Origin of the sequence: Psychroserpens sp. S379A, from assembly GCF_049800755.1 — a bacterium.
Lineage (GTDB): Bacteria > Bacteroidota > Bacteroidia > Flavobacteriales > Flavobacteriaceae > Psychroserpens.
Window position 1 is genome coordinate 120,343 of sequence record NZ_JBNAFQ010000005.1, and the last position, 57,671, is coordinate 178,013.

Consider the following 57,671-nt stretch of genomic DNA (forward strand, 5'->3'; position numbering starts at 1 on the left):
GAAGATATGTCGAAAAATGCAATTCATATTTTAAGTGATGAAACACGTCTGACTGAGTTTAAAAACAATGCTAAAAAGGAGTCTTATAAGTTTGATATTCATGCTATTGTTCCTCAGTATGAAAGCATTTATCAAGACACATTGCGCAAATGTTTGGTGTTATAAGAGATTAAAAGCAACTAAATTCTAGTATCGATAAAATTAGCACTACCTTTGCTTTCAATAAAAATGACACTAATAATTAGAAGGTCATTTACCAATTAATTTATATGTCATTTCAATCTTTAGGCTTGTCTGATGCCTTGTTAAAAGCGATTAGCAAAAAAGGATACGAAACTCCTAGTCCAATTCAACAAAAAGCAATTCCTCCAGTATTAGAAGGACGAGATGTTTTAGCTTCTGCGCAAACAGGTACAGGAAAAACAGCAGGCTTTACATTGCCTTTATTACACTTGTTGTCTGAAAATCAAAGTCCTAAATTCAGAGTTATTCGTGCTTTAATACTAACACCAACACGCGAACTTGCAGCTCAAGTTCACGAAAGTGTAAAAGATTATAGTAAGTTTTTAGATGTAAAAAGTACGGTTATTTTTGGAGGTGTTAACCAAAATCCGCAAGTCAATAGATTGCGTCAAGGTGTTGATGTTTTAATTGCCACTCCAGGACGATTATTAGATTTGCAGAATCAAAAATTGTTATCCTTAAAACATGTTGAAGTATTTGTGCTCGATGAAGCCGATCGTATGCTAGACATGGGATTTTTAAGAGATATTGAACGTGTTATGAAATTAATTCCAGCAAAGCGTCAAAATTTGATGTTTTCGGCTACGTTTTCAAAAGACATTAGAAAGTTAGCAAATGGTATTTTAAACAATCCAGTTCAAGTTGAAGCAACACCAGAAAACTCCACAGTTGATGCAATTTCTCAAAAGGTGTATCGTGTAGCAAAAAACAAAAAGACAGGTTTAATTATTAAGTTAATTTCTGAAGGTCATTGGGAACAAGTACTTGTATTTACTAGAACAAAACATGGAGCGAATAAACTTACTAAAAAAATGATTTCTGCAGGCATAAGTGCAGCAGCCATTCATGGTAATAAAAGTCAAGGCGCAAGAACTAAAGCATTAGCTGGCTTTAAAAACGGAAGCATTCGTGTATTGGTAGCAACAGATATTGCAGCAAGAGGTTTAGATATTCCGTTATTACCTCATGTTGTTAATTTTGAGTTGCCTAATATTTCTGAAGATTACGTTCATAGAATTGGAAGAACTGGTAGAGCAGGAGCCAATGGTCAAGCTGTATCTTTGGTGAGTGCAGATGAAACCTCTTATTTAAAAAATATTGAAAAATTAATTGGTTTAAATATTGAAGTTGAAATAGTTGAAGGGTTTGAACCAGATCCTAATGCTTCAACCGAGCCAATTAAACCTGGTCAGAATAGACAACGACGTCATTCTAAAAAAACGAATTCATCTGGAAGACGTAAAAATAATAAGAACAAGAGAAATTACTCTAAACAACGAAACGATAAAAGACATTAGATGACTTCAAGTTTAAAACAAAAAATAGTAACTGTTTGCAATCAAAAAATTGCTCAAAAAGGAGAAAATGTAGGTGTTTCATTTTATGCCTTTTTTAAAAATAAAAATGACAATCCTGAATTGCTAATGGAAGCTGCGACGTGGTGGATTAAAACTCACGAGTTAGATCATTTTGAGAAAGCTGTAAAAATAAAGCAACTTGTAGAACAGTTATAATGAAAACGCAGCCAAACAATCCTTTACATGGCATTAAACTTGAGCAAATTGTAACAGAATTGCAAGCGCATTATGGATGGGAATATTTGGGCTATCAGATTAATATTCGTTGTTTTACTCATGATCCATCAATAAAATCAAGTTTAAAATTTTTACGTCGAACACCTTGGGCTAGAACTAAGGTTGAAGATTTATATTTGAATTATTTGAAGAATAATACAGATTTATAACCCTTGTTCTGCAATAAATTTAGCCACATTTTTTCCTTTTTTTCGATCTAAATAGCGTCTTAAAACACCACCTTTTACATTATTCACATCAAATTCAACAATAAAAGCGTGTTCATCAATATCGGCTACAATACGATACATTTTTTTTATGTCAATACGATTGATTATAGTGTGAATAATGTCAAAATTTTGCTTTTCACCTGTGCTTCCAAAACCTTTTTTACCTTGGTATAAAGTCATTCCTGCACCAAGTTCTTTAATGATAGCAGTTTCTATTTTTGCAAATTCTTTAGAGACAATTGTTATACCAATGAAGTCTTCAAACCCTTCAATAATCAAGTCGGTTACTTTTGCAGTAACGATATAAGTTAAAATAGAATACATAGCGACTTCAACAGAGATAATGAATGCCGTAATAGAGAATAGAATAATATTGAAAATAAGAATTACTTTGCCAATGCTAATTCCAAATCTATCATTAATAAATACACCTAAAATTTCTGAGCCATCTAATACAGAACCATTTCTAATGGCAATTCCAATCCCAGAACCTAGAAATAAACCACCAAAAATTGAGATGAGAAACTTGTCGTTTGTAATGGTTTCAAAATTTTCAAAATGAATAAATAATGCTAGACCTAAGATGCTAATAATAGATTTAATAACGATACGTTTTGAAACGGTATAGTATCCTAGAATTAAAAACGGAATACTAAAAACGATGAGCAAATATGATAAATTAATATCTACTTGTGTTTTAATTAAAAGTGCTACACCTGTAACACCTCCATCTAAAAAACCGTTTGGTAATAAAAAAGCTTTAAGTCCGATACTTGCTAAAATGATTCCTAAAAATATTTGAAAATATTCTGAGATTGATTTGTATATTTTGGAACGTTTTGAAAGCATAGGCTTTAGTTTTTATTTCAATACATGAATTAACTATTTAATTGTCTTAAGCCTTCATAAATTACAACACTTACTGCATTAGCTAAATTAAGGCTTCTTATATGTTCACTGTATAATGGTATTTTATATAACTGATTTATATAGGTTTCAATCATGGGTTTTGGTAAGCCAACAGATTCCTTTCCGAAGATAAGAAACAAATCATCTTTAAATGAAATTTCCCAGTGTGATTTTTGTCCGTGACTAGAAAAGAATACAAATTCTTTGTCATGATGTATTTTAAAAAAGTCTTCAATAGAATCGTAAATAGTAACATCTAAATGTTGCCAATAATCTAATCCTGCACGTTTGAGTCTACTATCAGAAAGTTCAAAACCAAAGGGTTTTACCAAATGAAGTTTTGATCCTGAAGCCAAAGCTAAACGACCAATATTACCAGTGTTGTTGGGAATTTCTGGTTCAAATAAAACGATATTAAGCGGCATTTTTTGTAGTGAGTTTTAGTATGATAATTCTAATAAGTAATACCCAAGGAAAACCATGAAGTAAAACATCAAACCAATCTTGAAGTTGCATACCAATAGCTCCACCAGCAATCCATTTAATTTTTCCTAAAAGATGAGGCTCTGGAAAAAAAGGAGCTAAACCAAGTGTTAAGCAGAGTATGATAATTACTCTAAAATCATTTAGAAGTTTCATTTATTCAAAATTCTATTCACAAAGCTATCAATTTTATTTATTCCAAAATCATTCAAATGTTTAATAAAAGCACTTCCAATAATGGCTCCTTTTGCGTATTGAGTTGCTTGAGTAAATGTGTCGTGATTTGAAATTCCGAAACCAATGATTTGCGGATTTTTTAGTTGCATCTCTGAAATGCGTTTGAAGTAATCTATTTGTTCATTTCCAAATCCAGAACTGCTTCCTGTTACACTTGCCGAGCTTACCATATAAATAAATCCGTTGGAGATAGAATCGATAAAATTGATACGCTTATTTGAGGTTTGAGGAGTGATTAAAAACACATTTATTAAACCGTGTTTTTCAAATATAGCTTTGTATTGTGTGTTATAAACATCAACTGGTAAATCAGGAATTATGAGTCCGTCAATACCAATGTCTTGACACTTTTTGCAAAACGCTTCAACACCATATTGTAAAATTGGGTTAAAATAACCCATGATAATTAAAGGAATAGAAACTGTTTTACGAATGTCTTTTAGTTGTTGAAAGAGCAGCTCAGTTGTCATTCCGTTTTTAAGAGCTTGAGTGGAACTTTGTTGAATGGTTGGTCCATCAGCTAAAGGATCACTAAAAGGTAATCCGATTTCTATCATATCGACACCATTGTTTTCAAGATCATGAATGATAGAAACGGTATCATTGATATTTGGATAACCTGCTGAAAAGTATATTGATAGTAGTTTTTTGTCTTCTTTAAGCTTTTGGTGTATTCTGTTCATTGTTTCAGGTTCTTATGAGTTGCACTTTGCATTAAGGATTGAAAGGTTTGTTTGAGCTCATCTTTGATAGCGAGCCTTGAAAGCCTGACCCTTGTGGTAATGCCATAATTTTATAATTTAAAATAGTCAATATAATTTTGTAAATCTTTATCGCCTCGACCAGAAAGATTAATGACTACAACATCATTTTCTTTAAATGTTTTTTTACCAAATATGGCTAATGCATGTGAGCTTTCGATAGCAGGAATAATGCCTTCTAACTGACTAAGTTCTAAGCCAGCTGTCATGGCTTCATCATCTGTTACAGATAAGAATTCTGCTCTACCAGATTTGTACAAATGCGCATGCATTGGTCCAACTCCTGGATAATCTAAACCTGCAGAGATAGAGTAAGGCTCAGTAATTTGTCCGTCGTTAGTTTGCATTAATAGGGTTTTACTACCATGAATAATGCCTTCTCGTCCTAAGATAGAAGTTGCAGCACTTTTACCAGAATGAATGCCTTTTCCAGCAGCTTCAACAGCAATGAGTTTTACAGATGTATCTTCTAAATAATGATAAAAAGCTCCAGCAGCATTGCTTCCTCCACCAACACAAGCGATGATATAATCTGGTTTGTTCGTGCCTTCTTTTTCTTTAAGTTGCCATTTGATTTCTTCAGAAATAATTGCTTGAAAACGCGCTACCATATCTGGATAAGGATGTGGTCCGACGACACTACCAATAATGTAATGTGTGTCTATTGGGTTGTTAATCCAATCGCGAATGGCTTCGTTGGTGGCATCTTTTAGTGTTCGACTTCCTGATAAAGCAGGACGAACTTTGGCACCTAACATTTTCATTCGAGCTACATTAGGTGCTTGACGAGCAATATCAATTTCTCCCATATATACAATGCATTGTATGCCCATTAAGGCACAAACAGTTGCTGTAGCAACACCATGTTGACCAGCTCCTGTTTCGGCAATAATTCTGGTTTTTCCTAAGCGTTTAGCCATGAGAATTTGACCAATGGTATTATTAATTTTATGAGCTCCAGTATGATTTAGATCTTCCCGTTTTAAGTAAATTTTAGTGTTGTATTTTTCTGAAAGACGTTTAGCAAAGTAGAGTGGTGAAGGACGACCAACATAATCTTTTAAGAGTTGATCGAACTCTTGTTTAAATGAAGGTTCGGCTAAAACTTTCAAATAGTTTTGTCGTAATTCTTCTACATTAGGATAGAGCATTTCTGGAATGTAAGCACCTCCAAATTCGCCATAATAGCCTTTGTTGTTAATGTTATACATCATAGTTATTGTTTGCTATAAGTTGATCTTTAAATGCTTTTAATTTTTCTGTATTTTTTAAGCCTAAGTTAGTTTCGAATTTGCTGTTTAAATCTAGAGCGTGACAAAACATGGCTTCTGGTCGTTTTAGAAATGATTGTAAACTATCCATTTCATTAAGTCCAATGCCTCCACTTAAAAAGAATGGTTTTATTGAGGAATATTTTTTTAGGATGCTCCAATCAAACGCATAACCATTTCCGCCAGGTTGTTTCCCTTTTGTGTCAAATAAATAGTAATCACAAACGTTTTCGTAAGGTTCTACAGTGTTAAAGTTAAAAGTGTCTTTAACAGAAAAAACTTTTATTACTATACAATTTAAAGCTTTTAGTTGTTGGCATAGCTCTGGTGATTCGTTACCATGTAGTTGTACGCCTTGTAGGTTGTGTTTTTGAACAATACCTTTTATGTAATCTAAAGTTGAATCGACAAACACACCAATCTTTTTTATGTTATTTGGTAATTCAGGAATAGTACTATTAAAATAACGTGGAGAATTTTTATAGAAAACGAAACCCATGAAGTCAGGATTCAGTTTAGCAACATTTAATATGTTGTCTTTGTATTTCATTCCGCAAACCTTTAGTTTCATAAGTTTAAGTCTTTAATAAATTGTGCAGCACTTAATCCAGCATTATCAGTTTTCATAAAGTTTTCACCAATTAAAAAGCCTTTATAACCATATGGTTGAAGGGTTTTAATAGCTTCAATTGAGCTGATTCCACTTTCAGAAACTTTTACAAAATCAGTAGGAATAAAATCACTTAGTTGTTTACTAATTTCTAAACTAACCTCAAATGTTTTAAGGTTTCTATTATTTACACCTATCATGTCAATGCTTGGCATGATAGACTTATGAAGTTCCTCTTCATTATGAACTTCAAGTAGTACATCTAATTGTAATTGTTTTGCCAGTTTAGAAAAAGTAGTGATCTCTTCTCGTGACAGAATAGCTGCAATTAATAATATAACATCTGCACCATGGGCTTTAGCTTCAATAATTTGATATTCGTCTATAATAAACTCTTTTCTTAATAAAGGTAAGTTACAGCTAGAACGAGCAGTTAGTAAATCGTCAAGACTTCCTCCAAAATATTTACTGTCAGTTAGAACAGACATGCCAGAAGCACCAGATTTTTCATAGCCTTTAGCAACATCAAACACATTTAAGTTATTGTTAATGACTTGTTTTGAAGGTGAACGACGTTTGTGTTCTGCTATAATTCCTGTATTGCTATTTCGTAATGCATTGGATAAGGAAACAGTGTTGCGTTTAAACAAAACAGACTGTTCTAATTGTTGAATAGGAATGAGTTGTTTTCGAAGATTGACTTCGATGCGTTTGTCGTTTGTGATGTTATCTAATATGTTCATGTTATAATGTTGTCATTGTGAAACTATTAATAACAGTCGAAACAATCTTTGTTTGAGATTCTCACGTCGTTTTGATTTAAAATTCAAAACTCCTCAGAATGACATTTATTTGCTTGATTCAATTAATTTGTTCAAACATTTTTTTGCTTTTCCTGATTGTAAACTCTCTTTAGCCAATTCAAAACCATCTTGATGTGATATCTGGTTTGCTGTTGCTATTGCTAAACCAGCATTAGCATATACCACATTGTTTTGAGCTTCAGTTCCTTTTCCGTTTATAATAGTTTTAAAAATAGTTGCTGCACCTTTTACTGATTTGCCTCCAAATATGGAATGAGCTTCAATTTGATTGACACCTAAATCAGTTGGAGCTAAGACTGTTTCAGTATTGTTAGAAATGATTTTTGTTTTTCCAGTTAAAGAAATTTCATCATAGCCATCAAGCGCATGAATGATACTGTAATTTTTATCGGTGTTTTGGTATAAATAGCTGTAAATACGTTGTAATTCTAAATTGAAAACACCAACTATTTGGTTTTTAGGAAACGACGGATTTACCATTGGACCAAGTATATTAAAAAAGGTTTTTACACCCAATTCTCTTCTAATTGGTGCTACATTTTTCATAGCAGGATGAAATAGAGGAGCATGCATCACACAAATGCCAGCTTTATCAATGCAGTGCTTTAATGTATCTACGTTATTTGTGAATTTAATTCCTAAAGCTTCCATGACGTTTGAAGATCCTGAAGAAGATGATACGCCATAATTACCATGCTTTGCTACTTTAACTCCAGCTCCAGCAGTAACAAATGAGGACAAAGTAGAAATATTAAAGGTGTTTTTTCCGTCACCACCAGTTCCGCATAAATCAATTGTATTAAAGTTGGATAAGTCTACTGGAATACACAATTCTAACAAAGCATCACGAAATCCTTTTAATTCTTCTAAAGTAATACTACGCATCATGTAAATGGTAAGAAATGATGCAATCTGACTTTTATTGTATTTACCATCTGAAATATCTACTAAAACACGTTTGGCTTCTTCACTTGAGATGCTTTCATGATTGATTAATCTGTTTAATACTTGTTTCATATTCATTTCCCGTGAAAGTGGGAATCTTATTAATTATATTTTTCTTTATTCTATTCATTTTGCCTTGATGCAAAACGAATCAAAAAATCAAGTCCAAGCCAAGGGGGTTTTCAGTTTACAAAACTGAAAACCGATTTAAAAACTCCGCGTCGAACTGCATTATCCTGTTCTCGGAGCTTTTCTTCATCTATTCTTCGCCTTGGCGTTCAATTCTGCGAATTGATTTGGGACATGAGCTTTTACTGATTTTCGTTTTTAAACTCATTTTTATACATTTTTGCTAACAGCTAACTATTAATCCAGTTTTCTAAAATTTGTTTTCCGTTTGGAGTTAGTACAGATTCAGGATGATATTGAACTCCTCGAACATCATAAACTTTATGTCTTAACGACATTATTTGTCCGTTGCCATCAAAAGAAGTAGCTTCTAAGCTTTCGGGTAAATTGTTGTTTACAACCCAAGAGTGGTAGCGACCTACTTCAATAGTTTTATTTATATTTTTAAATAATAGTTCGTCGTCAACGATGATATTTACTTGAGTAGCTATACCATGATAAACTTCATCTAGATTGATTAAGGTGCCACCAAAAACTTCTCCAATAGCTTGTTGTCCAAGGCAAACACCTAATATGCTTTTTGTTGGTGCATAGGTCTTGATGATCTCTTTGAGCAATCCAGCTTCATCAGGAATACCAGGACCTGGAGATAGTACTATTTTTTTATAAGCGTCTACTTCTTTAAGACTAAGTTTGTCATTTCGTTTTACGGTTACTTCACAGTTTAGGTCTTCTAAATAATGCACTAAATTGTATGTAAAACTATCGTAGTTATCTATTACTAATACTTTCATATTTCTTCTGCCATTTTAATAGCTGTTGTTAATGCGCCAAGTTTATTATATACTTCTTGTAACTCATGATTTGGATTTGATTTTGAAACTAATCCAGCTCCTGCTTGCCAATGTAATTTGTGGTTTTGACTAAGAAAAGTCCTTATCATAATGGCATGATTATAATTACCATTAAAATCCATAAACCCAATGGCACCACCATAAAAAGCGCGACTAGTTTTTTCGTATTGTTCAATAAGCTGCATCGCTCTGTGTTTAGGAGCACCACTTAAAGTTCCAGCAGGAAATGTGTCTGCTACGACTTGCATGGTTGATGTTTTGTCGTGAATTTTTCCAGTAACTTTACTTACCAAATGAATGACATGAGAAAAGTACTGCGCTTCTTTATAAGTTTCTACTTTTACTTGACTTCCGTGTCTACTAAGGTCATTTCTGGCTAAATCAACCAGCATCACATGTTCGGCATTTTCTTTATCGTCTTCAGCTAGTTTTTTTGCTAGTTTTTGATCTTCTTCATCATTACCAGTTCGTTTAAATGTTCCTGCAATAGGATGGATTTCGGCTTGCGAGTTATTAACGACCAATTGCGCTTCAGGCGAACTTCCAAAGATTTTAAAATTACCATAATCAAAGTAGAATAGGTAAGGCGAAGGGTTGATACTTCGTAAAGCGCGATACACATTAAATTCGTCGCCTTTGAAGGCTTGAGAGAATTTTTTAGATAATACTAGTTGAAATACATCGCCTCGAGCGCAGTGCTTCTTGGCTAAATCAACATGAGATTTGTAGTCTTCATCAGTTAGGTTAGAGCTAATCTCTGAATCTGTTCTGAAATTATAAGAAGCAAAGTTTTTTGAGTTGATGAGTTGTAAAATTTCATCAATATTATTTTCGGTTTCAAAACAATGAGCAAAAATATAAGCTTCGTTTTTAAAGTGATTTATGGCAATTATGTTTTGATATACAGCATAAAAAATATCTGGAATTTCTATAGAGTCTGGTTTTTTTATTAACTCAATATCTTCAAAGTATTTTACAGCATCATAAGCTGTGTAACCAAAAATGCCATTATTTATGAACTTGAAATCTTTATCAGAATTAACTTTAAAGCGTTTGGTAAACTTGTGAATTTCTTCAGTAACAGACACTTTTTTGGTGTAGTTTTTTTTGAAGCTTCCGTCTGGGTAATGTTGCTCAATAGTATTTTTGTCAACCTTAATTGATGCTATCGGATTAAAACATACATACGAAAAACTATTATCGTTGGCATGATAATCACTACTTTCTAACAAGATACTATTTGGGAATTTATCTCGAATTTTTAAGTAAATACTTACTGGAGTAATGGTATCTGCCAGAATTTTTTTGTAATGTGTATATAAACTAAATGTTTTCATTGATTTGCTTAAAATTAAAAAAGGCTTGTCGTGAATGACAAGCCTTTTTTTGATATTCTTATTTAAATATACGATAGTGCTACTTCACGAAGTTTGAGTTTCGAGAGTCCACCACCAAGTATGATTTAAAATTGTTTTCATGTTTGAAATAAAGTTCAAATATAGAAATGAATTATTATAATTCAAATTTATTCAATTAAAATAAAAAAGATTCCCAAATTAATGGGAATCTCAATCTCTAAATGTGCTATTAATCAACCTTTAATTTAAAACTTTAAAGTTACATTTAGATCAAAATCGTCATAAATTGCTTTGTCTTTTAAATCATCAAAGAAGCTAGAAGAACCGTATTTAATATCATATTTAGTTCTGTCAACTTTAAAACTTGCTGTTGCAGTATTGTCTTTAACCATCATTTGAAATGTAGCAGGTTTAGTAATGCCTTTAATGGTTAGGTCTCCAAAAACTCTATATTTCCCATTTTCACCTGTAACATTATTAATTATATAAGTAGCTTTTTTGTGTTTGCTAACACCAAAAAAATCACCAGATTTTAAGTGTCCTTCTAATTTTTCTTTTCCATTACCAGCTTTTAAATCTGTTACATTAATAGAGGTCATGTCTATGGTAAAACTTCCGCCAGATAGGTTGTTGCCATTAAATATTAAAGTGCCTTCAGATAAATTAATAGTGCCTTCATGAGAGCCAGTTACCTTATGGCCTTTCCAAGTAATCGTGCTTTCTTTTACGTTAACTTTTTTTTCGGATACAGTTGTGAAAGAAGCAATAGTTATTGCTAAAATCATGATAAGTCCTGTTTTTAAGATGTTGTTTTTCATTGTTTGTTTTGTTTGAGTTTTAATAGTAGTGTGTTTAATTGTTCTAATTCTATTTTTGATAGGTTTGAAGTTATATCTTGTTCAGTTTGATCAACTATACCATCTAATTGTTTTAAAATGTTTAAACCATTAGATGTGATATAAATTTCTATTTTACGTCTGTTTTCTTTGCATTGATTTCGTTTTACATACCTTTTCAAAATTAATTTATCTACAAGGCGTGTTGTATTGCTCATTTTATTAACCATACGTTCTTGCACATCTTGAAGATTAATAGGTGCTCCTTTTTGACCTCTTAAAATACGTAATACATTAAATTGCTCTAAAGAAAGATCATGTGGTTTTAAAACCTCTAGCAAATCTTTTTTTATCCATGTGCTAGACAAGATAATGTTGATTACTGTTTGTTTCTGTAAAGGTAATTGCACTTTTGTTTGTAAACGTGTACTTAATTCTTGCATATACAATTATTGTATATACAAATGTATGACAATTATTGAGTCGTTTGTCTAATTTTATGTTAAAATTTTAAAAGGCAAAAAAAGGATTAATAACTTTAGGTCATGAAGTACACATGTATCGTTGTTTTATTGCTACTGATAGGTTGTAAGAATACATCAGATCAAGAGCAAATAACTAAGCTAAGTGAAACTACAAATACTGAAGTTTCGTTAGAGGTTTATGATTTTGAAGGATTACAGAAGTTTTTAACAACTACAGACGATAAAACCTATGTTGTGAATTTTTGGGCAACTTGGTGTGCACCTTGTGTTAAGGAATTACCTTATTTTGAAAAGTTAAACAAAGACTATTCAGATGATGTTGAAGTGATTTTAGTAAGTTTAGATTTTCCGAATAAGTATGAAACTAAGCTTAAACCATATATAAAGAAAAATAATTTGCAGTCAAAAGTTGTGGCTTTAAATGATGTAGATTCAAATACCTGGATTCCGAAAGTAGACAAAAGTTGGACAGGTGCAATTCCTGCTACTGTAATTTTTAATAAAAATAAACGTATATTTTACGAGAAGTCATTTAATTTTGACGAATTAGAAACCGAAGTCAAACAATTCCTTAAATAACAATACTTATGAAACACACATTTAAAACATTTTTTGCACTTTTAACCTTAGTAATTCTTTCTTCTTTTAGTTATTTAGGAGAAGGTCATGGATATCATATTGGAGATATAGCTACAGACTTTAGCCTTGAAAATATTGATGGGAAGATGGTATCTTTATCAGATTATGATTCTGCTAAAGGGTTTATTGTCGTATTTACATGTAATACTTGTCCTTATGCTGTAGCGTATGAAGATCGTGTAGAAGCGCTAAATAAAAAATATGCAAAACAAGGTTATCCTGTTATTGCTATTATGCCTAATAATACAAAGGTTAAACCAGGAGATAAGATGGAAGCTATGCAAGCTCGTGCTAAAGCCAAAGGATTTACATTTCCGTATTTAATGGACGAAGGTCAGAAAATCTACCCACAGTATGGAGCAACCAAGACACCTCATGTTTATATTTTAGAGAAAACAAAAAAGGGCAATGTTGTTAAATATATAGGAGCTATTGATGATAACTATCAAGATGCTAAAGCTGTAAATAAAAAATATGTTGAAGATGCAGTAGATGCTTTGCTGTCTGGTAAAGAAATTGAAGAAAAACAAACCAGAGCAATAGGTTGCTCAATTAAGGTTTAGTTACAAATATTCATTGAGCATTATGATTGAATCGTCAATTCGAGTGAATTTTACGATTGAAAATGAGTGAAATTTGTATCGAAAATATGAATTTAAACTAAAAACTAGTTCTGGATACAATTTTTCGTAACTCAAAATCACTCGAACAGACGTTTTAGCGAATTTGAATTTATAATGAACCAATAGGTTAAAACATAAAATTTTAACAACCCGAAGTGTAACGCTTCGGGTTTTTTTGCGTCTTTTTCGTAAAGATATGTTAAATTAGCATGATTTTTGATACGTATTATTTTATAAATTTTTTATGGCAGATTTAACACAACACGAATGGATGTCAGAATTAGCAGCAGACAATAATGCTGTCGTTTTAGACGTTAGAACACCTGAAGAGGTTGCTGAAGGTATTATTCCTAATGCAAAACACATTGATATTTTTAAAGGTCAAGGATTTATTGATGAGATCGAAACATTAGATAAATCTAAAACCTATTTTGTGTATTGCAAAGCTGGTGGACGAAGCGGACAAGCTTGTGCTGTGATGAATCAACTCGGATTTAAAAAAACACACAACCTATTAGGAGGCTTCAGCCAATGGCAAGGCGAAGTGTCCTCTTTATAAATCAATCAAAAATGAAAAAAATCACTATCGTTTTAAGTCTTCTTTTCGCATTGTCACTTACCAACTGCGAAAATGATGCACAATCGGAAATTAAAGTCATTTCACCTGAAGAAATGCAAACCCTTTTAGAACTAGATGACGTTCAAGTTGTAGATGTTAGAACACCTGAAGAATATAAAGATGGTTTTATTCACAACTCTCAAAATATCGATTTTAACTCACCTACCTTTGAGGATGATATCACAAAATTAGATAAAACAAAACCTGTTATTTTATATTGTAAATCTGGTGGTCGAAGCGCAAAGTGTTCTAAAAAACTGAAAGAAGCTGGATTTGTGAAAATTTACGATTTAAATGGAGGCATAACCCAATGGAAATTTAAAGGACTAGAACTTCAAACTTTTGATTAAAGTAAGATTTGTACCTATTTAAAAAGCCGAACATATTGTTCGGCTTTTTTTGTTTAAGACTGATATTTGTTAATCAACACTTAATACACACCAATTATCTCTTAGTTTTTTTTAAATTAGCTCCTTTCAATACCTAATTACGACTAATGAAAAACTTAATAATTGCACTTTGTAGCTTTTTAGCAATTTCTATTACTGCTAATGCGCAAGTTTTTGAACCAGTAAAGTGGACAACCTCAGTCGAAAAAATTTCAGATACAGAATACGATTTAATTTCTAATGCTACTATTGATAATGGTTGGCATTTGTATGCTCAAAACGTACCTGAAGATGGTCCTATTCCTACAACGTTTAATTATACTGAATCTTCAGATTTTGAAATTATAGGAAAAACTCAAGAGGACGAAGGTCATACTGTAGATGATCCAATCTTTGAAATGAAAATCAAGTTTTTTGAGAACAAAGCAGAATTTAGACAGCGTATAAAAGTGCTTAATCAGGAATTGTCTTTGGTTGAAGGCGAAGTGGAATTTATGGTTTGTGATGATGAAAAGTGCTTGCCTCCAAATTATATTGCTCTTAAATTTAATTTAACTGAAGCTAAAAAAATAGATGTAACTGAAACCGAATCAAATGTGTTTCAGGCTGATACGTCAAATGATGCATCGCAAATATTAGAACCTGTAAAATGGGAAGCTGCAGTTGAAAAGGTGTCAGATAACGAATTTGTTTTAGTGTCTAAAGCAGCTATCGATAAAGGTTGGAAGTTGTATTCGCAAAAAGTACCAGAAGATGGACCAATTCCTACAGAGTTTTTATACGATTTGCCTGAAGGAGTTGAACTGATTGGAAAAACTTCAGAAGAAGAAGGAAAAGAAATACAAGACAAAGTCTTCAATATGAAGATAAAGTTCTTCAAAAATAAAGCTGAATTCAGACAACACATAAAAATATCTAATAGTGCAATTACATCTGTTAAAGGTGAAGTTGGTTTTATGGCTTGTGACGATGAGAAATGTTTAACACCAAGTTATGTCGATTTAAATTTTGATTTAACTAATGCAACGCAAGCAAAAGCAGTTTCGGTTACTGAAGATTCTGAAGGTGAATCCACACGTGGTTTATGGTCTATTTTCTTTGTAGCGTTTTTATCTGGATTTGTAGCCTTGCTAACACCTTGTGTGTTTCCTATGATTCCAATGACTGTAAGCTTTTTTATTAAACAAAGTCAATCTAAGGCAAAAGGAATTCGTAATGCGATCATTTATGGTTTATCAATCATCATTATTTATGTATTATTAGGAACTATAATTACAGCTATTTTTGGAGCAGATGCTTTAAACGCTTTAGCAACAAATGTTTGGTTTAACTTGATTTTCTTTTTGTTATTGGTTGTATTTGCAATTTCATTCTTAGGAGCTTTCGAGATTGTATTACCTAATTCTTGGGCTAATAAAGCAGACAGACAAGCAGATCGTGGTGGATTAGTTGGAATTTTCTTTATGGCTTTAGCTTTAGCTATTGTGTCATTTTCTTGTACTGGACCAATTGTAGGCACAATTTTAGTTGAAGCAGCTTCAAAAGGAGGTGTTGCTCCAGTTATTGGAATGCTAGGATTTTCTTCTGCTATTGCTTTACCATTTGCCCTATTTGCAGCCTTTCCTGGTTGGTTAAATTCTTTGCCTAAATCTGGAGGATGGCTCAACACAGTAAAAGTCGTTCTCGGATTTTTAGAATTGGCACTGGCATTTAAATTTTTATCGCAAGCCGATTTGGTATTACAATTACACTTCTTAGAACGTGAAGTATTTATTGCTATTTGGATTGCCATTTTTGGAGCTTTAGCTTTGTATCTCTTCGGAAAAATACAATTGCCACATGATTCGCCTTTAAGTCATATTTCTGTTGGACGATTATTATTAGGCTTATTGACCTTATCGTTTACAGTTTATATGATTCCTGGACTTTGGGGAGCACCTCTTAATCTTATTAGTGCATTTCCACCACCAATGGATTACAGTGAATCACCTTATGGTGTTGGAAACTCTAAAGGTGGAGGAGGAATGAGTTCGGCAGATCATTCCGACTTACCAGATGGTGGACACCTGTTGGCACCTCACGATATATTAGCATTTAATGATTACGATAAAGGTTTGGCTTATGCTAAGGAAGTTGGAAAGCCAGTGATGATTGATTTTACAGGTTGGGCTTGCGTAAATTGTAGAAAGATGGAACAAAATGTTTGGGTAAAAGACAAGGTTTTGAATACACTTAAAAACGATATTGTTCTTATTTCTCTTTATGTTGATGATAAGCGTAAACTGTCTGAAGATGAAGTCAGTGATTCTAAATTGAAACCAGGAAAGAAATTACGATATATTGGTCAAAAATGGAGCGAATTGCAAACCATTAAATACAAAACCAATACACAACCGTTTTACGTGCTTATGGATCATAATGAAGAAAATTTAATCCAACCTGTAGGTTATACACCAGATGTTGATGAGTATTACAGTTGGCTAAAAGAAGGTATCGGAAATTTTCAAGAATAGTAGAAGATAAAAGATTTAAGCAGAAAACATCGAATAAGGTTTTTCGTACGTATATAAACCATATCTAATGTTTAAATATGCGTATCAAATTCAAAACATCTTGGTTTAAATGGATTCTTAAAGCCAGTCTAACGGGTTTTCTTTTAATTTTTGGATTTTGGTGTTCAGTATATTTCGGACTTTGGGGAAAACTACCTTCAAAAGAAGATATTTCTAATATCAAACAAGCTGAAGCTAGTGTACTATTAGATACTAATCAAGAACTTTTAGGAAAGTACTTCATTTTTGATCGACAAATAGTCGAATACGAAGCACTTCCAAAGCATTTAGTCAACGCCTTAGTTGCAACTGAAGATGCAAGGTTTTATGAGCATAATGGTGTTGATTATACCAGCTTGTTTCGTGTGTTTTTTAAATCCATTTTACTTCAAGATAATTCTTCAGGAGGCGGAAGTACATTAAGCCAGCAATTAGCCAAAAACATTTATGGAAGAGATAATCATGGATGGTTTAGCATGCCAGTTAATAAGCTAAAAGAAATGATTGTTGCTAAACGGCTTGAAGCGATGTACTCTAAACAAGATATCATTGCCTTGTATTTAAATACAGTGCCTTTTAGTGAAAATGTCTTCGGAATTGAAAGTGCTTCACAACGATTTTTTAACACTTCAGTTAAAGCTCTCAATCTGTCACAATCTGCAACATTAATTGGAACACTTAAAGCACCACACAGTTACAATCCGAGATTATTTCCAGAGCGTAGCCAGTTAAGACGTGATGTGGTACTTCAACAAATGGAAAAATACAACTACATCACTAATGCTGTAAGAATAGAAATAAGTGACGAGCCTTTAGTTGTAGACTATATAAGATTCAATCATTCAAAAGGCTCAGCAGCTTATTTTAGAGAAAAAATAAGGCAAGATGTAAAAGTGCTTTTAGATAGTTTATCAAAAGCTAATAACGAAACTTATAATTTGTATAAAGACGGATTGAAAATTCATACAACGCTCGATGCAGATATGCAACGTTATGCAGAACATGCCATGCAAAAGCATATGAAAGCATTGCAACATCAATTTGAAAAATCGTACGGCAAACAAGCACCTTGGTTGTCTAATACAACATTAATTGATAAAAAAATTAAAGCTTTACCAATTTATAAACGCTTAAAGAAACAGAAATTAAGTGATGACGCTATATTAGATTCCTTGAATGTTAAGACCAAGATGAGTTTATTTTCATGGAAAGAAGACCAAGTGATTGAAGCTTCAATCGTAGATAGTTTAAAGCACATGATGAAATTTCTAAATTCAGGTTTTGTAGCAGTAAACCCTAAAAATGGAGCTGTAAAAGCTTATGTTGGAGGTATCAATTACGAATGGTTTAAATACGATCATGTTTCAGATGCTAAACGACAAGTCGGTTCTACATTCAAACCGATAGTATATACTACTGCTTTAGAAAATGGAATGGATGCTTGTACCTACTATCCTATAAAAGAAATTACTTATACCAACCAAAAAGATTGGACTCCTACTAATAGTGGAAAAAAAGAAGTTGATAGACATCTTAATTATTCATTTGAAAAAGCCTTAAGCGAATCTGTAAATACCATAGCTGTAAAAGTCCTCGAAGATGTCGGAATTGACGCTGTAATTGAACAAGCTGAACGTATGGGAATACAATCCGATTTACCAAAAGTACCTTCGTTAGCTTTAGGAACTGCAGAATTATCGATGTTAGAATTAATTGAAGCCTATACACCTTTTGTTAATGAAGGTCATGTGTCAAAGCCATTTTATATTACTAAAATTGAAGATAAATCTGGTAACATCATTTACGAAAAATCGAGCCGTTATATTGGTACTGAAGCGTTTTCAGAAGCCACTAGGCAAACCATGATTGAAATGATGAAATCTACCATTAACACAGGAACAGCAAGACGTATAAGAAATACTTATGGTTTGCAAAATGATTTGGCAGGAAAAACTGGGACGACGCAAAACAATAAAGATGGTTGGTTTGTGGGCTTAAGTCCAAATTTAGTGATGTTATCTTGGGTTGGAAATGATGACCATCGCATCGGATTTAGTAATACATCTATTGGTCAAGGTGCAAATTCGGCATTGCCAATTGTTGCTTTGTTCTTGAAACAATTGAATACAAATTCAAAATATAATGCAATTACTAAGGCTACATTTGAAACACCTTCAGAAACTATAATCGCATCGCTTGATTGCGAGCCAGAAAAACGTGACGGATTTTTAAAACGTCTATTCACCAAAGACAAAAAAGAACGCAAGTTTGATACAGATTCAAAAGAGAAGGAGAAAAAAGGATTTTTTTCATTCTTAAAGAAAAAGAAGGATAAGGAGTAAAAACGATAATAAGTTTAAAAAGTATTTAAACTGTTAATTATTATCGTCTTCTTCCTGAATAGGTCATAGCTTCACCTTTACCAAATCCATAACTTATTCCAAAAGTAATAAAGCGTCCACGTTGTCTAAAGTTATAGGTTTCAAAAGTGGGTTGATTTACATAGTTTTCTTGTATTCGAGAAGCAAACACATCTCTAACTCCAAGATTAGCAACAATTTTTCCTTTGAATATCTTTTTTCGTAGCCCTAAATCTAAAAAGGCATAACCACTTTGTTCTCCTTGAACTGTTTTAAAACCTGAGCGATAGTTTCCAGTCATTTCTAAATCGATATCTGCTGGCAATCCTATTTTTGAGCCTAATCGAGTTGACCATTGATTTCCTGTGAAATCAAAAACCTGATCTTCAAAAGTCCCTTTTCTATCAAAATAATTGAAATTGAAATCGCCTGTTAGTGTCAACCATTTTGAAGGACTATATTTTCCATTGGTTTCAAAACCAATTGTAGCATTTGTACCAATATTTCTTGGTGTAGACAACGTGACATTATCTTGAAAAGTAGACACACGTTCAACAACATCTGTTGTATATCTATGATAAATACTTGAGCTCAATGACGCTTTTCCAATTTTGTAAATACTGGTCAGTTCATAAGAGTGCGTAAATTCAGGCTGTAAATCTGGATTTCCGGTATTGATATTAAAATTATTTCTGATATTAAAAAACGGATTTAAATCCCATAATCGAGGTCTTAAAATACGTTTAGAATAACCAGCTTGTAGCGAAAAGTTGTCTCCAATTTTATAGGAAGAGTGAAACGTAGGAAATAGATTAGTAAAGTTTTTTGAACTAGATTCATTGGTGTTGGTTAACAATGTGCTAAGGTCTGTGTTTTCAATTCGTAAACCTGCTTTTATTCCCCAAGTATCATTTTCATAAGCACCTGTTGCATATATGCCTAATACGTTTTGATTCCATTCAAAATTGTTGGTGAGGTTTTCGTTAGTGACATAGTTGTTACCAACCAAATCCTGAACTTCAAAATCGTTTCCAACATCATTAATAACATATTGAAAACCAGTTTCTAAAGTATAATTTTCATTTAAAGGGTTAACATAATCTGCTTTAAAGGTATAATCTGATTGTTGAAACTCGGTAGCAGTTCGTTGATTACTATTAACATTGTCACCTTCTAATGTGGTATCTGAAAATTCGGAAGATTGATCTTTTCCAAAAAAACGTCCTAAAGCACTAAGTTGAAAAGTGTGATCTTCATTATTTTGAAATGTTTTTTTCCAGTTAAATTCGTATTGCCATTTCGGATTGGTAGCTTCGGTAGTTTCATTTCTTACCCAACGAGAGATTAAATTATTTCCATCAAAATGATTAAAATTGGTTTCTGAAGGTTGATCTTCTATTTCATAAGCAAAGTTTCCAGAAAGGGTAAATACATTATATTTGTTTAAATGGTAATCTGTACCTAGTGTAATATTGAAGAAAGTTTCATTTCTAAATTCCTCTCCGTTACTGTAAACAGTTTCATTGTTTACAAGATTACGGTTTGTAGCTTCAGTATCTCTTGGTAATGATCGATAGCCAACACCAAACTGTGTAAACAAATTGAATTTTTCAGTTCTACGATTTAAGCTACCACCAATACTGTGGTTGTCTGGTATTCCAGTATTAGCAGAAATAGAACCATTCCATCCCTTTTTGTCTTCTTTCTTTAGAATAATATTTAAAATACCAGAAGTTCCAGAAGCTTCATATTTAGCTGAAGGATTAGTGATTACTTCAACGCTTTCAATCATATCAGCTGTAATGGTTCCAAGAGCATTGCTTGATTGGTCTGCCAATACTGAAGGTTTGCCATTAATTAATATTTGCACACCACCACTTCCACGTAAAGTAACTTCACCTTCAATATTTACGTTTACCGAAGGAACATTGTTTAAAACTTCAAGTGCACTAACACCAGTACTGCTAATGTCTTTTCCGACATTGAAAACACGTTTATCAAGTTTAAAAACAGTTTTAGATACTTCTCCAGTAACAATAACTTCATCTAGAGCTTGACTATCTGAAGCGAGTTGAATAGTACCTAAGTCAATAACTCCATTTGTAATTGTAAATGTTGTAATCGTTTTTGTTTTGTAGCCCATAAAACTAATTTCGAAGTAAACGTTAGTGTTAGTTATAGGGATATTAAATTTACCAAGATCATCAGTTGTACTACCCGAAATAATAACCTTAGTTTCTGAATTGTAAATTGCAACAGTTGCATATGGAACAGGTTGCTTAGTGTCTTCTTCAATCAAAGATCCAATGACCTTGACGCTTTGCTCTTGAGCAAAAGTTAAATGACTTAAGAAGATGATAAAAAAAGTATTAAAAATAAGCTTATAATATAATGTCATGGTACAGAATTTAATAGTTAACCTTTCTTTTTAGAAGTGCATCTATTGAATATTTTCCTGGACCTGTTATAAGTATTGAAAGAAATCCAATTCCATATAGTAATGCTTTTTCCATACCACTAAATCCATCTAAAAGGTGAACTGAAAATGCAGCGACCAACATTGTAATAATTAAAGGGATAACAGATAAACGTGTGAGTAATCCTATGGTTAATAGTAAAGCACAAATGACTTCTGCAAAAACTGTCATTGCCAATGAAGGAATGACACCTATCCCAAAGGGATCAGCAAATTTAATGTCATTGCTTTCAAAAAGCATAGTCCACTTGCCTATGCCGTGTCCAAAAAGCATCGCTAAACCTAGAAACATTCTTAATAGTAAAATGCCTATATCTTTAAAGGCGATAGACTTATCAGGAGTAAGAGTTTTCATATGTTTTAAAAGCTTTAATCAATAGTTTTCAATCGATGTTACAAAGAAATTAAGAAGTATTCAGTCCTAAAAACTTAATACTGTAAACGACACGATCTTACCTATAAAACGAAATTTGATGTTTGTGATGCTGTTATTGTAGTTTGTAGTGCTAATGATTATGATTGGAGAATAAAATACGTATTTAAATACTTAAATAAGTATTTTTATAAAATGAATCTAAAGATGGTATTGTCAAATTTTAAAGCGAAGGAACTGTTTTTTCAATTAGTTCTGCATGTAGTTGTCTTTATCTTTTTTGCTTTTGACAGACGTTTACCAGGTATTGAACCTCACCAATTTTTTTTCTTCTTAAACTATGCTATAGCAGGCTTTGTAATGAATTATATATTGCTGCCAAGTTATCTTTATAAAAGTAATTATTGGTCATTTTTAATTTATACTTTAGTAGTTATTGCTCTAGTAATTTTTGTTGAAGAAGCCATATTAGAGCAACTTTTTTATCCAGATACTCGTGGTAGAAAATTTTTGGGTGTATTCTATAATCTTTTGAGTACGATGCCAACATTAACTATTTTAGTCGGTTTTAAATTTGCTTGGGATGCCTTGAATAAGCAGCGTGAAGTTATGGAATTGAGAAACTCTGTAAAAGAAAGTGAATTGCAATTTTTGAAATCGCAAATAAATCCTCATTTTTTGTTTAATAATATGAATAATTTGTATTCGTATGCCTTAGAAAAATCACCAAAAACTCCAAAACTCATTTTAGAGCTGTCTTCCGTATTGCGTTATATGCTATATGAATGTAAAGCGCAATTTGTACCACTTCAAAAGGAAATAGAACATCTTAACAATTATATTAATCTTAGTAAACTGCAAATTGAAGGTCGTGGACAAGTAAATGTCAACATGGCTAATATGTCCTCACAATATCAAATAGCTCCATTAATACTATCCGTTTTTATTGAAAATGCTTTTAAGCATAGTGCTTCAAGTCAGTCTGAAAACATTTTGATTGATATAACGGTAACTTTAGATGACAATGGTAAGTTAAGTTTTTTATGCGAAAACACCTTTTTAAAACAAAGCAACACAGATAGTCTTGATCAAGGTATAGGCTTAGAAAATGTAAAGAAGCGATTGAATTTAATTTATCCTGATTCACACGAACTGGATATTCGTATAGATAAAGGTTTGTACTTCGTTAAGTTGATGATAAATTTAACTCATAGCGTATAATTATGAAATGTATTATTATAGAAGATCAGTTACCAGCACAACGTATTCTTAAAAAATATATTGAAGATATTGGTTCGCTTGAATTGATTGCTACCTATACCAATGCTATGGAAGCTATTCAGATTTTGAATTCTGAGACCATAGATTTAATGTTTTTAGATATACATCTTCCTAAGATATCAGGTTTGGAGTTTTTAAAAACACTATCCAATCCTCCACAGGTTATATTAACAACTGCCTTTCAAGAATATGCATTAGAAAGCTATGAATTTAATGTGATAGATTATCTGTTAAAACCTTTTTCATTCCAACGTTTTGTTAAAGCCATTTCAAAGGTTCGTATTCAAACTGAAAATACTCTGACACAAATAAAAGGCCAAGATGCAATTAAGCGTATGGATGAAATTTATGTAAAAAGTGGTCATGATCATATTCGAATTAGTATTGATGATATTTATTATATAATGGCAGATTCAGACTATACAGAACTTCATTTAGCAGAAAAAAAGCACTTGTCATCTCAATCCTTACGTTACTGGGAGTTACAATTAAGGGAAAGCAAGTTTATTCGAATTCACAAATCATATATTGTGAATACTTCTAAAATCATTAAGGTTTCTGGTAATCAAGTGTTTATTGAAAGTGAAAAAGTAGTGCCAATAGGCCGAGCCTATAAATCTGATTTTACAGAACGTTTTATTCTGTAATTTATAAAACAAACCTCAACTAATTTATTTACAATTAGTTGAGGTTTGTTTTTGTGGAGTCGGAGAGAATCGAACTCTCGTCCAAACAAGCTATTAAAGAGCTTTCTACACGTTTAGTCGTTTGTTAGATTTTCGATTACAAGCTGGCAAAAGACAGCCTACTTACAACTTAGCTTCTTAATCTCGAAAAGGCATCAAAGCACTACCTAATCTAAGTTAATATTTACGATGCCTCTAGTAAGAACGCCATTAACCAAGGCTTTCTGGAGACATAAAGCTTGCTCACCTAGTGAGCCGAGGCTTAATCTTACTATAATTCAGATTATGCAGCTAAAGCGTAGTTATTCTCGCCGTTTAAAAGTTTGACCTAGCCTTTAACGTGTATCAATGTCATTACACGACGTGCTTACCGTTTAATGAGTCTCGCTGTCAAAACCAGTCGACCCCTTTCAGTAATTTTTATTTTGGCGTTCCCTTTCGGGTCAGGCTCTCACTACTCGCTCTCTGTGAGGAGCTCAAACAATCAGCTTGCGCTAAACGCAGCTGAAGCGTTCCATCCTTAACGCAGCATGCAAAGTTATCAAAAAGTTTGTATAACCCTACTTTTACACCTATTTTAGTGCAAATTTTATACCAATTCAGAAAACAGTCAACTCTGTCAGTTTTCTATTCAATTTATAAACGATTAAATGAAATTCGGAATCATCAAAGAACGCAAAAACCCACCAGACAGACGTGTGGTGTTTTCACCAGAAAAATTGGCTCAAGCCAAAGTACAATTTCCTCAAGCAGAATTTATAGTTGAGTCTTCAAATATTAGAGTCTTTCCAGATGAGGCTTATCGTGCTAAGGGTTTTGAAATAACTAACGATATTTCTGATTGCGATGTATTACTTGGTGTAAAAGAAGTGCCCTTAGAAGCTTTAATTCCGAATAAAAAATACTTCTATTTTTCACATACCATTAAAAAGCAACCATACAATCGTAAATTGCTTAAAGCTATGCTAGAAAAAAATATTGAAATGTACGATCACGAAACCATTGTTAAGAAAAGCGGATCAAGACTTATAGGTTTTGGACGCTATGCAGGTTTGGTTGGTGCTTATAACGGATTTCGTGCATTGGGTTTACGTGATAACTTATTTAATCTACCAAAAGTAGAACATTTGGCAGATCTCGATGAGGTCAAAGCCGAGTTAGATAAAATTACCATTCCTAATATAAAGATTGCGTTATCTGGAACAGGAAAAGTTGCCATGGGAGCAAAAGAAATCTTAGATCACCTAAAAATTAAAGAAGTTAGTGATGCATTGTATTTAACCTCTCAATTCACTGAGCCAGTTTATTGTATGATAGATGTGATGGAATACAATAAACGCATCGATGGAAAAGTTGGAGATAAACGAGAATTCTATAAAGATCCAACCGGATATGAAAGTAACTTTATGGCTTATGCTAAAGAGACCGATTTTTTTATTGCTGGTCATTTTTATGGTGATGGTGCACCATTTTTATTTACAAGAGAAGATGCAAAACGCCCTGATTTTAGAATCAATTTGGTAGCTGATGTGTCTTGTGATATTGATGGTCCAGTAGCAAGCACAATTCGTCCATCTACTATTGCAGATCCTTTTTATGGTTATGACCCTCATACTGAAACCGAAGTGGCCTTTGATGCCGATGAAGCCATTACTGTAATGGCTGTCGATAATTTACCTTGTGAGTTACCAAAGGATGCAAGTGAAGGTTTTGGTGAGATGTTTTTAGAACATGTTATTCCTGCCTTTTTTAATGGTGACGAACGTGGTATTTTAAAACGCGCTAAAATGACTACTGCTGAAGGAAAACTTACAGAGCGTTTTAATTATTTGCAAGAGTTTGTCGATGGACGAGAATAAAATAAAAACAGCTTTGGTTACTGGAGCTGCATCTGGATTAGGATTTGAGCTGGCATCTTTGTTAGCAAAGGATGCTTATCAACTTATTTTAATTGATATAGATTCTGAAAAGCTTAAACAAGCTAAAGAATCAATATTGAGCACATACCAAACCAAGATTAGTTTAATGGTAAAAGATTTATGTTCAGTAAATATTGCTCAAGAAATTTATAACGAAATAGAAGGTGTTAAAATAGATGTCGTTATAAATAATGCAGGTTTCGGGTTGTTTGGGACATTTTATAATACAGATTGGGAACGCGAATCTAATATGTTGCATTTACATATTTTAACAACAACACATCTGCTAAAGTTAATTTTGCCAGATATGGTAAAACGTGGTTCTGGTAAAATCTTAAATGTATCATCTTTAGCTGCTTTTCAACCTGGACCGTTAATGGCATTATATTATGCTTCTAAGGCCTATCTGTTATCATTTTCTCAAGCCATTTCAAATGAGTTAAAAGGTACAGGTGTAACAGTTACAGTCTTGTGTCCTGGTCCAACAAAAACATCATTTCAAGGTGTGGTTTCTCAAGGATGTAGTGATAATAAAATCACATTTAATATGGCATGTCCTAAAGCAGTTGCAGCTTATGGTTATAAAACAATGCACAATGGTAGAGTTGTTGCAATTCCAGGAATGCTTAATAAATTTCTATCCATCTTACCACGAATGTTAACTAGAAATAGAGCTACAAAAATTGTAAGACATATTCAAGATAAAAACAGACAAACCTAATCGGTTTATAGATGATTTTTGCTTATATGAACAATAAGCATTTTAGTTCGCTGAATTAATTTTTCATACTTTTAACACGCAACTTTTTTAATAGGAGTACATCTATTATTTGTAATCATCAATATAAACCTATGAAACTATTTAGAAATCTATTCGTTTTTGCATGTGTATTAATTGTATCGTCTTGTGAAGATGATAATTGGAATACAGATAATCCAACAACTGAAGAAGAACAAGTCTCAAATTTTTCAGAGAATTTTGGAAGCTCAATTAATGCTCGCTTTATGGGTAAAGTTATTAATGAGGAAAATAATCCTATTTCAGACGCCATAATTTCTATAGGAAATACGATGACCACTACAGATTCAAATGGTGTATTTTCAATTCTTGATGCTTCAGTTTTTGAAAAATTTGCTTACATCACAGCAAAAAAGGAAGGTTATATTAATGGTTCTAGAGCTTTAGTTCCTTCAGATGGAATCAATCAAGTCACCATTATGCTTCTAAATTTAGATACAACAGCTACCATAAATTCAGGAGAAATAAGTACTGTAGATTTACAAAATGGGACTCAAGTTACCTTTGATGGAAATTTTGTTAATGCTGAAGGCGAGAGTTATTCTGGAGCTGTCAATGTAACACTTAAACACTTGAATCCTGATAGCAATACGATGGAATTACAAATGCCAGGAATGCTATTTGCTGAAAACGCTAATGGAAGTCCAAGAGTTTTAGAAACTTATGGAATGATAGCTGTAGAACTACGCAGCACTTCTGGAGAAGAATTAAACTTAGCTGAAGGAAGCACAGCAGAAATTTCAGCTCCTGTTCCTCAAAATGTAACGAATACACCACCAACTATTCCGCTTTGGTCATTTGATGAAGAAAATGGTTATTGGAAAGAAGAAGGCTCTGCTACACTTCAAGGAGGAAATTATGTTGGAAACGTATCTCATTTTAGTTTTTGGAATTGGGATTTTCAGTATCCAGCAGTGACACTTTGTATTACACTTACTGATGTAAACGGAAACCCTTTACCTTATACAGCTTTAGACTTGTATTCTCCAGCATTGGCGTCAACTGGATCTTATGGATATACAAATGCGAATGGAGAAGAATGTGGTCTTGTTCCAGCCAATGATGAAATGACTTTGGTTGTTCCTTCATTTGGATGTGTTGCTAATGAGTTTACTACTACAATTGGACCTTTCTCTTCAGATCAAAACATAACTATACAAGTTTCAGATGCAGATGCACTGCTGACAAATTTTATTGGAGTATTTAATGATTGTTCTGGTAATCCTATTACAGAGGGTTACATGCAATTATTTTACAACGATTCAACACAAACTATACCTATTGATAATGGAATATTAGATCTTGCAATTGATTATTGTAGTGATAATACAGCGTATTCTGCTTTGGTAGTCGATTTGTTAGGCAATCAAACAACTGATGTTGTGACAGGAAACTTTACTGAACCAACAACCGATTTAGGTTCGCAAATGTCTTGTGTTGATTTAACAGATTCTGATGATGACGGTGTTTTTGATATTGATGAAGATGTTAATGGAGATACTGATTTAGATAATGATGATACTGATGGTGATGGAATTCCAAATTACTTAGATGAAGACGATGATGGTGATGGTGTGAATACTATTGATGAAGATCGTGATAATGATGGAAATCCATCAAATGATGATAGTGATGGAGATGACATACCAGACTATTTAGATAATGTTGATGTTGAAATTTATGGAGCTGAAGTAGCAGGAGAAGGTTGTGCTCCAAATTTAATATTTGATTTTGATGCTGTGATTTTACAGTCGTATTCAGGTTTAATAAATAATACCTATTCATTTTATTTATCTGAAGCTGACGCTTTAGCAGATGTAAATCCGTTACCAAACCCATTCATTGATGATGGAACTACAAGTATGCTTTTTGTGAGAGCTACGAATACAATAACAAATCAATTTGCTGTTGAAGTTGTGTATGTGTATGAAGATTACTTAGACTCTGATCAAGATGGTTTATCCGATTGTGAAGAATTAACAGGAGTAAATAGTTCTAACCCAAATTTTGAATGCAATCCAAATGGCAATATTACAGACCCAAATGATCCAGATAGCGATGATGATGGCTTTGACGATTGTACTGAAGCTCAAGCAGGCACAGATCCTAATGATCCTGCTAGTTTTCCTGACATACCAATGTTTAATTGTTGTAATAATGATTCATTAAGTGATTTGGATGTAGATACTATAATGAATTCGAATTTAGATGTTAATTTCCCTGATTTAATTACACCAAATGGTGATGGCTATAATGATCTCTTTAACATATTTAATATTGAGCTTTATCCTAGTAATATGCTTCGAATTTATAATGACCAAGATGAACTTGTATTTTTAAGAGAAAATTATGATAATGAGCCTCTCAACGCTTTTGATGGTGACACAAATACTGGTATTGAAATATTTGACGGAACACTAAGATATGAATTGATATTTTCTGATGAAGATGGACAAGAAAATATTAGAAATGGTTTTGTGTGTGTGGTTACTCAAGTTTATTCTGGCACGAATTTTTTAGAAAGCAATTGTAATACAGGTTTCGATCCTATAATTGTTGATTAAATAATATTTAATAGTTTAAAAAAAGGAAAGCATATTGCTTTCCTTTTTTGTTTTAAACTCAATTAAAAAATGCACTTTTAAGCTTCGCATGGTGTTATTCTTAATTCGATTGCTATTAAAATTTAAAAATTAACATTCCGTTGTGGTTATTAACAAGTATGATATTTGTCATATTTTGAATTGAGCAGACGTTTAATTTTGTAAGGATTCATTTTAATTCTTCAAAAATTTAATTCGATATGACTACTTCTACATTGAACAGAAAAACATACACCTACGACGATGTTTTTAAACATTCATTACTCTATTTTAATAATGACGAACTTGCTGCTACCACGTGGATTAACAAGTACTGTTTAAAAGATAAGCAAGGAAATTTCTTAGAAAAAACGCCAGATGAGATGCATTTACGTATGGCGAAAGAGTTTGCTAGAATTGAAGAAAGATATACATATAACGAAACTTCACTAGATAATTTATCTACTTACGGAAAAAGCCGAAAACAGTTAGACAAAACTAAAATATATCAATTATTTAAAGATTTTAAGTACGTTATTCCACAAGGAAGTGTAATGTTTGGTTTGGGCAACGATCAAGTCATTGCTTCATTGTCAAATTGCATAGTGGTGCCTTCAGTTTTAGATTCTTATGGAGGAGTGTGTTATACCGACGAACAATTAGCACAATTATTTAAAAGGCGTTGTGGAGTTGGTGTCGATTTGTCAGAATTAAGACCAAAAGATGCACAAGTGTCTAATGCAGCTGGTTCAACTACTGGAGCAGTGTCGTTTATGAATCGTTTTTCAAACACTACAAGAGAAGTAGCTCAAAACGGAAGACGTGGTGCTCTAATGCTCACTATGGATGTAAAACATCCAGATATTGAAGATTTTATAACGGTAAAACAAGATTTAACAAAAATTACTGGTGCAAATATTTCTATTCGTTTATCAGATGAATTTATGCAAGCCGTTGTTAATGATGCAAAATTTACGTTGCAATGGCCAATTGAAAGTAAAACACCAAAATATACTAAGGAAATTAATGCTAAGGATTTGTGGCAAAAAATTATTACTTGCGCACATAATACTGCAGAACCAGGTTTGATTTTTTGGGATAGACAGCATTATTACTCTACATCTTCGGTATATCCAGAGTTTAAAAACAGTTCTACTAATCCATGTTCTGAAATCGCGATGCAAGGTGGAGACAGTTGCCGATTGATTGCAGTTAATTTATTCAGTTTTGTTGAAGCTCCTTTTACTAAAAAGGCAAAATTTAATCTAAAGAAATTTTACGAGGTGGTTTATGAATCACAACGTCTTATGGACGATTTGGTAGATTTAGAATTAGAAGCTGTTGAACGTATTTTAGATAAAATAAACTCAGATCCAGAACCTGATACAATTAAACGAACAGAAAAAGAAACTTGGGAATTATTAAAAGAGACTGGTAGAAAAGGGAGACGAACAGGTCTTGGATTTACGGCTTTAGCTGATGCAATGGCAGCTTTAGGAATCAAGTTTGATACTGATGAAGCTTTAACTGTGGTAAATGATATTATGAAAACAAAAATGACTGCCGAATTTGATAGTAGTATTGATATGGCAATTACTAGAGGTCAGTTTGAAGTATTTAATCGAAACATTGAAGATACCTCAGAATTTGTTCAAATGATGGCAGAAGAATTTCCTGAGCTTTATGAAAAAATGATGGAGTTTGGTCGTCGTAATATTTCCATAAGTACTGTTGCTCCAACAGGTTCTTTGAGCATGTTGGCACAAGTGTCTTCTGGTATAGAACCAGTTTTTTTATTGTCATACATAAGACGAAGAAAAGTGAATACCAATGATGAAAATTCAAAAGTAGATTTTGTTGATGATTTAGGAGATGCCTTTGAAGAGTTTACTGTATATCATAAAAAATATGAAGTATGGATGAACACAACTGGTAAAACTGACGTGTCTGAAAGTCCTTATGCAGGAGCTACTGCTCCAGAAATCGATTGGAAAAAACGTGTTGAAATGCAAGCCTTGGTACAAAAATATACAACACATTCAATCAGTTCAACCATTAACTTAGCGTCTGATGTTACTGTAGATTTAGTAGGAGATATTTATATTGATTCTTGGCAAAAGGGATTAAAAGGAATTACGGTTTATAGAGATGGATCTCGAAGTGGAATTTTAGTGTCTACAGATGATAAACCTGAAGAAAAAAGCGGAAATATAACCGAAACCTTAATAGCTAAACGTCCTGATGTAGTAGAAGCAGAAATTGTACGTTTTCATAATGAATCTGAAAAATGGTTAGCTGTAATTGGTTTGGTTGACGGTCGACCTTATGAAATTTTCACAGGTAAAATGAAAGACGCTTTTAACTTGCCACAATGGGTAGACAAAGGTTGGGTTATTAAAAATAGAAATGAAGATAATACATCGCGATATGACTTTCAGTATATTGATAGTGAAGGCTATAAGGTAACTATTGAAGGGTTGTCGCGTTCATTTGATAAAGAATTTTGGAATTATGCCAAACTTATCTCTGGAGTATTACGTCATGGCATGCCAATTCCTTATGTGGTAGATTTAATTCAGAATTTAAATTTATATGACGATCATATTAATACTTGGAAAAATGGAGTCGCTCGAGCTTTAAAGCGTTTTGTGCCAGAAGGTACAGAAGCTGTAGATAAAAAATGTCCAAATTGTAATGATCCTGAAGGTTTAATTTTTGAAGAGGGTTGCTTAAAATGTAAAAGTTGCGGACATTCTAAATGTGGCTGATTTTAAAAACGAATATTTTTTATAAACTAAGAATTCTAATATGTTAACTTTGGATTTAAAAAATAGATGTTATTTTGAATCCAGCTGAAGCCTATATTTTAAAACAACAAGAACCGTTTAAGTCAATATTTTTGCATTTGCAAATCTTAATTGAGCACACTTTTTCTGAAGCCGAATTAAAATATAAGTGGCGAATTCCGTGTTATTATGTGAGTTCACGACCATTATGTTATTTAAATCAGAGTAAAGATTATGTAGATGTTGGTTTTTGGCATTCTGCTCATTTAACTAAGTATACAGAACACATGGTGTCTGAAAACAGAAAGGTGGTAAAATCTATGAGATACAAATCCTTAGAAGATATTAATGACGAATTACTCATTCTCATTCTAAAAGAAGTTGAGAAGCATAAAAACAAATCATTTTTAAAGTGAGTTTATAAATCTTTATAAACGATATAATTTTCGAAAACTAATCCTTTTAATGATTTTTTCTGCTTCTTTTCCACTTCATAAAAATGGGAATCAAAAAACGGAAGCGCAGTAATACTTACATCAGATTTAATAGTATCAAAGCCATTCATACTCACACGAGATTCTATAATTCTAAGTAGTTTTGAAGCTATTGTTTGACGTTGAAAGTCTTTATGAACAAATAAACCATCTAGGTAATTGCCATTTTTTAAATAGGAAAAACCAACAATTTGATGATTCAACTCAGCTACTAAAAAATAGAATTTGTTGATTCTTTCAGTCCATTTTTTTAGATTGTCTGCACCAGAAGACCATACTTCAATTTGTTGCTCTGAATAGTGTTGTGAGTTAACAGTTCTAATTGTGTCTCTAAAAATAGCCGTTATTTCAGGTAAATCGTCTAGAGTTGCTTCTCTAAAATCTAAATCTTCAAGCATCATTATAAGCTATTAATTGTTTTTCTTATCGCAACCAAATTACTCAGAAGACCTTCTAAATTATCTAAATGAAGCATATTTGCACCATCGCTTTTGGCATTTGCAGGATCAAAATGAGTTTCAATGAATAAGCCATCTACATGATTAACAACACCAGCTCTAGCAATGGTTTCAATCATATCTGGTCGTCCACCAGTTACACCAATGCTTTGGTTAGGTTGTTGTAAGGAATGCGTTACATCTAAAACGGTTGGTGCATATTCGCGCATGGTTGGAATACCTCTAAAATCGACAATCATATCTTGGTAGCCAAACATCGTGCCTCGATCTGTAATCCACGCTTTGTCATTTCCCGAATCTTTCACTTTTTGAACGGCATGTTTCATGGCTTCAGGACTCATAAATTGTCCTTTCTTCAAATTAACGACTTTACCAGTTTTTGCAGCAGCTACAACTAAATCGGTTTGTCGCACTAAAAACGCTGGAATTTGTAACACATCAACATATTCAGCAGCCAATGCAGCATCACCTACCTCATGAATATCAGTAACCGTTGGAACATCAAAGGTTTCAGAAACTTTTTTAAGGATTTTCAAGGCTTTCTCATCACCAATGCCTGTAAAGCTATCAATACGACTGCGATTGGCTTTTTTAAAACTTCCTTTAAATACGTAAGGAATACTAAGATTATCAGTAATGCCTACTACTTTTTCGGCAATACGTAATGCCATGTCTTCACTTTCAATAGCGCAAGGACCACAAAGTAAAAAGAAGTTATTGGAGTTGGTGTGTTTTAATTTCGGAACGTCTTGAAGAGTCATTGAATATAAGTTTCAAATTAAAGCGCAAAGTTACGAAAATATAACGCTTCAATAGCCGAATTATATTCTGAAATATTTCAAATACAATTTAGAATGCACGTTTCATACTATTGCGAATCATCCACAAAGCCATAACAAAATTTGCAACTACAAATGTTCCTCCGTAAATAATAAATTGTTTAAAGCTGGAAGATAAACTTACGATGTTAAACAAATCTGATAAGTACACTAAAATGAGGTATGAAGAAAAGCAAACAAATGTAATTCCTAGAGAGAAATTTAATTCTTTACTAGGTTTTATAAGTTGCCACACAAAAGGAATTCCAAATAAGAGGATTGGGTAAGCTGTTACTCCAGAATTTCTATTAACACTTGTAAACCAATATACAATTACTGCAATAAAGTACAAGTAAGGGATAAACTTAGAATATTTATTAATCCATTTCATCTGCTAAAGGGTTTTTATTATCAGATGTAAATTGCCTATAAAAATGGCTGGTTGAAGTGGCTATTTACTATTAATCAATTATACAACGTAAGTTACGAACAGAAATTATATGTTGAGAACATTATAACATTTAATTAACTAATTTATAGAGTTTAAACTTTTTGGGACGAATGCATTTTTAACGAGGAATTTAACGTACCTTTGCACGCTTAAAATAAGGCATCATTATGGCTAATATCAAAAACATTGCAATTATTGCGCACGTCGATCATGGTAAAACAACTTTGGTTGATAAGATCATGTACCATTGTCAGTTATTCCGTGAAAACGAAAACACAGGAGATTTAATTCTTGACAATAATGATTTAGAACGTGAAAGAGGAATTACTATTACTTCAAAAAATGTATCAGTAATTTATAAAGACACAAAAATTAATATCATTGACACACCTGGTCACGCCGATTTTGGTGGAGAAGTAGAACGTGTGTTAAATATGGCTGATGGTGTTTTGCTATTGGTTGATGCTTTTGAAGGTCCAATGCCACAAACACGTTTTGTATTACAAAAGGCTATCGATTTAGGATTAAAACCTTGTGTGGTTATTAATAAAGTTGATAAAGAAAATTGCACACCTGATGAAGTTCATGAAAAGGTGTTTGATTTAATGTTTGAATTAGGTGCAGAGGAATGGCAATTAGATTTTCCAACGGTTTATGGTTCGGCTAAAAATAATTGGATGAGTGACGATTGGCAAAATGAAACTGAAAACATTGAGCCACTTTTAGATATGGTCATTGATCATATTCCTGAACCTAAAATTGAAGAAGGTTCAACGCAAATGTTAATTACCTCTTTAGATTTTTCATCGTTTACAGGACGAATCGCTATAGGACGATTAACTCGTGGTGAATTAAAATCAGGACAGCAAGTATCTTTAGTAAAACGCGATGGTAGTATTGTTAAATCTAGAATTAAAGAATTACATGTTTTTGAAGGTTTAGGACGTAAAAAAGTAGATGAGGTTCTAGCTGGAGATATTTGTGCATTAGTTGGCTTAGAAGGTTTTGAAATTGGTGATACTGTAGCCGATTTTGAAAACCCTGAAGGTTTAAAAACGATAGCTATTGATGAACCAACGATGAGTATGTTGTTTACGATTAATGATTCACCTTTCTTTGGAAAAGATGGAAAATACGTTACATCTCGTCATATCAAAGAACGTTTAACTAAAGAATTAGAAAAGAATTTAGCACTTCGTGTTGAAGAAACCGATAGTGCAGATAAATTTATGGTGTTTGGTCGTGGTGTATTACATTTATCGGTTTTAATTGAAACCATGCGTCGTGAAGGTTACGAATTGCAAATTGGTCAGCCACAAGTAATCATTAAAGAAATTGATGGTGTAAAATGCGAACCTGTTGAAGAAATGACCATCGATTTACCAGAAGAAGTATCTGGAAAAGCCATAGAAATGGTAACGATGCGAAAAGGCGAAATGCTAAGTATGGAAGCTAAAGGTGAGCGTATGGTTTGCGAATTTGTTGTACCATCACGTGGAATCATCGGATTACGTAACCAATTATTAACAGCTACAGCAGGTGAAGCGATTATGGCTCACAGATTTAAAGAATACCAGCCTTTAAAAGGAGGAATTCCTGAGCGTCAAAACGGATCTTTAGTCTCTATGGAGAATGGTCAAGCCATTCCGTATTCTATTGATAAATTACAAGAACGAGGTAAATTCTTTATCGATCCAGGAGAAGATATTTATGAAGGTCAAGTGATTGGTGAAAATTCTCGTGGTGATGATATGACAGTTAACGTGACTAAAACCAAAAAGTTAAGTAATGTACGTAGTTCTGGAGCAGATGATAAAGCTAAGATTGTTCCTGCTATTAAATTTTCATTAGAAGAAGCCTTAGAGTACATTCAAAAGGATGAATATGTTGAGGTAACTCCTAATCATTTAAGATTACGTAAAATATTCTTGAAAGAAGTTGAGCGTAAGCGTAATAAAAGTATTTAATTACACAATTAGTAATTAATTAAAGAGGAACTTAATTTTTAAGTTCCTCTTTTTGTTTAAAACATTTATTTGTTCATTACAAAAGTGTTAATTTTCGTGACCTAATGTAGATTAAATTTTATGGAAGTCTTAAAACTATCTATTGTAATACCAGCTTACAATGAATCTGAAACAATTCACTTGATTTTGGATAAGATTAAAAAAGTTGAGCTCATTGATGGCATGATTAAAGAAATCATTGTTGTAAATGATTTTAGTAGTGATGATACAAAAGAACATATACTGTCTTATATTAAAACAAATCCTGAGTTAGATATACGATATTATGAGCATGAGAAGAATAAAGGAAAAGGAGCTGCAATACATACAGGTATTTCTAAGGCTTGTGGAGATTATTTAATTATACAGGATGCGGATTTAGAGTATGATCCAGAAGAATACAATAGACTTTTAAAACCAATGAATGATGGTTTTGCAGATGTGGTGTATGGCTCTCGATTTATGGGAAGTCAACCACATAGAGTACTCTTTTTTTGGCACACCATAGGGAACAAATTTCTAACATTTCTTTCAAACATGTTGTCAAATTTAAATCTTACAGACATGGAAACATGTTATAAATTGTTTAAGACGAATATAATTAAAGATATTAAATTGAAAGAAAAGAGGTTTGGGTTTGAACCTGAAGTGACAATGAAAATATCAAAAATCCCGAAAATTCGAATTTATGAAGTTGGAGTTTCATATTATGGACGAACCTATGAAGATGGAAAAAAGATAGGATGGCGAGATGGATTTAGAGCCATTTATTGCATTATAAAATATAGTATCACTAATTAATAAAACAAAGTAATTAATTTCTTCACGAGTTAGTTTTTTCTCATTTTAATCTCTTGCATTAATAGTTTTGTCAAAATTATAAAGCATAAGAAAATCATAGCATAATTATAAAATAAAAGTCTTGGTATTGAATAGGTAAACAAAGCACTTAACATCGCGTTTAGTATAGATAGACTAGAGAAAATAAATAGTAATGCATCCCATTTGTTGTAAGAGGACATTAGTTTAAATAAACTGAAAAGAAGGGAAAAAGCAATACTTATAAAAATAAACCAATGATGAAATCCGTGTAAAATATTTGCAAAATAAAGCTGAATCCATTTTTTGAAATTTTGTTTGATTAATATAAAGGTTAAGTTTTTACACGTTTGATCTATTTCATAAAATGATTTTGCAGAGGCAAAATTATCATCTTCATAAATTGGTAGATGTTTTTGTAAATAATATTCAGTACCAGATTCATGTATTGTTAAATTGCAAATTGCAACTAAACTTTTCTGAAAATGCTCATATTGTTCTCTATAATTTTTAGCTTTATTTTGAGATAATAATAGTTTTTGTCGAGTAAGAGAATGGTAACAAGATTCAAAAATTACTCTATCATCTTTATTTGTAATTAATTTGATATCATCACTATTAGAGACATAAAATGCAGATGTAGACATATTTACAAATCCAAAAGGCGTAGTCATAAAAATGCCATCTTTTAGTTTGTGATAACTTAAGTCTCCTAAGACTGCAACAATTGGAATTAAAACTAAAACTGATAAATGTATTAAAACCGATTTTTTAAAAACCTGTGTTCTGTTTTGAAGTAAATATACAAACGCAAAAATTAAAGATGTAAAAAGAAACTGACCTCTAGTGAAAACTAAAGCTAAAAACACAATAAAAATGTACTTTAATACCTTTGAATTATGATTGAAAATGAATTCTAAATTTAAAGCTACAAAGAGTAAATATAAAGGATAACTTAAACCTTCTGGACAAATGTTATTAGCGACATAAAGCGGACTGAAAAAAGGAAAAAGTAAAATGCCCAATAATAATATCTTTAATGCAATGTTTAAATGGAGAAGTATTGACACTTTCTTTAAGAAAAAATTCACAGCAAAAAGACCAAAAATAGATTGAAAAAAAATAACAGCTATGTCAAAAGCATCTCCAAAAACAAAAAGAAAGGTTTTAGAAAAAATAACATAACCTAAGTGTCTATATGGTAATGCTAATAGATATCCACTAGTATCAGGAGAGTATATTGCTTTTTGAAATATTGTAAAAAAGAAAACAATACTATAGGTTACTAATAATAGATACTTTTCTTTAAATATTTGTCTTGGTTTCAAAAGCTTATTTTTAATAAATCAAATATAAATAATTGAATCTAAAACAGGTTTTAACACTTAAATTATTGTACTTTGTATTTAATTAAAGTGACTATAAAAGAAAAATTTATTCAGTGCGTATTTTTTCAATACAACCATATCAATTAGAACAAAAACATCAATGGAATGAATTTGTAGCAGTTTCTAAAAATGCTACATTTTTATTTCAAAGAGATTTTATGGACTACCATCAAGATCGTTTTGAAGATTATTCGTTAATGATTTATAAGAATAATAGCCTTGTTGCATTACTGCCAGCAAATCGAAAAGACAATCAGGTATACTCTCATCAAGGACTAAGTTATGGTGGCTTGTTGTTAAAAAAGGACTCTAAATTTGTTGATGTGTTAGAAGCATTTAAAACTGTTTTAAAGTTTTTAGATGACAATGATATTGATGGTTTAAATTTGAAATTACTGCCTAAAATTTATCATAAATTTCCAAGTGATGAAATAGAATATTTAATGTTTAAAACGGAAGCTAAAATTGTAAGACGAGATACCTCTTCGGTAATAGATAAGCATCATCCATTAAAAATGACTTCTTCTAATAGAAAACGTAATTTAAAAAAGGCAAAGTTAAATAACATCAAAGTAGAAGAGGTTGATGGGTTTGATACATTTTTTAACCATATTCTCATTCCTAACTTACAAGAACAGCATGAAGCAATGCCTACGCATTCAGTTGAAGAAATAAGTAAATTGAAGACGAAGTTTCCAAATCATATCAGACAATTTAATGCTTCTTTTAAAGGCGAAATTATTGCAGGTGTGACCATTTTTGAAACCGAATATGTTGCTCATGCACAATACATTTCTACCATTGCTTCAAAAAAAGAATTGGCAGGTTTAGATGCTATTTTTAATGAATTGATAACTATAGTTTTTAAAAACAAACGCTATTTTAGTTTTGGTATTTCTAACGAAAATAACGGACAACATATTAATCAAGGCTTACTAAAATGGAAAGAAAGTTTTGGAGCAAGAACAATAATTCATGACTTTTACAACGTTAATACAAAAAATTATAACCTTTTGAATGATGTATTCGTATGATTCCGTTTTTAGATTTACATAAAATCAATGCAAGATTTGAAACCGAATTTTCATCTAAATTTAAATCGTTTTTAGATTCTGGGCATTACATTCTTGGCAACGAAGTCAAATCATTTGAAACTAATTTTTCAAACTATTGTGGAACTAAATATTGTGTTGGAGTAGCTAATGGTTTAGATGCATTGACACTAATTTTTAAGGGTTATATAGAACTTGGTAAATTACAGCCTAACGATGAAATTATTGTGCCTGCTAATACTTACATTGCAAGTATATTGGCTGTTATAAATGCTGGCTTACAACCTGTGTTTGTTGAGCCAGATGAAACGACGTTTAATATTTCTCCTTCAGAAATTAAAAAGCATATCACTTCTAAAGTAAAAGGAATTTTAGCAGTTCATTTGTATGGTCAGTTAGCAGATATGGAAGCTATCAATTCAATTTCAAAAGCACATGATCTTTTAGTGATTGAAGATGCTGCTCAAGCACATGGAGCCGTGTTAACTTCTGATAGTTCGACAGCATTCAGCACCAATGAAAAAAAAGCAGGAAACCTTTCTCATGCTGCTGGATTTAGCTTTTATCCTTCTAAGAATTTAGGCGCTTTAGGAGATGCTGGAGCTGTAACTACAAATGATGCAGAATTGGCTGATACAATTAGATTATTACGAAATTATGGGAGCTCAAAAAAGTATGTTAATACGACTTTAGGAGTTAACAGTCGTTTAGACGAATTACAAGCTTCATTTTTAAATCTAAAGCTCACTTATCTTGATAAGGACAATAATAGAAGACGAGAAATCGCTAAGTTATATGCTGAAGGCATTCAGAATGAAAACATTCAGCTTCCAGAATGTAACAATGCTGAAGCTCATGTATTTCATGCTTTTGTGGTAAGAGTTACTGATAGAGAGAAATTCAAATCATATTTAGATAGTAAAGGTATAGGTTCTTTAATTCATTATCCTATTCCGCCACATCAACAAAAAGCGCTGATGTCTTTTAAAAGCTTATATTTGCCTGTAACAGAATCTATTCATAATACTGTGGTAAGTATTCCAATGAGTCCAGTGATGACTAATGAAGAGGTTCAAACTGTTATTAATGTCCTAAATCATTACTAATTGAAAAAACTCATCAAGTACATTAATACCAATGTGCTGTTTAAAGTAGCGCATCTTAATTCGGCTACAATAGCAACCAAAATAATTGCTGGAATTTTAACGTCTAAGGCAATAGCTGTTTTTATTGGAGTAGAAGGTATGGCACTTATTGGAAATCTTCGAAATTTTATAAGTGGTGTGCAATCTTTTGCGATACTTGGATTTTATAATGGTTTTGTAAAAACAGTAGCTAAGTATAAAGACGATACTCTAGAATTGTGTAAAACCATTTCTACAACATATTATTTAGGTTTCTTTTCCACTATTTTAATGTCGTTTTTGTGTTATTACAATGCGGAATTTATAAATGATATTCTCTTTTCAGCAAATTACAACTATGCTTATGTGATTCAAATTTTAGCATTAGCATTGCCATTTTATGCTTTGAACATGTTTTGTTTTGGGATTATGAACGGTTTTTCAAATTTTAAAATGCTGTTGATTATCAATATTATTGGTCAGATTCTCGGACTTGCAGTGACCTTGTATCTTATTTATATTGATCACATTGATGGTGCTTTAGTGGCAGCAGTAATAGCACCTTCTCTTATATTTTTAATCACCTTGGTTGGTATTATTAATCGAAGAAGTTTAATGGCTCAAATCAAAATATCACATGTAAGTATGGATGTGTTAAAACGATTTGCTCCTTATGCTGTAATGGCAATGGTGACTTCAATTGCGTTACCTTTTGCTTCTATATTGATTCGTAATTTTATCATAGAAGAGCTTGGAATAAAACAAGCAGGATATTGGGAGGCGATGAATCGAATTTCAGATTATTACCTCATGTTTGTCATGTCAATTATGACATTATATATCATTCCTAGATTTAGTGAAATTGATAGTAAAAAAGAGTTTAGAAAAGAGGTTTTTGGCTTTTATAAATCGGTTATGCCAATATTTGGTTTAGGATTATTGGTTATTTATTTTTTGCGTCCATTTATAGTTAGCTTGGTCTTCTCTCAAGATTTTCAGCCAGTTGAACATTTGTTTTTATGGCAACTATTAGGCGATTTTGTAAAAGTGTTATCTATTGTAATCGCATACCAATTTTTAGCAAAAAAGATGTTTGCTCAATTTATAGTGATAGAAATTTTCTTAGTTATAATGTTGTATCTAACGAGTGTCTATTTAATAGAGCTCTATGGCATTGAAGGTGCTGTTATGGGACATTTTTTTAGTTATGCTATGTATTTTCTAGTTGTGTTGTTGGTTTTTAGCAATTCGCTTTTTGGAGTGATAGTTGAAGAATGAATTAAATGATAGTTTGTAAACTAATAGTATATTTATGAGCGTTAATAACCTAATAACCTAATAACCTAATAACCTAATAACCTAATATAACGTGATCGACCTTAAAGGGTTTATTAAAAAGAATCTGTTGTTAAAAATGACATCTTTAAATGCTGTTGTCATTTTTATTAGGTTAGTGGTATCACTGTTTATTCAACGTTTATTAGCAACAAACCTTGGAGAAGCAGGTATTGCAAAAATTGGTCAGATTAGAAATTTGTTACAAATTGTAACTAGTACATCTTCCCTTGGGACATTTAATGGTATTGTAAAATATGTAGCAGAATTTGAAAATGAGCAAAAGAAGCTTTCAAATCTATTTTCAACTGCTTTTATATTTGGTTTTTTAGGCGCTTTAGTTACTGGTTTAATTATTTTTTTTAATGCCGAATTTATCTCGCTTAAATTGTTTAAAGCCAATGTTTATGCAGGCATAATTAAGTGTTTGGCATTTATACTCCCAGTAATAAGTATTAATAGAATATTGTATGGTATAATAAACGGACAATCTGATTATAAATCGTATGCAAAAATTGAACTTAGTGGTTATTTGCTAGCCACAGTTTCTTTATTAATATTCTTATACTACTATAGTCTTAAAGGAGTTTTGTTTTCAATTATTATTTCGCCTTTAATAAGTTTTGCAGTTATTCTATACATTGCTTATAAAAAAATTAAAATATACCTTAAACTTAACGAATTAAGTTTAAACTTTTCATTTGCAAAACCACTTTTGGCTTTTGTTTTAATGTCTTTTGTGTCTTCTGTATTGATTAACTATATCGAAATTGATATAAGGACCACTATAGCTAATAGAATTAATATTAAAGAGGCAGGTTATTGGACGGCTATTAATTTTATATCTAGAAATTATATGGTGTTTTCAGCTAGTTTATTTACACTTTATGTGATTCCTAAATTTGCTAAAATTAATACAGGGCGTGAATTTAAGAATGAGGTAATATATATATATAAAACCATCTTGCCACTATTTGGTGTTGGGATGATTTTAGTCTATATGTTTAGAAATTTAATTATTAGTATAGTTTATCCAAATTTTGAAGGTATTGAGCCTTTATTTAAATGGCAATTATTAGGAGATTTTGTAAGATTAGCAACCTTAGTTTTATCTTATCAATTTCATGCTAAAAGAATGGTTTGGAGTTTTGTTATTACTGAGTTTGTCTCTTTAGGTTTGTTTTATTTCTTATCAAAACATTATGTAGACTTGTATGGAGCCGAAGGTGTTGTTATTGCACACTTTTATAGGTATATTTTATATTTTCTTGTGGTTGTATTTGCGGTTTGGTACTATTTTAAAAGTAAATCAAACGACATTAATGAGTAGTAGAATTCCAAATGTCAAGATACTTTTTTGAACTTGTGATGTAATGATGCTCTCTTTCAATAAACCTTCTAGCATTTTGCGAAATTTCAATAATTTTATGAGGATTGAGAATTAACCATTCTATTTTTTCTGCTATTTTTTCTGCATCTGGCAAGGCATTAATAGCCACAGTGTCTTCTTCTAGATTATAATAATCTAACCATTCTTGTTCAGCTCCAGTAAAAACAACCTTTCCTTTTGCCATAGCTTCAAGAGCATTATAACCTTGATCATAAGCATATACTTGATCTAATAAAATATGACACTCATTATAGCGTTTAATATAATCTTTATACGGAATACTGTATGTTGTAATAATTTCTACTTTATTAGGATGTTTTTTTGAGATTATTTCTAAAGCAGTTTTAAAATGAATGTTGCCTTTTTGAGTAGATGAGGCGATATTTACGCCATGAAAAATCTTAATTGTATCAATTTTTTTTATAGGTTCAAAAGTGATTTTATCAATATTGATTGGGTTTGGAATTAACCCTAGATAATTACTTTTTCCTTGGTAAGGAATATGATAATCTATATCTGTAGCAATGACACCTATAGTATTGTTTTTTATAAATTTATAAAGATTATAATATGGCTTTGAAGTATATTTTAACGAAAAATGATATTTCTTTTTTAATTTAGAATTCTCTAAATATGGAGTTAGTATCGAATACTTTAATTTGTTTTTTAGGGCATAAGAAATACTCACATAATCCTGACCAGAGCATAACAAAAAAATATTTTTATTTTGTTTAAATAGAGTTTTAAGTAATTTTTGTTGAAAAGTAGGTTTAATGCATAATGCGTCTTCATTTATTAATTGCACGATGTCAAAATCAGTTAACCTAGGTAAGGCTTTTTTAAATTTATAGATGGTTTCATAATCAGCTAAATCAATTTTTAACAACCTAAAGAAAATTTTTCTTAATATAGAAGGAATATATTTTTTTGAAAACGAATTGTCAATATTGATGTCAATAGGATAATTTTTAAAAGTATCTCCATTACCTACTAAAACAACATCGTGACCTAACTCTATTAAACCTTCTTTTAAAGAATTATGAAGCCTACTATATTCGCCTACTAATAAAATCTTCATTTATATTATATACATTTGTTCCAAAGATAGAGATATTGACTTTACAACACAATCCATATACTGCTTTAGAAGTTTTGATAGCTACACAAAACAGGACATCACTTGATTTTTTATCAAAAATGTTTCCTAATAATGATTTTAAAGCGTTTAAAGTATTAATTGTGAATCAAACAACTTTAGATAAGAAATTAATTTCTGATGATGAAAATATAAGAGTGATTAATTCTAGTGAAAAAGGTTTGTCTAAAAGTAGAAACCTAGCCTTGCAAAATGCTTCTTGCGAGATAGTACTTATTTCTGATGATGATGTTATTTATGAGCAAGACTTTTATAAAGTAGTTCTTAGTGCTTTTAATAATTTACCTAAAGCAGATCTTATTACATTTAAGGCTAAAAATTTTGATGGTAAAGCTTATAGAAAATATGCCAATACGAATTATCAATATAATTTAAAAACAATTAAAGGTGTTATTTCATGGGAAATAGCACTTAATGTTGCAAACATAGAAAAATTACAAATTTCTTTTGATGAACGATTTGGCTTAGGGAGTCAATTTACAACAGCTGAAGAGTATATTTTAGCTAGAGAGATCGTACAGAAAGGATCAGAGAGCTATTTTTGTAATCAATTTGTTGTGTCGCATCCAGAAGAGAATTCTGGAATGGATTTAGGGAGTGATCGTATCATTTATGCTCGCTCAGCTTTGAATTACAAATTGCACAATTTTTTAGCGTATTTTTGGCTGTTAAAGTTTGTACTCTTTTTAGTGCGCCATAAATTTATAATTCATTCTAAGGTTTTTAGAAAACTTAAAGTTGGATTAAAAGGAATTAACGATTATAAAAACTTGAAATAATGACAATTAAAGAAATACAAATTGTTGAATTAATTAAGATCGAATTAAAAGAGTTTTACGTTGAGAATATTTCTTAAATGTACGTGTGAATCATTAAATGAGAAGATAAAATGAATACATTAAATGATGTAGTTATAATTGAAATTCCTAATGTTCATGAAGAAAGGGGTAAGTTGTCAGTTATTGAAAAAGACATCTTTCCATTTGAAATGAAGCGTGTGTATTATTTGTATGATGTGCCAAGTGATGCTTATCGTGGTGGACATGCACATAAAAAACAACACTCTTTGGTTTTAGCTTTAAGTGGTAGTTTTAATGTTATAGTTGATGATGGAAATTCTCGCAAACGAATTATGCTTAATAAACCTCACATTGGACTTTATATTCCTACAGGTATTTGGCGTGAAATTGAAAATTTTTCGTCTGGATCTGTATGTTTGGTTCTTGCTTCAACGGAGTACGAAGAAGAAGAATATATTCGAGATTATAATGAGTTTAAGTTATCTAAAACTACTTAGTTGAATGCCTCGCTTTTTCAAGAATTGTTTTAGTTTAAAAAATAGTTTTAAAAGACATGTAGGTAAAGCTAATAAAAAGCGCTGCTTTTTATTCAATGATTTGCTGTCTAATTTATCAGTATATAAATCGGCTTTTTCAGAATTACCAGTGAGTTTATATTGAATTGCAATAGCAAATCTATTTAAATCAAGATATTGTTTTAAAGAAGAATTAGTTTCGGCTTGAGCATTATAATTGTCTAGATTAATAAATTGCCTAATGTTTGTGTTGGAGTTACTTATTCTGTTATCAGAATGTAATTGATGTATTGCTGAAATTTTATTACTAAAAGCTACAGGATATTGTAATGCAATACGAATCCAAAGATCTGTATCTTCACCAGCACCTAAAGTAATTTTAGTATCAAAAGTGCCAATTTTTTTTAAAACAGATTTTGGAACCATTGTAGCCGAAGTCCATGCAATACTATTAATTAAACTCGATTCAAAGTAATCATCTACAATACCTTTCCAAAGCAAATCACTAGGAATGTTTTTGAATTTTGAACGAATAATAATATTTCCATCTTGTTTATTATAAGCCTTACAATACAAACCACAATTAGGAAACTCTTCATACAACTCTTTTAAGTCTTGTAAGTGATGCTCTAACCAAAGGTCATCTGCATCTAAAAACACAATTAAATCTGAGTTAGCCTTAGAAATCCCATAATTTCGAGCATGTGATACGCCTTGGTTTTTTATGCTAAATAGTTGTAATCGCTCATCATTAATAGATTGAATCACCTCTAAACTCTTATCGGTTGACCCATCATTAACAACAATCACTTCAAAATCTGTAAAACTTTGAGCCCAAACACTATCAAGTGTGTCTTTAATGTGCTTTTCCTTATTGTAAAGCGGAATGATTATGGATAAGTATGGTTTTATCATTTTGATTTATCAGAACAAATGTAACAGAAATTTAATCTAATCTGAACTTATATATATTGATGTCTAATTAAATTAACAATTTAATATAGAATATTTACGCCTTGTTAGTAAATAATTTACTATATTTATAGTCCTAATACAAATTCCCTTTCAGAAATAATTTTGTTGACACAAAAGAGGCATACTTGAATAAAGTATGCACTAGAATTTATTGCTTTTTTTAGTTTGAATTATTAACAATTAAATCTTTATATTATGAAAAAATTATTTATTTTAAGTTTGTTGGTCATAGTTTTTACAGCTAATTCACAAAACACTTCACCTTTTCCTGCAACTGGTAACGTAGGTATTGGGACGACGACACCATCAGAAGAATTGGAAGTTGTAGGAACTATTAAAGCAGATAAAGTAATTATTAATAATACTGTTTCAAACGGATCAACATTTATTGATTATGTTGATAGAAATTTCAAATGTAAAGTTATTGGTTTAGGTACTGAAGCAGCAAATAATAGTCATCTATTAAATTTATATGATTTTCCGCAATCTAACTTGAACCCTAATTCTAGAGTTCTAATAGGCGTAAATGATCGAGCAAATTATACTAGATGGAGGTTCTTTGCCGATACGGGAAGTTCTAGTACTTTATTCTATTATGATAAAAATCAAAGCTCTTTTTTTGAATTACATGAAGATGGTAATGATAATGTGTATATGTCACTTTCAAAGGAAAATAGCTATGTGACAATTGGTACTGATTCTTATAATGATAATGGAGATTTATACAAGCTATCTATAAATGGCAAAATGAGAGCACATGCTGTAAAAGTATATACGGACTGGGCAGATTTTGTGTTTGACGATAATTACATCTTACCAACTTTGCAAGATGTTGAAAATTATATTAAAGAACATGGTCATTTAAAAGACATACCAAGCGCTGAAGAAGTTGAAGCTAATGGGATAGAGTTGGGTGAAATGAATAAATTGTTGCTTCAAAAAATAGAAGAATTAACACTTTACACCATAGAGCTGAAAAAGGAAGTAGATGAATTGAAAACTAAAATGGATTAGTTATGAAAATAATTTATATACTTATATGTTTTCTTACATACAACTTTATCTTAGCACAAGAAAACCCGATGTTTTTTGTTGAGATTCCTAATTCTAGTTACATACTTAATGTAACACATAATAGCAATGAAAAAAGAATTGCGTATTCAAACACAGGAAACACGTCATTGGATATATTAGTTAATACTTATAAAATATATAATGTACAACATGAATTTAAAAATTCGAACAAAAGTTCTTTACAAAATATATATTTAGTTGAATGTGATGATATTGAACTTATGCACGATCTTTTAAATCAATTCTCAACATATTATCCAAGAGTTGAAGATGCAGACAGGGAATTGCTTTATGAACCAAATGATTATGGAACAAACGGAGGTTATACAGTTGCCGATCAAGTAGAGCTCGATTTTATTCGTGCTCCAGAAGCATGGGATATAACTAAAGGTAGTAGTGATATTAAAATAGGTATTGCTGATACACAATTTATGGTTGATCATGATGATTTAAAATCTACTTTAGCTGTGGTTGTAAACAATAATAATAATCCTAATGGGTACGATCATGGATCAGCTGTTTCATCAATAGCCGCAGGTGATACTAATAATGGTAAAGGGATTTCTGCGATTGGTTTTGATTCATATATATATGCAGCAAATGGTTTTTCTAATGTAGTAGACGATTTGTCTTTGTTTCCTGAAGTTAAAGTAATTAATGCTAGTTTTGGTTCTCGTAGTAGCCATCCTCCAACTATAACACCAGATGTTTATGATGAAATTATTAATTTAAGAAGGGTTGTTGTCGTTGCAGCTGCTGGTAATGGAGCTCCTAACTCAAGTAACCCTAGTTCTACAGATTACTATACACCAGCTTCTTATAAAGATGTAATTTCCGTTACAAGTATTGGTCATGAAGACAATACATGGAGTTATGGCACAACAGGTCCAGCATGGCAATCTTTTTATAACAGTCATAACCTTTTGCGAGATGGAGTATCTAGACCACATCAGTATAATGATTCTGTTGACATAGCAGCTCCAGGATATTATGTTTCTCTTGCGGTTAGAATTGGAACCAATGTGACTAATGGGTATATGCGATCACAAGGAACTTCCTTTGCCTCTCCAATTGTGGCTGGAACAGTAGCATTAATGTTTGATGTTAATTATTGTATAGATCCAAAAGAAGTTGAGACTATTTTAAAACTCACTGCTGTAAAAATAGATCATTTGCCTCAAAATTTGCCATATTATGGTAAGCTAGGAGCAGGCAAATTGGATGCTTATGAAGCAGTTAAAATGGCTAAAGACATGTATGATTCTTTTGGTACTGTTGAGGTTAAAGACCGTATTTTATATAGGCCATGGTTTTATAAATTAGTCACTGCTCCTTATGAAATTAAAATGACCAATAATGATGTGACTGGAGGTTCAAAATTAAAATTTAGGGCACGTAATAATATTGAAATTTTAAGTGGAGATTATTATCCTCAATCTGGAGGTTATATAGATTTACAAATAGATAATACAATAGCAGCAGATTGCCCACCTCCTCCAACAACAACTTTAAGAAAGTCAAACTCAAATGAGGATATAAAAAATATTAAATTAAGTAAATATAAAATTGTACCTACGGTTGTAGATAGAGAAATAAAAATCTTAAGTGAGGATAACTCATTAGATAATATTTCAGCAATTAAAGTGTATAATTTTTATGGTGTTGAAGTTATTGCTAAGGAGTACTTAAAAGAAGTGCCTTTATTAGATTTAAATATTTTGAATGAAGGTATTTATATTGTAAAACTTTATAATTTAAAAGGAGAGAATATACACACTCAAAAAATAGTTAAGAAGTAATATTAGTTATTTAAAATAGGTAATCTCAAAATTTGAGATTGCCTATTTTTTTAACTCAAATCTAAATGGCATATATAACAAATTCGATACAACTGAAGCATTGTCATTGAAGGATTGCTACCTGTTAAATGCTGTTCAAACTTAGCTTTAAAAACCTTGTGTATACAAGAAAACACAAAACGTAATTTAAATCGTTTTAATTGTATATACAATTTGAGTAAATCATTTTGATGACTTTTTATTTTATCTAAGTTATAGAGTTTAAGTAAAGTTTCAGCGGCTTTTTCTTTTTTTCTTAAATAGGTTTTACTGGTTTCAATGCCTAAATGATACACTTCATTGTTAATATGAAAAACTTTAATTTTTTTCATTTTTAGTATGGCAGCAAAAAAATTATCAAAGCCATAACCTTTTTGTGCTATTTGAGAATTAATATCAAGAAACACCAATTTTTTAATCATAAAGTTTGCCGAAATAATCACTTTGTAAGGCTTTGCGTTTCGCTCTTGAGCACTAAGCTGTTCATGAGTTGATCCATATTTCCATCGTAACATGTATTCTGGTTCAGGTTGTTTTTTGTAGTAAGCAAAACCACCATAAATGGCTTCATGTTCGTGATTAATATATTTTAAATAATTGTTTATAAATTGTTCAGTTTTAGGAATTACATCAGCATCTAAAAACAAAAGCCATTCGTAATTAGCTTTTTCAGCCAAATATTGTCTTGCACTAGTTCGACCGAGATTTTTATTGCTTATAAGGTATTTAGTGAAATCTAAATTAGAGAGTTTTTCATTTTCAAGAACAATATCAGAAGTAGAGGCATCATCCAAACACATAATTTCAAAAGGCACATTACATAGTTGCAATTGCGTGTGAATATGTGTTACTAAGTTAACAACATTGTAATTATAAACTGGAATCAATACAGAGATCATGACTGCTAAAATAAGAATTAAAAGCGTTACATTGCAGTACTTAAAAAGACTAATATGGATAGTTCTAAATCTAAAGATATTTCAGAACTTATTTTCAACAGGATAAAAGAAAAACAAGTAGAACTGAAAGCTTCTTATGAAGCCTCAAAACAGCAAATTGGCTTTTTTTATATTGATGATTTACTGCCTGAAGATTTAGCTAAACAGTGCTTCGATGTGTTTCCGAAGCCTTCCGAAATGCGATGTTTAAAAAGTATTCGTGAATACAAGTACGTGTCTGCTCAAATGAACAAACACGACACCTTGTTAGAAGAGGTGCTGTATGCCTTTCAAGATTCAAAGATTGTAAACCTTATTGGTGAAATTTGCAATATCAATTCGTTGTATGCTGACGAGTCTTTATATGCTGGTGGTTTGTCACAAATGGCAAAGGATAATTTTTTAAATCCGCATTTAGATAACTCACATGATGCTGAACGTGAGCGTTGGCGAGTTTTAAATCTATTATATTATGTAACACCAGATTGGACAACTGAAAATGGAGGTCATCTTGAACTTTGGCCTAATGGTCCTAAAAAAGAACCTATGGTTATTGAAAGTAAGTTTAACAGATTGGCAGTTATGGCAACTCATGATACATCTTGGCATTCTGTAAATCAAGTTTTAGTCGATAAAAGTCGATGCTGTATTTCAAACTACTATTTTAGTGATGAGCCTTTAAAAGTAACCGATAAGTTTCATGTCACTAAATTTAGAGGTCGTCCTGAAGATACATTTACTAATCTTGTTTTAGATTTAGATGCCAGCCTTAGAATGTTAGTTAGAAAGGTCTTTAAAAAAGGAATTCGTAAAAATCCACATGTTTATAAAAAGGAAGATTAATCAAATTGCTTTTTATTGCCTTCAAATTTTAAATACGGATTGTCTAGTACATACGCATTGCGATCTCTTTTTAAATCTGATCTGTAAGGATGATCTAAAACATGAAAATAATACAGTTGTTTTACCCAATTAGCGTTTTTAAAAACACGTTGATTTTCAAAAAATCTGTGATAGCTTAATTGTCTTAGTGGTTGTTCGTTATTAAGTTCTTCTACAGCTAGCAATTCTCCACATTTTTTATTGTGATGAGGCATAAAAATATCGTCAAGATAGACATAGGTTAATGGTAAGAAATATGTGGCTTTTGCTTTAAACAATTCTAATACGTCTTTTGTAGAACTGTAATAATCAACATCTATTGTAACAAACCCAATAGGAGCTTCTTCAGAAATACTAGCAATAAAACTAGATATTTTTTCTTTTATTGGTCCGTAAATAATGGTTGCCTTGTCTTTAATTTTTTCCTCAAGTAACGCTTTGTTCATTGGGAAATCACCACTATTATAATACTCTGGATGATCTCTATAATCTATAGGTTCTGGCATGCCTTCTCCAGTATCAAAACCATAAATATTAACTTTTATACCAGTTGCTTTTGTTACTTTTTTAGCAATCTCAATCAAATTCATTAAACCTGCACCATTGGCTACACCAAACTCAATAACAGTTATTGTTTTAAATCCTTTTTCTTTAGCTTGATCTGCAGCATGTAATAAACCAAAAGCATGTTGTGGTCTAATGACTAAGTCGTAAGCTACTTTTTTTCTAAACGAACCAAAAACTAAAACAAAAAGCGCAATAATATTGAGGTGTAAAGGCTCAGTAAGCCGTTGCTTAAAAATTTTATTCCAACTATTCTTTTGGGATAATCGTTTTAATATAAAACCCATAGATTTTATTAAGTTTATTCAAAACTAAAACAATAATTTAGATTATATATTAATCGCTATAATTTATTGTTGCTTTATATTTGGTATGAGTTTTGTCAATTTAAGACCATGAAACACATTTTAGCAATTATTTTTAGTATAGGTTTTAGTACAATGATTTGTGCGCAACAGGAATTTCATGTGTTCCCAAAATCGCATAATGAAACACCAGGAAGGGAAGACGGAACAGGTACTTTAGATAATCCTTGGGATTTACAAACCGCATTAAATCAAAAGCCTGATGTTGTAAATGGAGGTGATGTTATTTGGTTGCATAAAGGTGTGTATAATGGGAGATATATAAGTAAAATTAAAAGCCTAGAACCTGATACTTATATCACAGTTTCGGCATACAATAATGAACGAGTAATTATCAATGGAAATGTAGAATCTTCAAAAGAAGCTGTACTTGAAGTAAGAGGAAAGCAAGTGATTTTTAAAAATTTTGAAATTACTTGGCTAGGAGAGTTTTCAAGAGATCAAAAGGATTCTGACTTCAAATCAACAACGGGTTTGAGGCATCTTGCTGGAGAAAATTGCAGGTTTTATAGTCTTAAAATTTATAATGTTCCTGGCTTAGGTATGGGCTCGTGGAAACATGGAGCGGCAACCATTATTCAAGATTGTATGATTTATAATAATGGTTTTATGTCTAAAGTTGGAAAAGGTGGAGGAGAAGGCATCTATGTTCAGAATAAAAGTGATGAAGTAAGGCTTATAAAAAACAATATCATTTTTAATAATTATTATAAAGGTATTGAAGTGTGGTCTGCTGGAAAAAATGCAAAATATCAATATGTAAAGAATATAACATTAGACCATAATATCATCTTCAATAGTGGCTCGCCTTCAGGTGTTCATAGAGATAATGTTATTGTTGCTTCTGATGATAGAAATGGAATTAATATTGCTGAAAATATTTCGGTACTTAATAATGTTTTCTATCACAATACAAAAAGCGAAAAAGGAGTGTTGCTAGGTAATGCACCTTCATTGTCATTAGGGTTTAATCATACAGCTCCTATTGAAAATGTTGTAGTAGACAATAATATTATTGTTGGAGGTTATAATGCTTTAAGGCTCTTATTGGCAAAATCACTACGTTTTACTAACAACACTATTTACACAGGAAATGTTCAGATTGGTCCTCGTATTTTAGATTTTTATCAGCATTGGGATTTTAATTATAATACCATTTATTGTAGACGCAGTACACCTTATCGAATCACAAGAACTGCTGATCATTCTTTAAACACTTGGAGACGCGATTTTCAACTGGATATTGAAAGTAAAGTGATTCCGATTACTAAATTTAAACTCGATAGTGTTCTGCATATATCTAATCATAGTCAGCATAAAAATAAATATACTGTTGCCTTATTTGATAAAAAAGGAAATGATGTTGTAGTAGATTTTTCTGAATATAATGTAAAACCAAGGATTAAGTTTAAAATATATGATGTTGAAAATCCTAATGTTGTTGCAAAATCTGGACAAGTGCCACAAGATTTTAAAATTACATTTCCAATGCAATTAACTGCGTTTGAAAAACCACTTCATAATATGAAGGCTAAAAAAACAGTATCTGATTTTGGTGTTTTTATTATAGAATTTGACGAGGAAGTTTTAAATCAAACTCCTAAAGAAAAAGATAATTTCTTGATCCGCTTTTTCAAGTGGTTAGGATTTTAGTTTTTTGAGGCAATCAAGATGGTTTCAGGAGACTTAAATCCATGATATGCATCTTTTTCTGAAGTATTGTAGGATGCAATTTCAACTTTAAATCCAGCAATTTCTAGACGTTCTTTTAGTCCTAAAACCGAATACACTCGCACATGATCATTTTGACCAAAATGTTTTTCGCGTTCTATAGGTGAAGTAATACTAAAATCCTCGTAAATGTCTCCATCTTTAAATGGTGTTTGTATAATAGCTTTACCTTTTGGTTTTAAAACTCTAAATAATTCTGAAATAGCAGCTTTATCATTAATAATATGTTCAAGAATATGATAGCAGATAATGGTGTCGAATGTTTCATTTTCTTCATTAATTTGAGTGATATCAAATTTGTAATCTGCTAAGAATTCATTTTCAAAGTCAGAGCTGAAGTAATTAATATTGTTTAGTTTCTTAAGTTTTCTAAATATGCTTCTCGAAGGAGAAAAGTGTAGTATGTTACCTTTAATACTGTTTCTTGAGTTTAATATAGACCAAAGTCTTCGTGTTCTAGATAAACTCCCACAGAAAGGACATAACAAATCGTTATTGCTTTTGTGAATAAAAGACTTTAAATGCTTTTCGCAAACATTACATTGCTGTGTGTTTCCAGAATAGAAAATACCGTAGAAGTATCTAAAAAACAGTTCGTTTTTAAATAAAAAAGATTTAGGTAGTAAGCGTTTTATGTTTTTTTTGAGAAAATTATACACGTTTCTGTACCACTTCAAACACCTTGTTTTCATCGCACTTTAACGTCTTACTTGGGTATTTTAAAAGTAAAGCGTAATCATGTGTAGCCATTAAAATGGTGTTTCCATTTTTATTGATGTCTCTTAAGACTTCCATTACTTCAATACTGGTTTGTGGATCAAGATTCCCTGTAGGCTCATCGGCTAAGATAAGTTCTGGTTCATTTAACAACGCTCTCGCTATAGCAATACGTTGTTGTTCTCCTCCAGATAATTCATGCGGAAATTTAAATCCTTTAGTTTTCATGGCAACTTTATCAAGAACAGTTTCAATGCGTTCGGCAATTTTAGTTTTGTCTTTCCAGCCTGTAGCTTTTAGTACAAATTCTAAGTTGCTATTAATAGTTCTGTCTGGTAATAATTTAAAGTCTTGAAACACAATGCCTAATTTTCGTCTTAAAAAAGGGATGTCTTTCTCTTTCATAGTTCTTAAGTCATAATTTACAATTTGACCTTCTCCTTCAGTTAATTGCAAATCGCCATAAAGTGTTTTCATAAAACTACTTTTACCACTTCCTGTTTTTCCAATGAGGTAAACAAAATCACCTTTGTTCATTTCTATATTAACATCAGATAATACCATATTATCACCTTGATAAATAGATGCGTTTTTAAGTTGTAAAACAGTTTCAGACATAATGAAGTTTAAAAAGAGATATTCTAAAATGTAAATGTATTATAAAAATAAATCAATTTCATAAAAATGATTATTTAAAATACGTTAAGACGTATGACTAGTAATTTAAGATGTAACATAATCATATCGTTGGAGTCTTTTTTAATAAGTCTGTGTATAATTATAGCACGATTATTGCGTTATAGATTGCAGATAATTTATTTTTGTCATCAATTAAAATCGAACCTAATGACTTTCAGAAAACTAAGTGTCTTACTTACTTTTTTGTGGTGTAGTTTATATCTGCAAGCACAACAATCGGCTACTTATACAAGTGATTTAGTAGACTATCAAAAGGCATTAACCTTATACAATAATCAACAATATCAAGCAGCTCAGTCGCTGTTTGAAACCTTAAAGGAAATAGTAGATGACGATACCATAGAGTCAGATTGTGCGTATTATATTGCCAATTGTGCAGTACGTTTAAATCAGAAAAATGCCGATGATTTAATTCAAGATTTTGTAGATGATTATCCTACAAGTACAAAACGTAATACAGCGTTTTTAGATGTTGCTGATTATTATTTTACCAATGGGAAATATGCATATGCCAGAAAATGGTACGACAAGGTTGATGAAGATAGTCTAGCACGTTCAGATCGTGAGAAATTCAATTTTAATTATGGCTATAGTTTGTATGCTACTGAAAGTGAAACAGAGGCAAACAAATATCTTAATAGAGTAGTTGATTCTAAAGAATATGGCTCGCAAGCTAAGTATTATATTGGTTTTATGGCTTACGAAGGAGACGATTATGATACGGCTAATGAGTATTTTGATCAAGTAAGTGATAAAGAAAAATACAAAGAGAAACTATCTTACTATCAAGCGGATTTGAATTTTAAACTTGGCAAATTCGAAAAAGCTATTGAGTTGGCAAAAGAGCAGGTTGACAACAGTAGTCCGCAAGAAAAATCACAATTGTCAAAAATTATTGGAGAAAGTCATTTTAACTTAGAACAATATGCCGAAGCGATTCCGTATTTAAAAGCTTACAAAGGCACTCGTGGACGATGGAATAATACAGATTATTACCAATTAGGATATGCCTACTACAAGCAAAATGATTTTGAAAATGCCATTTCCGAATTCAATAAAATTATTGATGGCAATAATGCAGTGGCTCAAAACGCCTATTATCATTTAGGTGAAAGTTATATCAATCTCAATAAAAAACAGGAAGCCTTAAATGCCTTTAGAAATGCATCGCAAATGGATTTTGATGTACAGATTCAGGAAGATGCTTGGTTGAATTACGCAAAGATTAGTTACGATATTGGAAATCCGTATCAATCGGTTCCACAAGTATTGACAACCTATTTAGATGCCTATCCTGATACGAATTATAAGGAAGAAATTGAAACCTTATTGATAGATTCCTACATCACATCAAAAAACTACAAAGAAGCGATTAAACTACTAAATAACAAAAAGAGTTTTGAACATCGTTTGGCGTATCAAAAAGTTGCTTTTTATAGAGGAGTTGAAGTTTATAATGAAGGCGATTATCAAGAAGCTAAAACCCTTTTTGACGCATCAATCAAGGAAGCTAAAGCTCCAGTTTTTACTGCTAGAGCAACATTTTGGAAAGCCGAAACCGATTATAGTTTAAGCAATTTTGACGATGCATTAATTGGGTTTAAACAATTTAAACAGCAAGATAAAGCTTCAGAAGTTGAAGAAATTAATAACATAGATTATAATTTAGCCTATACCTATTTCAAACTTAAAAACTATAATCAGGCTACAGCAAGTTTTCAATCATTTATAAATCATCATAAAGACGATCAGTTACGATTAAACGATTCTTACCTAAGATTAGGTGATGGTCATTTTGTGGCTTCAAATTATAATGAAGCAATTACTGCCTACGAGCAGGCCATTCAAATCAACGAAATAGAATCTGATTATGCATCGTTTCAGAAATCTATAAGTTATGGCTATACCAATCAAGCTTCAAAAAAAATAGAAGGTTTAGAGGCTTTTATAACAGCGTTTCCAAAATCTGCTTTACGTGATGATGCCATGTACGAACTGGCAAATTCGTATGTAAAATCTAATAACAAGAGTGAAGCTCTGGCAATGTATGATCGATTAAATACAGAGTATAGTAATAGTGTTTTTGTGTCTAAAAGCTTATTGCGACAAGGCTTACTCTATTATAACGACAATGATAATGATCTTGCTTTAACAAAGCTTAAAAAAGTGGCTCGAGATTATCCATCTACAGATGAGGCAAATCAAGCAGTTGCAACTGCACGTTTAATTTATATAGATCTTGGTCGTGT

54 protein-coding genes and 1 other RNA gene (2 of these 55 only partly in view) are annotated in these 57,671 nt (G+C 31.6%); 30 read left to right on the plus strand and 25 right to left on the minus strand.

The features are described from left to right. The 4 genes from bshA to ACP15M_RS12390 all read left to right on the plus strand — a co-directional run. Nucleotides 1–165, plus strand: the end of a protein-coding gene (bshA, locus tag ACP15M_RS12375) for an N-acetyl-alpha-D-glucosaminyl L-malate synthase BshA (RefSeq protein ID WP_425077520.1). 972 nt of this gene lie to the left of the window's left edge; 165 of the gene's 1,137 nt are visible here — the last part of the coding sequence; the start codon falls outside the window, past its left edge; its stop codon occupies nucleotides 163–165. A 104-nt stretch (nucleotides 166–269) separates the two neighbouring features. Continuing rightward, entirely contained in the window at nucleotides 270–1,541 is a 1,272-nt protein-coding gene (locus ACP15M_RS12380; protein WP_425077521.1) for a DEAD/DEAH box helicase, read from the plus strand. Then, on the plus strand, nucleotides 1,542–1,757 hold the full coding sequence (locus tag ACP15M_RS12385) for a DUF6500 family protein (RefSeq protein ID WP_425077522.1): 216 nt from the start codon (nucleotides 1,542–1,544) through the stop codon (nucleotides 1,755–1,757). Further along, nucleotides 1,757–1,987 (plus strand): VF530 family DNA-binding protein, encoded by a 231-nt coding sequence (locus ACP15M_RS12390; protein ID WP_425077523.1) that lies wholly within the window; start codon nucleotides 1,757–1,759, stop codon nucleotides 1,985–1,987. The genes ACP15M_RS12385 and ACP15M_RS12390 overlap by 1 nt, the downstream gene beginning before the upstream one ends. On the opposite strand, the gene ACP15M_RS12395 is transcribed toward ACP15M_RS12390, so the two are convergent. From ACP15M_RS12395 to ACP15M_RS12450, 12 genes are all read right to left on the minus strand, one after another. Continuing rightward, complete coding sequence (locus ACP15M_RS12395) at nucleotides 1,982–2,896, minus strand: YitT family protein (protein WP_425077524.1); 915 nt, start codon at nucleotides 2,894–2,896, stop codon at nucleotides 1,982–1,984. The two genes, ACP15M_RS12390 and ACP15M_RS12395, sit on opposite strands and share 6 nt — an antisense overlap. Nucleotides 2,897–2,925: 29 nt before the next feature. Continuing rightward, on the minus strand, nucleotides 2,926–3,381 hold the full coding sequence (locus tag ACP15M_RS12400; protein WP_425077525.1) for a tRNA (cytidine(34)-2'-O)-methyltransferase: 456 nt from the start codon (nucleotides 3,379–3,381) through the stop codon (nucleotides 2,926–2,928). Further along, nucleotides 3,371–3,595, minus strand: coding sequence for a hypothetical protein (locus tag ACP15M_RS12405; protein ID WP_425077526.1), 225 nt, complete (start codon nucleotides 3,593–3,595; stop codon nucleotides 3,371–3,373). Before ACP15M_RS12405 ends, ACP15M_RS12400 begins: the two co-directional genes overlap by 11 nt. Beyond that, nucleotides 3,592–4,359 (minus strand): tryptophan synthase subunit alpha, encoded by a 768-nt coding sequence (gene trpA / locus ACP15M_RS12410; protein ID WP_425077527.1) that lies wholly within the window; start codon nucleotides 4,357–4,359, stop codon nucleotides 3,592–3,594. The genes ACP15M_RS12405 and trpA overlap by 4 nt, the downstream gene beginning before the upstream one ends. Before the next feature lie 110 nt (nucleotides 4,360–4,469). After that, on the minus strand, nucleotides 4,470–5,651 hold the full coding sequence (gene trpB / locus ACP15M_RS12415; RefSeq protein ID WP_425077528.1) for a tryptophan synthase subunit beta: 1,182 nt from the start codon (nucleotides 5,649–5,651) through the stop codon (nucleotides 4,470–4,472). Continuing rightward, complete coding sequence (locus ACP15M_RS12420; RefSeq protein WP_425077529.1) at nucleotides 5,641–6,279, minus strand: phosphoribosylanthranilate isomerase; 639 nt, start codon at nucleotides 6,277–6,279, stop codon at nucleotides 5,641–5,643. The genes trpB and ACP15M_RS12420 overlap by 11 nt, the downstream gene beginning before the upstream one ends. After that, on the minus strand, nucleotides 6,276–7,061 hold the full coding sequence (gene trpC / locus ACP15M_RS12425) for an indole-3-glycerol phosphate synthase TrpC (RefSeq protein ID WP_425077530.1): 786 nt from the start codon (nucleotides 7,059–7,061) through the stop codon (nucleotides 6,276–6,278). The genes ACP15M_RS12420 and trpC overlap by 4 nt, the downstream gene beginning before the upstream one ends. 105 nt (nucleotides 7,062–7,166) lie before the next feature. Then, on the minus strand, nucleotides 7,167–8,159 hold the full coding sequence (gene trpD / locus ACP15M_RS12430) for an anthranilate phosphoribosyltransferase (protein WP_425077531.1): 993 nt from the start codon (nucleotides 8,157–8,159) through the stop codon (nucleotides 7,167–7,169). Between the two features lie 287 nt (nucleotides 8,160–8,446). Next, nucleotides 8,447–9,010: an anthranilate synthase component II gene (locus ACP15M_RS12435; RefSeq protein WP_425077532.1), complete on the minus strand. Its 564-nt coding sequence runs from the start codon at nucleotides 9,008–9,010 to the stop codon at nucleotides 8,447–8,449. Further along, a complete protein-coding gene (locus ACP15M_RS12440) occupies nucleotides 9,007–10,407 on the minus strand; it encodes an anthranilate synthase component I family protein (protein WP_425077533.1) in 1,401 nt (466 codons plus the stop codon). The genes ACP15M_RS12435 and ACP15M_RS12440 overlap by 4 nt, the downstream gene beginning before the upstream one ends. Nucleotides 10,408–10,673: 266 nt before the next feature. Then, nucleotides 10,674–11,246: a YceI family protein gene (locus ACP15M_RS12445; RefSeq protein WP_425077534.1), complete on the minus strand. Its 573-nt coding sequence runs from the start codon at nucleotides 11,244–11,246 to the stop codon at nucleotides 10,674–10,676. Next, on the minus strand, nucleotides 11,243–11,707 hold the full coding sequence (locus ACP15M_RS12450; RefSeq protein WP_425077535.1) for a MarR family winged helix-turn-helix transcriptional regulator: 465 nt from the start codon (nucleotides 11,705–11,707) through the stop codon (nucleotides 11,243–11,245). Before ACP15M_RS12450 ends, ACP15M_RS12445 begins: the two co-directional genes overlap by 4 nt. A gap of 102 nt (nucleotides 11,708–11,809) precedes the next feature. Here ACP15M_RS12450 and ACP15M_RS12455 point away from each other — a divergent pair, with 102 nt between their 5' ends. From ACP15M_RS12455 to ACP15M_RS12480, 6 genes are all read left to right on the plus strand, one after another. Then, nucleotides 11,810–12,328: a TlpA family protein disulfide reductase gene (locus tag ACP15M_RS12455; protein ID WP_425077536.1), complete on the plus strand. Its 519-nt coding sequence runs from the start codon at nucleotides 11,810–11,812 to the stop codon at nucleotides 12,326–12,328. 8 nt (nucleotides 12,329–12,336) lie between these two features. Beyond that, the gene (locus ACP15M_RS12460; RefSeq protein ID WP_425077537.1) at nucleotides 12,337–12,951 is read left to right on the plus strand and encodes a thioredoxin family protein; all 615 of its coding nucleotides are present in this window, start codon (nucleotides 12,337–12,339) and stop codon (nucleotides 12,949–12,951) included. Nucleotides 12,952–13,255: 304 nt separating this feature from the next. Further along, the gene (locus tag ACP15M_RS12465; RefSeq protein WP_425077538.1) at nucleotides 13,256–13,570 is read left to right on the plus strand and encodes a rhodanese-like domain-containing protein; all 315 of its coding nucleotides are present in this window, start codon (nucleotides 13,256–13,258) and stop codon (nucleotides 13,568–13,570) included. Nucleotides 13,571–13,581: 11 nt separating this feature from the next. Next, the gene (locus ACP15M_RS12470; RefSeq protein WP_425077539.1) at nucleotides 13,582–13,980 is read left to right on the plus strand and encodes a rhodanese-like domain-containing protein; all 399 of its coding nucleotides are present in this window, start codon (nucleotides 13,582–13,584) and stop codon (nucleotides 13,978–13,980) included. Nucleotides 13,981–14,126: 146 nt separating this feature from the next. Continuing rightward, on the plus strand, nucleotides 14,127–16,532 hold the full coding sequence (locus tag ACP15M_RS12475) for a protein-disulfide reductase DsbD domain-containing protein (RefSeq protein WP_425077540.1): 2,406 nt from the start codon (nucleotides 14,127–14,129) through the stop codon (nucleotides 16,530–16,532). 77 nt (nucleotides 16,533–16,609) lie between these two features. Then, a complete protein-coding gene (locus tag ACP15M_RS12480; protein WP_425077541.1) occupies nucleotides 16,610–18,913 on the plus strand; it encodes a transglycosylase domain-containing protein in 2,304 nt (767 codons plus the stop codon). 40 nt (nucleotides 18,914–18,953) lie between these two features. Here ACP15M_RS12480 and ACP15M_RS12485 read toward each other — a convergent pair whose 3' ends face one another. Then, nucleotides 18,954–21,329 (minus strand): TonB-dependent receptor domain-containing protein, encoded by a 2,376-nt coding sequence (locus tag ACP15M_RS12485; protein ID WP_425077542.1) that lies wholly within the window; start codon nucleotides 21,327–21,329, stop codon nucleotides 18,954–18,956. 10 nt (nucleotides 21,330–21,339) lie between these two features. Further along, nucleotides 21,340–21,762 (minus strand): DoxX family protein, encoded by a 423-nt coding sequence (locus ACP15M_RS12490; protein WP_425077543.1) that lies wholly within the window; start codon nucleotides 21,760–21,762, stop codon nucleotides 21,340–21,342. A gap of 213 nt (nucleotides 21,763–21,975) precedes the next feature. Here ACP15M_RS12490 and ACP15M_RS12495 point away from each other — a divergent pair, with 213 nt between their 5' ends. Continuing rightward, nucleotides 21,976–23,001: a sensor histidine kinase gene (locus tag ACP15M_RS12495; protein ID WP_425077544.1), complete on the plus strand. Its 1,026-nt coding sequence runs from the start codon at nucleotides 21,976–21,978 to the stop codon at nucleotides 22,999–23,001. Nucleotides 23,002–23,003: 2 nt separating this feature from the next. Then, nucleotides 23,004–23,708 carry a LytR/AlgR family response regulator transcription factor gene (locus ACP15M_RS12500; RefSeq protein WP_425077545.1) on the plus strand — a complete coding sequence of 235 codons (705 nt, stop codon included), beginning with the start codon at nucleotides 23,004–23,006 and terminating at the stop codon, nucleotides 23,706–23,708. A 51-nt stretch (nucleotides 23,709–23,759) separates the two neighbouring features. Here ACP15M_RS12500 and ssrA read toward each other — a convergent pair. Continuing rightward, nucleotides 23,760–24,155: a transfer-messenger RNA gene (gene ssrA, locus ACP15M_RS12505) on the minus strand. Between the two features lie 242 nt (nucleotides 24,156–24,397). Here ssrA and ACP15M_RS12510 point away from each other — a divergent pair. From ACP15M_RS12510 to ACP15M_RS12530, 5 genes are all read left to right on the plus strand, one after another. Then, nucleotides 24,398–25,606: an NAD(P)-dependent oxidoreductase gene (locus ACP15M_RS12510; RefSeq protein WP_425077546.1), complete on the plus strand. Its 1,209-nt coding sequence runs from the start codon at nucleotides 24,398–24,400 to the stop codon at nucleotides 25,604–25,606. Further along, nucleotides 25,593–26,387, plus strand: a complete 795-nt coding sequence (locus tag ACP15M_RS12515; RefSeq protein WP_425077547.1) for an SDR family NAD(P)-dependent oxidoreductase — start codon at nucleotides 25,593–25,595, stop codon at nucleotides 26,385–26,387. Before ACP15M_RS12510 ends, ACP15M_RS12515 begins: the two co-directional genes overlap by 14 nt. Nucleotides 26,388–26,518: 131 nt before the next feature. Further along, entirely contained in the window at nucleotides 26,519–29,029 is a 2,511-nt protein-coding gene (locus tag ACP15M_RS12520) for a gliding motility-associated C-terminal domain-containing protein (protein WP_425077548.1), read from the plus strand. Nucleotides 29,030–29,268: 239 nt separating this feature from the next. Beyond that, complete coding sequence (locus tag ACP15M_RS12525) at nucleotides 29,269–31,815, plus strand: adenosylcobalamin-dependent ribonucleoside-diphosphate reductase (RefSeq protein WP_425077549.1); 2,547 nt, start codon at nucleotides 29,269–29,271, stop codon at nucleotides 31,813–31,815. A gap of 74 nt (nucleotides 31,816–31,889) precedes the next feature. After that, nucleotides 31,890–32,249, plus strand: a complete 360-nt coding sequence (locus ACP15M_RS12530; protein ID WP_425077550.1) for a DUF1801 domain-containing protein — start codon at nucleotides 31,890–31,892, stop codon at nucleotides 32,247–32,249. Nucleotides 32,250–32,251: 2 nt separating this feature from the next. Here ACP15M_RS12530 and ACP15M_RS12535 read toward each other — a convergent pair whose 3' ends face one another. From ACP15M_RS12535 to ACP15M_RS12545, 3 genes are all read right to left on the minus strand, one after another. Continuing rightward, nucleotides 32,252–32,728 carry a GNAT family N-acetyltransferase gene (locus ACP15M_RS12535; protein WP_425077551.1) on the minus strand — a complete coding sequence of 159 codons (477 nt, stop codon included), beginning with the start codon at nucleotides 32,726–32,728 and terminating at the stop codon, nucleotides 32,252–32,254. Then, the gene (gene kdsA / locus ACP15M_RS12540) at nucleotides 32,728–33,546 is read right to left on the minus strand and encodes a 3-deoxy-8-phosphooctulonate synthase (RefSeq protein WP_425077552.1); all 819 of its coding nucleotides are present in this window, start codon (nucleotides 33,544–33,546) and stop codon (nucleotides 32,728–32,730) included. Before kdsA ends, ACP15M_RS12535 begins: the two co-directional genes overlap by 1 nt. An 88-nt stretch (nucleotides 33,547–33,634) precedes the next feature. Next, the gene (locus ACP15M_RS12545; RefSeq protein WP_425077553.1) at nucleotides 33,635–33,994 is read right to left on the minus strand and encodes a hypothetical protein; all 360 of its coding nucleotides are present in this window, start codon (nucleotides 33,992–33,994) and stop codon (nucleotides 33,635–33,637) included. A gap of 227 nt (nucleotides 33,995–34,221) precedes the next feature. On the opposite strand from ACP15M_RS12545, the gene typA reads away from it, so the two are divergent. Next, nucleotides 34,222–36,021, plus strand: a complete 1,800-nt coding sequence (gene typA, locus ACP15M_RS12550; protein WP_425077554.1) for a translational GTPase TypA — start codon at nucleotides 34,222–34,224, stop codon at nucleotides 36,019–36,021. 120 nt (nucleotides 36,022–36,141) lie between these two features. Beyond that, nucleotides 36,142–36,861, plus strand: coding sequence for a glycosyltransferase family 2 protein (locus ACP15M_RS12555; protein ID WP_425077555.1), 720 nt, complete (start codon nucleotides 36,142–36,144; stop codon nucleotides 36,859–36,861). A gap of 29 nt (nucleotides 36,862–36,890) precedes the next feature. Here the strand turns inward: ACP15M_RS12555 and ACP15M_RS12560 are convergent, their stop codons facing one another. Further along, nucleotides 36,891–38,207 (minus strand): hypothetical protein, encoded by a 1,317-nt coding sequence (locus ACP15M_RS12560; RefSeq protein WP_425077556.1) that lies wholly within the window; start codon nucleotides 38,205–38,207, stop codon nucleotides 36,891–36,893. A gap of 113 nt (nucleotides 38,208–38,320) precedes the next feature. Between ACP15M_RS12560 and ACP15M_RS12565 the strand changes: the two genes are divergently transcribed. The 4 genes from ACP15M_RS12565 (at nucleotide 38,321) to ACP15M_RS12580 (ending at nucleotide 43,108) form a co-directional block, all read left to right on the plus strand. Beyond that, nucleotides 38,321–39,301, plus strand: coding sequence for a GNAT family N-acetyltransferase (locus ACP15M_RS12565; RefSeq protein WP_425077557.1), 981 nt, complete (start codon nucleotides 38,321–38,323; stop codon nucleotides 39,299–39,301). Further along, on the plus strand, nucleotides 39,298–40,425 hold the full coding sequence (locus ACP15M_RS12570) for a DegT/DnrJ/EryC1/StrS family aminotransferase (RefSeq protein ID WP_425077558.1): 1,128 nt from the start codon (nucleotides 39,298–39,300) through the stop codon (nucleotides 40,423–40,425). Before ACP15M_RS12565 ends, ACP15M_RS12570 begins: the two co-directional genes overlap by 4 nt. Further along, entirely contained in the window at nucleotides 40,426–41,721 is a 1,296-nt protein-coding gene (locus tag ACP15M_RS12575) for an O-antigen translocase (protein WP_425077559.1), read from the plus strand. 136 nt (nucleotides 41,722–41,857) lie between these two features. Then, nucleotides 41,858–43,108 (plus strand): O-antigen translocase, encoded by a 1,251-nt coding sequence (locus ACP15M_RS12580; protein ID WP_425077560.1) that lies wholly within the window; start codon nucleotides 41,858–41,860, stop codon nucleotides 43,106–43,108. Here ACP15M_RS12580 and ACP15M_RS12585 read toward each other — a convergent pair. After that, nucleotides 43,098–44,246 (minus strand): glycosyltransferase, encoded by a 1,149-nt coding sequence (locus tag ACP15M_RS12585; RefSeq protein ID WP_425077561.1) that lies wholly within the window; start codon nucleotides 44,244–44,246, stop codon nucleotides 43,098–43,100. The two genes, ACP15M_RS12580 and ACP15M_RS12585, sit on opposite strands and share 11 nt — an antisense overlap. Before the next feature lie 119 nt (nucleotides 44,247–44,365). Here ACP15M_RS12585 and ACP15M_RS12590 point away from each other — a divergent pair, with 119 nt between their 5' ends. Both ACP15M_RS12590 and ACP15M_RS12595 read left to right on the plus strand, forming a co-directional pair. After that, nucleotides 44,366–45,103 carry a glycosyltransferase family 2 protein gene (locus tag ACP15M_RS12590; RefSeq protein ID WP_425077562.1) on the plus strand — a complete coding sequence of 246 codons (738 nt, stop codon included), beginning with the start codon at nucleotides 44,366–44,368 and terminating at the stop codon, nucleotides 45,101–45,103. Nucleotides 45,104–45,213: 110 nt separating this feature from the next. Next, nucleotides 45,214–45,621, plus strand: coding sequence for a sugar 3,4-ketoisomerase (locus tag ACP15M_RS12595; RefSeq protein WP_425077563.1), 408 nt, complete (start codon nucleotides 45,214–45,216; stop codon nucleotides 45,619–45,621). Here ACP15M_RS12595 and ACP15M_RS12600 read toward each other — a convergent pair. Next, nucleotides 45,604–46,554 carry a glycosyltransferase family 2 protein gene (locus ACP15M_RS12600; RefSeq protein WP_425077564.1) on the minus strand — a complete coding sequence of 317 codons (951 nt, stop codon included), beginning with the start codon at nucleotides 46,552–46,554 and terminating at the stop codon, nucleotides 45,604–45,606. The genes ACP15M_RS12595 and ACP15M_RS12600 overlap by 18 nt on opposite strands. 255 nt (nucleotides 46,555–46,809) lie before the next feature. Here ACP15M_RS12600 and ACP15M_RS12605 point away from each other — a divergent pair, with 255 nt between their 5' ends. Next, a complete protein-coding gene (locus ACP15M_RS12605; protein ID WP_425077565.1) occupies nucleotides 46,810–47,628 on the plus strand; it encodes a hypothetical protein in 819 nt (272 codons plus the stop codon). Nucleotides 47,629–47,630: 2 nt separating this feature from the next. Next, nucleotides 47,631–49,487 carry a S8 family serine peptidase gene (locus ACP15M_RS12610; RefSeq protein WP_425077566.1) on the plus strand — a complete coding sequence of 619 codons (1,857 nt, stop codon included), beginning with the start codon at nucleotides 47,631–47,633 and terminating at the stop codon, nucleotides 49,485–49,487. A 50-nt stretch (nucleotides 49,488–49,537) separates the two neighbouring features. Here the strand turns inward: ACP15M_RS12610 and ACP15M_RS12615 are convergent, their stop codons facing one another. Next, nucleotides 49,538–50,425 carry a glycosyltransferase family 2 protein gene (locus tag ACP15M_RS12615; protein ID WP_425077567.1) on the minus strand — a complete coding sequence of 296 codons (888 nt, stop codon included), beginning with the start codon at nucleotides 50,423–50,425 and terminating at the stop codon, nucleotides 49,538–49,540. A gap of 54 nt (nucleotides 50,426–50,479) precedes the next feature. On the opposite strand from ACP15M_RS12615, the gene ACP15M_RS12620 reads away from it, so the two are divergent. Next, nucleotides 50,480–51,307 (plus strand): 2OG-Fe(II) oxygenase, encoded by an 828-nt coding sequence (locus ACP15M_RS12620; protein ID WP_425077568.1) that lies wholly within the window; start codon nucleotides 50,480–50,482, stop codon nucleotides 51,305–51,307. On the opposite strand, the gene ACP15M_RS12625 is transcribed toward ACP15M_RS12620, so the two are convergent. Continuing rightward, nucleotides 51,304–52,197: a hypothetical protein gene (locus ACP15M_RS12625; protein WP_425077569.1), complete on the minus strand. Its 894-nt coding sequence runs from the start codon at nucleotides 52,195–52,197 to the stop codon at nucleotides 51,304–51,306. The genes ACP15M_RS12620 and ACP15M_RS12625 overlap by 4 nt on opposite strands. A 108-nt stretch (nucleotides 52,198–52,305) precedes the next feature. Between ACP15M_RS12625 and ACP15M_RS12630 the strand changes: the two genes are divergently transcribed. After that, on the plus strand, nucleotides 52,306–53,928 hold the full coding sequence (locus ACP15M_RS12630) for a hypothetical protein (RefSeq protein WP_425077570.1): 1,623 nt from the start codon (nucleotides 52,306–52,308) through the stop codon (nucleotides 53,926–53,928). Here the strand turns inward: ACP15M_RS12630 and ACP15M_RS12635 are convergent. Beyond that, nucleotides 53,925–54,665, minus strand: a complete 741-nt coding sequence (locus ACP15M_RS12635; protein WP_425077571.1) for a class I SAM-dependent methyltransferase — start codon at nucleotides 54,663–54,665, stop codon at nucleotides 53,925–53,927. The two genes, ACP15M_RS12630 and ACP15M_RS12635, sit on opposite strands and share 4 nt — an antisense overlap. Next, the gene (locus tag ACP15M_RS12640; RefSeq protein ID WP_425077572.1) at nucleotides 54,658–55,341 is read right to left on the minus strand and encodes a cell division ATP-binding protein FtsE; all 684 of its coding nucleotides are present in this window, start codon (nucleotides 55,339–55,341) and stop codon (nucleotides 54,658–54,660) included. Before ACP15M_RS12640 ends, ACP15M_RS12635 begins: the two co-directional genes overlap by 8 nt. A gap of 228 nt (nucleotides 55,342–55,569) precedes the next feature. Here ACP15M_RS12640 and ACP15M_RS12645 point away from each other — a divergent pair, with 228 nt between their 5' ends. After that, nucleotides 55,570–57,671: the 5' portion of a tetratricopeptide repeat protein gene (locus ACP15M_RS12645; RefSeq protein ID WP_425077573.1), read on the plus strand. 922 nt of this gene lie beyond the right edge of the window; 2,102 of the gene's 3,024 nt are visible here — the first part of the coding sequence; the start codon lies at nucleotides 55,570–55,572; its stop codon lies off the right edge, out of view.

Coding starts and splice junctions, on each gene's coding strand:
- ACP15M_RS12380 (WP_425077521.1), top strand. CDS start 270: ATGTCATTTCAATCTTTAGGCTTGTCTGATGCCTTGTTAAAAGCGATT.
- ACP15M_RS12385 (WP_425077522.1), top strand. CDS start 1,542: ATGACTTCAAGTTTAAAACAAAAAATAGTAACTGTTTGCAATCAAAAA.
- ACP15M_RS12390 (WP_425077523.1), top strand. CDS start 1,757: ATGAAAACGCAGCCAAACAATCCTTTACATGGCATTAAACTTGAGCAA.
- ACP15M_RS12395 (WP_425077524.1), bottom strand. CDS start 2,896: ATGCTTTCAAAACGTTCCAAAATATACAAATCAATCTCAGAATATTTT.
- ACP15M_RS12400 (WP_425077525.1), bottom strand. CDS start 3,381: ATGCCGCTTAATATCGTTTTATTTGAACCAGAAATTCCCAACAACACT.
- ACP15M_RS12405 (WP_425077526.1), bottom strand. CDS start 3,595: ATGAAACTTCTAAATGATTTTAGAGTAATTATCATACTCTGCTTAACA.
- trpA (WP_425077527.1), bottom strand. CDS start 4,359: ATGAACAGAATACACCAAAAGCTTAAAGAAGACAAAAAACTACTATCA.
- trpB (WP_425077528.1), bottom strand. CDS start 5,651: ATGATGTATAACATTAACAACAAAGGCTATTATGGCGAATTTGGAGGT.
- ACP15M_RS12420 (WP_425077529.1), bottom strand. CDS start 6,279: ATGAAACTAAAGGTTTGCGGAATGAAATACAAAGACAACATATTAAAT.
- trpC (WP_425077530.1), bottom strand. CDS start 7,061: ATGAACATATTAGATAACATCACAAACGACAAACGCATCGAAGTCAAT.
- trpD (WP_425077531.1), bottom strand. CDS start 8,159: ATGAAACAAGTATTAAACAGATTAATCAATCATGAAAGCATCTCAAGT.
- ACP15M_RS12435 (WP_425077532.1), bottom strand. CDS start 9,010: ATGAAAGTATTAGTAATAGATAACTACGATAGTTTTACATACAATTTA.
- ACP15M_RS12440 (WP_425077533.1), bottom strand. CDS start 10,407: ATGAAAACATTTAGTTTATATACACATTACAAAAAAATTCTGGCAGAT.
- ACP15M_RS12445 (WP_425077534.1), bottom strand. CDS start 11,246: ATGAAAAACAACATCTTAAAAACAGGACTTATCATGATTTTAGCAATA.
- ACP15M_RS12450 (WP_425077535.1), bottom strand. CDS start 11,707: ATGCAAGAATTAAGTACACGTTTACAAACAAAAGTGCAATTACCTTTA.
- ACP15M_RS12455 (WP_425077536.1), top strand. CDS start 11,810: ATGAAGTACACATGTATCGTTGTTTTATTGCTACTGATAGGTTGTAAG.
- ACP15M_RS12460 (WP_425077537.1), top strand. CDS start 12,337: ATGAAACACACATTTAAAACATTTTTTGCACTTTTAACCTTAGTAATT.
- ACP15M_RS12465 (WP_425077538.1), top strand. CDS start 13,256: ATGGCAGATTTAACACAACACGAATGGATGTCAGAATTAGCAGCAGAC.
- ACP15M_RS12470 (WP_425077539.1), top strand. CDS start 13,582: ATGAAAAAAATCACTATCGTTTTAAGTCTTCTTTTCGCATTGTCACTT.
- ACP15M_RS12475 (WP_425077540.1), top strand. CDS start 14,127: ATGAAAAACTTAATAATTGCACTTTGTAGCTTTTTAGCAATTTCTATT.
- ACP15M_RS12480 (WP_425077541.1), top strand. CDS start 16,610: ATGCGTATCAAATTCAAAACATCTTGGTTTAAATGGATTCTTAAAGCC.
- ACP15M_RS12485 (WP_425077542.1), bottom strand. CDS start 21,329: ATGACATTATATTATAAGCTTATTTTTAATACTTTTTTTATCATCTTC.
- ACP15M_RS12490 (WP_425077543.1), bottom strand. CDS start 21,762: ATGAAAACTCTTACTCCTGATAAGTCTATCGCCTTTAAAGATATAGGC.
- ACP15M_RS12495 (WP_425077544.1), top strand. CDS start 21,976: ATGAATCTAAAGATGGTATTGTCAAATTTTAAAGCGAAGGAACTGTTT.
- ACP15M_RS12500 (WP_425077545.1), top strand. CDS start 23,004: ATGAAATGTATTATTATAGAAGATCAGTTACCAGCACAACGTATTCTT.
- ACP15M_RS12510 (WP_425077546.1), top strand. CDS start 24,398: ATGAAATTCGGAATCATCAAAGAACGCAAAAACCCACCAGACAGACGT.
- ACP15M_RS12515 (WP_425077547.1), top strand. CDS start 25,593: ATGGACGAGAATAAAATAAAAACAGCTTTGGTTACTGGAGCTGCATCT.
- ACP15M_RS12520 (WP_425077548.1), top strand. CDS start 26,519: ATGAAACTATTTAGAAATCTATTCGTTTTTGCATGTGTATTAATTGTA.
- ACP15M_RS12525 (WP_425077549.1), top strand. CDS start 29,269: ATGACTACTTCTACATTGAACAGAAAAACATACACCTACGACGATGTT.
- ACP15M_RS12535 (WP_425077551.1), bottom strand. CDS start 32,728: ATGATGCTTGAAGATTTAGATTTTAGAGAAGCAACTCTAGACGATTTA.
- kdsA (WP_425077552.1), bottom strand. CDS start 33,546: ATGACTCTTCAAGACGTTCCGAAATTAAAACACACCAACTCCAATAAC.
- ACP15M_RS12545 (WP_425077553.1), bottom strand. CDS start 33,994: ATGAAATGGATTAATAAATATTCTAAGTTTATCCCTTACTTGTACTTT.
- typA (WP_425077554.1), top strand. CDS start 34,222: ATGGCTAATATCAAAAACATTGCAATTATTGCGCACGTCGATCATGGT.
- ACP15M_RS12555 (WP_425077555.1), top strand. CDS start 36,142: ATGGAAGTCTTAAAACTATCTATTGTAATACCAGCTTACAATGAATCT.
- ACP15M_RS12570 (WP_425077558.1), top strand. CDS start 39,298: ATGATTCCGTTTTTAGATTTACATAAAATCAATGCAAGATTTGAAACC.
- ACP15M_RS12580 (WP_425077560.1), top strand. CDS start 41,858: ATGACATCTTTAAATGCTGTTGTCATTTTTATTAGGTTAGTGGTATCA.
- ACP15M_RS12585 (WP_425077561.1), bottom strand. CDS start 44,246: ATGAAGATTTTATTAGTAGGCGAATATAGTAGGCTTCATAATTCTTTA.
- ACP15M_RS12590 (WP_425077562.1), top strand. CDS start 44,366: ATGTTTCCTAATAATGATTTTAAAGCGTTTAAAGTATTAATTGTGAAT.
- ACP15M_RS12595 (WP_425077563.1), top strand. CDS start 45,214: ATGAATACATTAAATGATGTAGTTATAATTGAAATTCCTAATGTTCAT.
- ACP15M_RS12600 (WP_425077564.1), bottom strand. CDS start 46,554: ATGATAAAACCATACTTATCCATAATCATTCCGCTTTACAATAAGGAA.
- ACP15M_RS12605 (WP_425077565.1), top strand. CDS start 46,810: ATGAAAAAATTATTTATTTTAAGTTTGTTGGTCATAGTTTTTACAGCT.
- ACP15M_RS12610 (WP_425077566.1), top strand. CDS start 47,631: ATGAAAATAATTTATATACTTATATGTTTTCTTACATACAACTTTATC.
- ACP15M_RS12615 (WP_425077567.1), bottom strand. CDS start 50,425: ATGATCTCTGTATTGATTCCAGTTTATAATTACAATGTTGTTAACTTA.
- ACP15M_RS12620 (WP_425077568.1), top strand. CDS start 50,480: ATGGATAGTTCTAAATCTAAAGATATTTCAGAACTTATTTTCAACAGG.
- ACP15M_RS12625 (WP_425077569.1), bottom strand. CDS start 52,197: ATGGGTTTTATATTAAAACGATTATCCCAAAAGAATAGTTGGAATAAA.
- ACP15M_RS12630 (WP_425077570.1), top strand. CDS start 52,306: ATGAAACACATTTTAGCAATTATTTTTAGTATAGGTTTTAGTACAATG.
- ACP15M_RS12640 (WP_425077572.1), bottom strand. CDS start 55,341: ATGTCTGAAACTGTTTTACAACTTAAAAACGCATCTATTTATCAAGGT.